This is a genomic window from Pseudoalteromonas sp. MMG007 (assembly GCF_018100985.1).
In the GTDB taxonomy this organism is placed as follows: domain Bacteria; phylum Pseudomonadota; class Gammaproteobacteria; order Enterobacterales; family Alteromonadaceae; genus Pseudoalteromonas.
In genome coordinates this window covers 403,039-460,709 of the sequence record NZ_JAGJEI010000001.1, presented here as the reverse complement: position 1 = coordinate 460,709, position 57,671 = coordinate 403,039, and the positions used below count along the sequence as shown (strand labels likewise).

General features: G+C 39.8%; 52 protein-coding genes and 1 pseudogene (2 of these 53 only partly in view). 25 read left to right on the top strand and 28 right to left on the bottom strand.

Annotated features, from left to right (window positions below; translation table 11 throughout):
- The 4 genes from J8L71_RS02170 to J8L71_RS02155 form a co-directional block, all read right to left on the bottom strand.
- Nucleotides 1-524, bottom strand: the 5' portion of a protein-coding gene (locus J8L71_RS02170) for a DUF2339 domain-containing protein (RefSeq protein WP_210999067.1). 2,119 nt of this gene lie to the left of the window's left edge; only the first 524 of its 2,643 coding nucleotides appear in the window; the start codon lies at nucleotides 522-524; its stop codon lies beyond the left edge, outside the window.
- A gap of 128 nt (nucleotides 525-652) precedes the next feature.
- On the bottom strand, nucleotides 653-2,014 hold the full coding sequence (locus J8L71_RS02165) for a hypothetical protein (protein WP_210999066.1): 1,362 nt from the start codon (nucleotides 2,012-2,014) through the stop codon (nucleotides 653-655).
- 158 nt (nucleotides 2,015-2,172) lie between these two features.
- A complete protein-coding gene (locus J8L71_RS02160) occupies nucleotides 2,173-3,081 on the bottom strand; it encodes a GGDEF domain-containing protein (RefSeq protein WP_210999065.1) in 909 nt (302 codons plus the stop codon).
- A gap of 96 nt (nucleotides 3,082-3,177) precedes the next feature.
- A complete protein-coding gene (locus J8L71_RS02155) occupies nucleotides 3,178-3,762 on the bottom strand; it encodes a VTT domain-containing protein (RefSeq protein WP_210999064.1) in 585 nt (194 codons plus the stop codon).
- A gap of 187 nt (nucleotides 3,763-3,949) precedes the next feature.
- On the opposite strand from J8L71_RS02155, the gene J8L71_RS02150 reads away from it, so the two are divergent.
- A complete protein-coding gene (locus tag J8L71_RS02150) occupies nucleotides 3,950-5,185 on the top strand; it encodes a TMEM143 family protein (RefSeq protein WP_210999063.1) in 1,236 nt (411 codons plus the stop codon).
- Between the two features lie 86 nt (nucleotides 5,186-5,271).
- On the opposite strand, the gene J8L71_RS02145 is transcribed toward J8L71_RS02150, so the two are convergent.
- The 6 genes and pseudogenes from J8L71_RS02145 to J8L71_RS02120 form a co-directional block, all read right to left on the bottom strand.
- Nucleotides 5,272-8,400: a CusA/CzcA family heavy metal efflux RND transporter gene (locus J8L71_RS02145; RefSeq protein WP_210999062.1), complete on the bottom strand. Its 3,129-nt coding sequence runs from the start codon at nucleotides 8,398-8,400 to the stop codon at nucleotides 5,272-5,274.
- A gap of 8 nt (nucleotides 8,401-8,408) precedes the next feature.
- Nucleotides 8,409-9,656: an efflux RND transporter periplasmic adaptor subunit gene (locus J8L71_RS02140; protein WP_210999061.1), complete on the bottom strand. Its 1,248-nt coding sequence runs from the start codon at nucleotides 9,654-9,656 to the stop codon at nucleotides 8,409-8,411.
- Nucleotides 9,653-10,915 (bottom strand): TolC family protein, encoded by a 1,263-nt coding sequence (locus J8L71_RS02135; RefSeq protein ID WP_210999060.1) that lies wholly within the window; start codon nucleotides 10,913-10,915, stop codon nucleotides 9,653-9,655. Before J8L71_RS02135 ends, J8L71_RS02140 begins: the two co-directional genes overlap by 4 nt.
- A gap of 150 nt (nucleotides 10,916-11,065) precedes the next feature.
- The gene (locus J8L71_RS02130) at nucleotides 11,066-11,374 is read right to left on the bottom strand and encodes a hypothetical protein (RefSeq protein WP_210999059.1); all 309 of its coding nucleotides are present in this window, start codon (nucleotides 11,372-11,374) and stop codon (nucleotides 11,066-11,068) included.
- An 80-nt stretch (nucleotides 11,375-11,454) separates the two neighbouring features.
- Nucleotides 11,455-12,214: pseudogene (locus tag J8L71_RS02125) on the bottom strand (helix-turn-helix transcriptional regulator).
- Nucleotides 12,215-12,531: 317 nt separating this feature from the next.
- Nucleotides 12,532-13,677 carry an iron-containing alcohol dehydrogenase gene (locus tag J8L71_RS02120; protein ID WP_210999058.1) on the bottom strand — a complete coding sequence of 382 codons (1,146 nt, stop codon included), beginning with the start codon at nucleotides 13,675-13,677 and terminating at the stop codon, nucleotides 12,532-12,534.
- Nucleotides 13,678-13,871: 194 nt separating this feature from the next.
- Here J8L71_RS02120 and J8L71_RS02115 point away from each other — a divergent pair, with 194 nt between their 5' ends.
- The gene (locus J8L71_RS02115) at nucleotides 13,872-14,759 is read left to right on the top strand and encodes an AraC family transcriptional regulator (protein ID WP_210999057.1); all 888 of its coding nucleotides are present in this window, start codon (nucleotides 13,872-13,874) and stop codon (nucleotides 14,757-14,759) included.
- Between the two features lie 374 nt (nucleotides 14,760-15,133).
- Here J8L71_RS02115 and J8L71_RS02110 read toward each other — a convergent pair whose 3' ends face one another.
- Nucleotides 15,134-16,108, bottom strand: a complete 975-nt coding sequence (locus J8L71_RS02110) for a phosphatidylinositol transfer protein (RefSeq protein ID WP_210999056.1) — start codon at nucleotides 16,106-16,108, stop codon at nucleotides 15,134-15,136.
- 443 nt (nucleotides 16,109-16,551) lie between these two features.
- The gene (locus tag J8L71_RS02105; protein WP_210999055.1) at nucleotides 16,552-16,971 is read right to left on the bottom strand and encodes a VOC family protein; all 420 of its coding nucleotides are present in this window, start codon (nucleotides 16,969-16,971) and stop codon (nucleotides 16,552-16,554) included.
- A 208-nt stretch (nucleotides 16,972-17,179) separates the two neighbouring features.
- Between J8L71_RS02105 and J8L71_RS02100 the strand changes: the two genes are divergently transcribed.
- From J8L71_RS02100 to J8L71_RS02080, 5 genes are all read left to right on the top strand, one after another.
- The gene (locus J8L71_RS02100; protein ID WP_247655163.1) at nucleotides 17,180-17,548 is read left to right on the top strand and encodes a hypothetical protein; all 369 of its coding nucleotides are present in this window, start codon (nucleotides 17,180-17,182) and stop codon (nucleotides 17,546-17,548) included.
- Nucleotides 17,545-17,928, top strand: coding sequence for a hypothetical protein (locus J8L71_RS02095; RefSeq protein WP_210999054.1), 384 nt, complete (start codon nucleotides 17,545-17,547; stop codon nucleotides 17,926-17,928). The genes J8L71_RS02100 and J8L71_RS02095 overlap by 4 nt, the downstream gene beginning before the upstream one ends.
- 225 nt (nucleotides 17,929-18,153) lie before the next feature.
- A complete protein-coding gene (locus J8L71_RS02090; RefSeq protein ID WP_210999053.1) occupies nucleotides 18,154-18,918 on the top strand; it encodes a transporter substrate-binding domain-containing protein in 765 nt (254 codons plus the stop codon).
- 52 nt (nucleotides 18,919-18,970) lie between these two features.
- Nucleotides 18,971-19,903: an alpha/beta hydrolase gene (locus J8L71_RS02085; protein ID WP_210999052.1), complete on the top strand. Its 933-nt coding sequence runs from the start codon at nucleotides 18,971-18,973 to the stop codon at nucleotides 19,901-19,903.
- Nucleotides 19,904-20,040: 137 nt separating this feature from the next.
- A complete protein-coding gene (locus J8L71_RS02080) occupies nucleotides 20,041-21,129 on the top strand; it encodes a polysaccharide lyase family 7 protein (protein WP_210999051.1) in 1,089 nt (362 codons plus the stop codon).
- On the opposite strand, the gene J8L71_RS02075 is transcribed toward J8L71_RS02080, so the two are convergent.
- Nucleotides 21,119-21,523 (bottom strand): NUDIX hydrolase, encoded by a 405-nt coding sequence (locus J8L71_RS02075; protein WP_210999050.1) that lies wholly within the window; start codon nucleotides 21,521-21,523, stop codon nucleotides 21,119-21,121. The genes J8L71_RS02080 and J8L71_RS02075 overlap by 11 nt on opposite strands.
- A 179-nt stretch (nucleotides 21,524-21,702) precedes the next feature.
- Between J8L71_RS02075 and J8L71_RS02070 the strand changes: the two genes are divergently transcribed.
- The 4 genes from J8L71_RS02070 to J8L71_RS02055 all read left to right on the top strand — a co-directional run bounded on the left by J8L71_RS02070 (nucleotide 21,703) and on the right by J8L71_RS02055 (nucleotide 26,201).
- Nucleotides 21,703-23,586 carry an AMP-binding protein gene (locus J8L71_RS02070; protein ID WP_210999049.1) on the top strand — a complete coding sequence of 628 codons (1,884 nt, stop codon included), beginning with the start codon at nucleotides 21,703-21,705 and terminating at the stop codon, nucleotides 23,584-23,586.
- Between the two features lie 167 nt (nucleotides 23,587-23,753).
- Nucleotides 23,754-24,836, top strand: a complete 1,083-nt coding sequence (locus tag J8L71_RS02065; RefSeq protein WP_210999048.1) for a methyl-accepting chemotaxis protein — start codon at nucleotides 23,754-23,756, stop codon at nucleotides 24,834-24,836.
- Nucleotides 24,837-24,944: 108 nt separating this feature from the next.
- Nucleotides 24,945-25,802, top strand: a complete 858-nt coding sequence (locus J8L71_RS02060; RefSeq protein WP_210999047.1) for an MBL fold metallo-hydrolase — start codon at nucleotides 24,945-24,947, stop codon at nucleotides 25,800-25,802.
- A gap of 168 nt (nucleotides 25,803-25,970) precedes the next feature.
- Nucleotides 25,971-26,201: a hypothetical protein gene (locus tag J8L71_RS02055; RefSeq protein WP_210999046.1), complete on the top strand. Its 231-nt coding sequence runs from the start codon at nucleotides 25,971-25,973 to the stop codon at nucleotides 26,199-26,201.
- Between the two features lie 213 nt (nucleotides 26,202-26,414).
- Here J8L71_RS02055 and J8L71_RS02050 read toward each other — a convergent pair whose 3' ends face one another.
- From J8L71_RS02050 to J8L71_RS02030, 5 genes are read right to left on the bottom strand one after another with little or no spacing between them, the layout of a single operon-like run.
- A complete protein-coding gene (locus J8L71_RS02050) occupies nucleotides 26,415-27,707 on the bottom strand; it encodes a HAMP domain-containing sensor histidine kinase (RefSeq protein ID WP_210999045.1) in 1,293 nt (430 codons plus the stop codon).
- Nucleotides 27,704-28,387, bottom strand: a complete 684-nt coding sequence (locus J8L71_RS02045) for a response regulator transcription factor (RefSeq protein ID WP_210999044.1) — start codon at nucleotides 28,385-28,387, stop codon at nucleotides 27,704-27,706. Before J8L71_RS02045 ends, J8L71_RS02050 begins: the two co-directional genes overlap by 4 nt.
- A complete protein-coding gene (locus J8L71_RS02040; protein WP_210999043.1) occupies nucleotides 28,387-31,572 on the bottom strand; it encodes an efflux RND transporter permease subunit in 3,186 nt (1,061 codons plus the stop codon). Before J8L71_RS02040 ends, J8L71_RS02045 begins: the two co-directional genes overlap by 1 nt.
- Nucleotides 31,572-32,717, bottom strand: coding sequence for an efflux RND transporter periplasmic adaptor subunit (locus J8L71_RS02035; protein WP_210999042.1), 1,146 nt, complete (start codon nucleotides 32,715-32,717; stop codon nucleotides 31,572-31,574). The genes J8L71_RS02040 and J8L71_RS02035 overlap by 1 nt, the downstream gene beginning before the upstream one ends.
- On the bottom strand, nucleotides 32,714-34,075 hold the full coding sequence (locus tag J8L71_RS02030; protein WP_210999041.1) for a TolC family protein: 1,362 nt from the start codon (nucleotides 34,073-34,075) through the stop codon (nucleotides 32,714-32,716). The genes J8L71_RS02035 and J8L71_RS02030 overlap by 4 nt, the downstream gene beginning before the upstream one ends.
- A gap of 157 nt (nucleotides 34,076-34,232) precedes the next feature.
- On the opposite strand from J8L71_RS02030, the gene J8L71_RS02025 reads away from it, so the two are divergent.
- The 3 genes from J8L71_RS02025 (at nucleotide 34,233) to J8L71_RS02015 (ending at nucleotide 37,696) form a co-directional block, all read left to right on the top strand.
- Nucleotides 34,233-35,129, top strand: coding sequence for a LysR family transcriptional regulator (locus J8L71_RS02025; RefSeq protein ID WP_210999040.1), 897 nt, complete (start codon nucleotides 34,233-34,235; stop codon nucleotides 35,127-35,129).
- Between the two features lie 298 nt (nucleotides 35,130-35,427).
- Complete coding sequence (locus J8L71_RS02020) at nucleotides 35,428-36,702, top strand: YHYH protein (protein ID WP_210999039.1); 1,275 nt, start codon at nucleotides 35,428-35,430, stop codon at nucleotides 36,700-36,702.
- Between the two features lie 235 nt (nucleotides 36,703-36,937).
- On the top strand, nucleotides 36,938-37,696 hold the full coding sequence (locus J8L71_RS02015; protein WP_210999038.1) for a DUF6515 family protein: 759 nt from the start codon (nucleotides 36,938-36,940) through the stop codon (nucleotides 37,694-37,696).
- A 30-nt stretch (nucleotides 37,697-37,726) separates the two neighbouring features.
- Here the strand turns inward: J8L71_RS02015 and J8L71_RS02010 are convergent, their stop codons facing one another.
- From J8L71_RS02010 to J8L71_RS02000, 3 genes are all read right to left on the bottom strand, one after another.
- Complete coding sequence (locus J8L71_RS02010; RefSeq protein WP_210999037.1) at nucleotides 37,727-38,200, bottom strand: VOC family protein; 474 nt, start codon at nucleotides 38,198-38,200, stop codon at nucleotides 37,727-37,729.
- Between the two features lie 90 nt (nucleotides 38,201-38,290).
- Nucleotides 38,291-40,357 (bottom strand): catalase, encoded by a 2,067-nt coding sequence (locus tag J8L71_RS02005; protein WP_210999036.1) that lies wholly within the window; start codon nucleotides 40,355-40,357, stop codon nucleotides 38,291-38,293.
- A gap of 233 nt (nucleotides 40,358-40,590) precedes the next feature.
- Nucleotides 40,591-41,424, bottom strand: coding sequence for a mechanosensitive ion channel domain-containing protein (locus J8L71_RS02000; RefSeq protein ID WP_210999035.1), 834 nt, complete (start codon nucleotides 41,422-41,424; stop codon nucleotides 40,591-40,593).
- 249 nt (nucleotides 41,425-41,673) lie between these two features.
- On the opposite strand from J8L71_RS02000, the gene J8L71_RS01995 reads away from it, so the two are divergent.
- Nucleotides 41,674-42,453 carry a DUF2189 domain-containing protein gene (locus J8L71_RS01995; protein ID WP_210999034.1) on the top strand — a complete coding sequence of 260 codons (780 nt, stop codon included), beginning with the start codon at nucleotides 41,674-41,676 and terminating at the stop codon, nucleotides 42,451-42,453.
- A 119-nt stretch (nucleotides 42,454-42,572) separates the two neighbouring features.
- On the opposite strand, the gene J8L71_RS01990 is transcribed toward J8L71_RS01995, so the two are convergent.
- Complete coding sequence (locus J8L71_RS01990) at nucleotides 42,573-43,352, bottom strand: nucleoside-binding protein (RefSeq protein ID WP_210999033.1); 780 nt, start codon at nucleotides 43,350-43,352, stop codon at nucleotides 42,573-42,575.
- 334 nt (nucleotides 43,353-43,686) lie between these two features.
- On the opposite strand from J8L71_RS01990, the gene dps reads away from it, so the two are divergent.
- On the top strand, nucleotides 43,687-44,202 hold the full coding sequence (dps, locus tag J8L71_RS01985; protein ID WP_210999032.1) for a DNA starvation/stationary phase protection protein Dps: 516 nt from the start codon (nucleotides 43,687-43,689) through the stop codon (nucleotides 44,200-44,202).
- A 606-nt stretch (nucleotides 44,203-44,808) separates the two neighbouring features.
- Nucleotides 44,809-47,745 (top strand): TonB-dependent receptor, encoded by a 2,937-nt coding sequence (locus J8L71_RS01980; RefSeq protein WP_210999031.1) that lies wholly within the window; start codon nucleotides 44,809-44,811, stop codon nucleotides 47,743-47,745.
- A 108-nt stretch (nucleotides 47,746-47,853) separates the two neighbouring features.
- Here J8L71_RS01980 and J8L71_RS01975 read toward each other — a convergent pair whose 3' ends face one another.
- Nucleotides 47,854-48,531 carry a glutathione S-transferase family protein gene (locus J8L71_RS01975; protein ID WP_210999030.1) on the bottom strand — a complete coding sequence of 226 codons (678 nt, stop codon included), beginning with the start codon at nucleotides 48,529-48,531 and terminating at the stop codon, nucleotides 47,854-47,856.
- Between the two features lie 177 nt (nucleotides 48,532-48,708).
- Here J8L71_RS01975 and J8L71_RS01970 point away from each other — a divergent pair, with 177 nt between their 5' ends.
- From J8L71_RS01970 to J8L71_RS01955, 4 genes are all read left to right on the top strand, one after another.
- Nucleotides 48,709-49,479 (top strand): DUF1223 domain-containing protein, encoded by a 771-nt coding sequence (locus J8L71_RS01970; protein ID WP_210999029.1) that lies wholly within the window; start codon nucleotides 48,709-48,711, stop codon nucleotides 49,477-49,479.
- A gap of 305 nt (nucleotides 49,480-49,784) precedes the next feature.
- The gene (locus tag J8L71_RS01965; RefSeq protein ID WP_007378468.1) at nucleotides 49,785-50,465 is read left to right on the top strand and encodes a CsgG/HfaB family protein; all 681 of its coding nucleotides are present in this window, start codon (nucleotides 49,785-49,787) and stop codon (nucleotides 50,463-50,465) included.
- The gene (locus tag J8L71_RS01960; protein WP_210999028.1) at nucleotides 50,465-50,812 is read left to right on the top strand and encodes a DUF4810 domain-containing protein; all 348 of its coding nucleotides are present in this window, start codon (nucleotides 50,465-50,467) and stop codon (nucleotides 50,810-50,812) included. The genes J8L71_RS01965 and J8L71_RS01960 overlap by 1 nt, the downstream gene beginning before the upstream one ends.
- Nucleotide 50,813: 1 nt before the next feature.
- Nucleotides 50,814-51,491: a DUF799 domain-containing protein gene (locus J8L71_RS01955; RefSeq protein WP_210999027.1), complete on the top strand. Its 678-nt coding sequence runs from the start codon at nucleotides 50,814-50,816 to the stop codon at nucleotides 51,489-51,491.
- Between the two features lie 124 nt (nucleotides 51,492-51,615).
- Here J8L71_RS01955 and J8L71_RS01950 read toward each other — a convergent pair whose 3' ends face one another.
- Entirely contained in the window at nucleotides 51,616-51,924 is a 309-nt protein-coding gene (locus tag J8L71_RS01950) for a hypothetical protein (RefSeq protein ID WP_210999026.1), read from the bottom strand.
- A 177-nt stretch (nucleotides 51,925-52,101) separates the two neighbouring features.
- Nucleotides 52,102-52,692, bottom strand: coding sequence for an ACP phosphodiesterase (locus tag J8L71_RS01945; RefSeq protein WP_210999025.1), 591 nt, complete (start codon nucleotides 52,690-52,692; stop codon nucleotides 52,102-52,104).
- Between the two features lie 245 nt (nucleotides 52,693-52,937).
- On the opposite strand from J8L71_RS01945, the gene J8L71_RS01940 reads away from it, so the two are divergent.
- Both J8L71_RS01940 and J8L71_RS01935 read left to right on the top strand, forming a co-directional pair.
- On the top strand, nucleotides 52,938-53,321 hold the full coding sequence (locus J8L71_RS01940; RefSeq protein WP_210999024.1) for a hypothetical protein: 384 nt from the start codon (nucleotides 52,938-52,940) through the stop codon (nucleotides 53,319-53,321).
- A 155-nt stretch (nucleotides 53,322-53,476) separates the two neighbouring features.
- Nucleotides 53,477-53,722 (top strand): DUF4235 domain-containing protein, encoded by a 246-nt coding sequence (locus J8L71_RS01935; RefSeq protein ID WP_058547062.1) that lies wholly within the window; start codon nucleotides 53,477-53,479, stop codon nucleotides 53,720-53,722.
- Nucleotides 53,723-53,905: 183 nt separating this feature from the next.
- Here the strand turns inward: J8L71_RS01935 and J8L71_RS01930 are convergent, their stop codons facing one another.
- The 3 genes from J8L71_RS01930 to J8L71_RS18460 form a co-directional block, all read right to left on the bottom strand.
- Complete coding sequence (locus tag J8L71_RS01930) at nucleotides 53,906-54,400, bottom strand: hypothetical protein (RefSeq protein WP_210999023.1); 495 nt, start codon at nucleotides 54,398-54,400, stop codon at nucleotides 53,906-53,908.
- A gap of 238 nt (nucleotides 54,401-54,638) precedes the next feature.
- The gene (locus J8L71_RS18465) at nucleotides 54,639-55,427 is read right to left on the bottom strand and encodes a hypothetical protein (protein WP_247655162.1); all 789 of its coding nucleotides are present in this window, start codon (nucleotides 55,425-55,427) and stop codon (nucleotides 54,639-54,641) included.
- Between the two features lie 26 nt (nucleotides 55,428-55,453).
- Complete coding sequence (locus J8L71_RS18460) at nucleotides 55,454-55,873, bottom strand: hypothetical protein (protein WP_247655161.1); 420 nt, start codon at nucleotides 55,871-55,873, stop codon at nucleotides 55,454-55,456.
- Nucleotides 55,874-56,141: 268 nt separating this feature from the next.
- On the opposite strand from J8L71_RS18460, the gene J8L71_RS01920 reads away from it, so the two are divergent.
- Both J8L71_RS01920 and J8L71_RS01915 read left to right on the top strand, forming a co-directional pair.
- Nucleotides 56,142-56,450, top strand: a complete 309-nt coding sequence (locus tag J8L71_RS01920) for a hypothetical protein (protein ID WP_089348600.1) — start codon at nucleotides 56,142-56,144, stop codon at nucleotides 56,448-56,450.
- A 306-nt stretch (nucleotides 56,451-56,756) separates the two neighbouring features.
- Nucleotides 56,757-57,671, top strand: the 5' portion of a protein-coding gene (locus J8L71_RS01915) for a hypothetical protein (RefSeq protein WP_210999022.1). 234 nt of this gene lie beyond the right edge of the window; only the first 915 of its 1,149 coding nucleotides appear in the window; the start codon lies at nucleotides 56,757-56,759; its stop codon lies off the right edge, out of view.

The window sequence follows — 57,671 nt, the reverse complement described above, 5'->3', positions numbered from 1 at the left end:
CGTTTGTAATGTAAGTAACTTGCCACTGCAATTAAGCTCAGCCCAAATACGCCACCTAAACTAAGCCTCGTTAGGGGTGATAAAAGCCCAGCTTCTAAACTGTACTTAGCTAAAAATATACCGCCGAAAGCAAGCGCTATTGCGCCTATCCAGGTCATCCAGTTTTGCTCAAACCCAGTGCGTAATTTTTCAAACAACGTGGTAATAAATGAAGGCGTGGCTGGTTTAGCTTTATTAGGCGCTACCGGCTTGTGTTTTATCGCGCCATTGGGGGCGCTTTGTACTGCTAAAGGTGGCTCAGTATTAATAGGCATAGCCTGAGTATTAGGTTCAGGGCTTTTTACCTCACCCTGTGCATTATTAAATGACGCGATTTTAGTGGCTTGTAATTTCGTTACTTTAGCCCGCAATACTGCAATTTCTTGCTTTAATCCGTTTAATTGTATTAATGCAATTAACCCACATAAAGCCCCTGCAGCAATAACTAGCATTGCTATAACTGCTAACCCAACTAACTCATCCATGGCATGCTCTTGTTATTTATTATGCTACGAGTGTACCTAATTACTAATTAACAAGTAAATTTTGTTCAATAAAAAAGCCTAAACACATTATATGTTTAGGCTTTAACACTACTTAAAACTTAAATTAATTACTCAACGCTATCAGTCACGGTAAGGTTAAGTGTCATTTTGTAGCCTGACGCACTTGTTTCATCATGCTCTATAATTAGTATGTAGTTACCCTCTTGAGTAAAATCCATATCGCTTTGTTGAATAAGCACAATTTGCTGGCCATTGTCTTCATATACGGCGTAAACAGTGTAAACCTCGTTATCAACAACTTGCTCTTCTTGATCGTATTTATCAAGGCCATCTACAACATTACTTGTATCGTCAACTGTTTCACCATCAAGGGTAAAGTAAACGTCAATGTCTGATACTGTTTGTCCGGCGTAACTTTCAATTAAGTTAACTACCGATACGGTATGGCTGTAGCTACTTGGCGTTAGGTTTTCTTCAACGCTCATCATACGAAGGCCGTTATCTACATCGTTGTAAAAAATACCAACAGCACTTTGCTCACGCTCAAGCGTCATTAAAAAGTTATCGGCAAGTTTAGTCCCTTCTTCGTCGTACATAGCAATGCTGTAACTATTAGGTGAAAGCTCAATATAATTAGTGTAGGTATCGCTTGCTACTGTATCTGTTGTATTTTCAGTAGTGCCACGGGTTGTTGTAAAACTCACTGGCGAGTAATCGTCTACTGTATTTATAAAACGTAACTGCCCCAAAGCAGATTGGTGATTAAGCTCAGTTACATAGTTATTATCTGTTACTATATCAAGAGTAATACCATCATCCTCGGTTGCATAGCTTGGGCGGATCATTGCTACGTAACTCGCTTCATCATAAAAATACACAGACGATGACTCGTAAATAACATCAGTACTGCCCGCTTTAGTAATATAAATCGTGTAGTAACCTTCATCTAAGCTTTGTAAATCTAACTCACTTAAATACTGCTCTGATGAAAAAAGATTTGCGCTTTCAAATACACCATCATCGGTTGCAAGGTAAACATCGTAGCTATCTTCTTCACCAGCGATATTGTAAAAGTCTAAATTAAATTCACCTGTATCGCTTGATGTAGGTATGCTTAATTCTGTAAATGTAGGCTCGTCAAAATTGCCACTCATGACTACTAACTGCGTTTTATCGCCTTTAATTGATACTTCTTGTTCGCTAATCGTTATGTAGCTGTCGTTAGCGTCTAGGTATTCAAAACTTACATCGTAAGTACCTGTGCTGTAGTTATGACGCGTAGTTACATCAGCAAAGTCGGTACCTGAACGCTCTGTTTCCTCAACAAACAAACGCGTATAAGGGCTGTTGTATGATCCATTATAAAGTTGGATATAGCCCGTTGAGCTTGAGCTATCGCTGCCGCCACAACCAGCCAAAATAGATATTAAACTTATCGGTAAAGCAGCTTTAAGTAGAGTGTGAGTCATTAAGTTATTCCTTATTATTAAAATCACTATTATGACTCTATTGCAGCATTAAAATTTCATGGTTTACAAAGTATTACCCTCACTGACACTTCCTTACGTAATCGTTAAAAAGTGTAGCAAATGTGCAAATAATAAGGACGTATTTAACTATTAAAAAATTAGGTAGATGAAATTTCAAAACGATCGCGCCCCGTGTTTTTAGCTACGTATAGGGCTTGGTCGGCACGCTTCATCACTTTATCGAGGGGCTCGTAAGGGGCTTGTTTTGCTACGCCAATACTTACTGTTAAGTGGCGCGTATTTTTAACATTAATGGTGTGCGCAAGGCCTATTAATTGCTGACAAAACTCACTAACTTGCTCTATATTACTTGTCGGTAAATAACCTCCAAACTCCTCACCGCCTAAGCGAGCAAACTGCGCGTTTCCTTCAAATGCATTATTGTATGTAGTTGCTAACTGCTGAAGAATTATATCGCCCACATCATGGCCAAACTCATCATTAATAGACTTAAAATGGTCTATATCAATAATTAAAATAACATATGGTGTAGTGTTTGCACTTTTAACATATCGATAAAAGTAGCGTCTATTATGCACTTTAGTTAAGTCATCTATTATTAACTCTGCGGCTAACCTATTATGAATACTCTGGACAAAACGCATGGTTTTAAATAAACCATAAGAGGTAAAAAGCATACCTAAGGTTCTGCATAAGTCTTCAAAATAAACACTCACCCAGTAAGGCTGTACCACTAGCTCATCGAATACATCGGCAGTAGCGCCCATCGTCCACAAAAATAAACCGAGTGTGGAAAATATGTAGGCTTTTTTAGACAATTCTGAGCATTGGACCATCCAAAATAGAAACGTCAACACAACTAAATTTATAAAGTCGGTCGTAAAACCATATATATTGTTTTGTACTTGTAAAAACGGGAACGTCGCTAAAACGTAAGTCGAAAAAAACATTATATAAGCCAATAAAGCCACGCTTGCGACCTTATTAGGCATAGGCATTTCATAAAAATTAGAAAGCCTTACGGTAAGCTTTACTGTTTCAATCATTTTAATTATACGTTTTTAACGGCTTTGTTAAAAAACTATAGCACATTAATAAAAAGGACCACTGAGATAAAACTCATTTAAAACATGTAAATGAGCCTAAATTACGGTACTAAGCCCCCATAGGCCTAACACTAAAATAGTGATACCAATCATCGCTTTTGTTTTATGTTTACTTATAATTCGTTCAGCTTGGTTACCTGCATAATAAACAACAATTGCTAAGCCAAAATAACGAATGGAACGCGCAATACCCGAGGCTAATAAAAATAGCCAAATAGAGTACTTAGTCGCGCCTGCTGCAAGCATTGCTATTTGAAACGGAATGGGCACAATGCCTAGCGTCATTACAAACCAAAAGCCTTGGTCTTGCATTTTTTGCTTAACATTTTCAAATTGCTCTGGATTCGAAAACGTATTAATAACCCAATCGCCAATGGCATCAAATAAGTAATAACCCAATGCATAACCAAACAAAGCACCTACAATGCACCCTAATGTAGCCATAAGCGCTATTAACCATAGTTTTTCACGGCGAGCCTGCATCAGAGGCACCAGCACAGCCTCAAGAGGAATAGGTACAATGGTGGATTCTAAAAACGAAGCCACCGTAATACCACTTAACATGTGCTTTGAGTCAATAAAATTCCGTGTTTTTTCTTTTAGTTTTTTTTGAATAGCCATGTGCATTCCCTATTGCTACGAAAGTAAGTATGAGTGGCTTTAATCATTACATAATCAGGTTAATACAGCCTGAAAATACCTAACGTTGTTAGTCAGCTATTCATCATTAACAAATTAGTAATATCTATAGGAATATTTTATTATGTGTCCACGTAGTTAGATTCCCTATCACAGTAGTTATTAATTTATGCAAAACGCACGTTTTATTCCCTTTCGAAAGCAAGATATTGTTGATATGTGTAGTGCTGAACTTAAAAGCATTTCAGAGCAAAGATCGTTTAAACAATTTTGCGATTTACTAGCAAGCCTTATTCATTACGATTACCACACAACACTTGAGTCGCTTAAAAATAACTACGCCCCCTTTGATCCTAATAGTGACACGCGATCGTTAGCGCCAGTATCAGAGGATCAAAAAGCGCAGTGCCAACGTGAATTTGCGCACGACTTTGCCAAAGTGCTCAACGCAGCTAACTTTGAAGTGATCACTAATCAAGATTTACAAGATGCATTAAACGAAGAGTCACTATTTAAAGTGCGCCTTGAAGTTGAATTTGATGACTTTGAAGAAGTGGTTTTTTATCGCCGTGGCGAGTCGCAACTGACCGAAACCATAACCAGCTTTTGGGGCCTTCGTAAAAAGCCGCTGCACTTTACTAATTACGACCGTGTTGCGGTGTTTATTCGTTTTAAAGATAAAGCCCACTTTGATGCTAAAAATAAAACACCTTTAGGGTTTGAGCCAAGCTCTACCATAGTTAAGCTGTTTCAAAATGTACCAAAAGCCGACCTTGAAATGCTATTTCCTAATAGCGAAGTACGCATGCGCCCTATTGATAAAGTAATTATTGGCTCATCGGCTTTAGTTGGTGGTGCGGTGGTACTTATAACTAAGTTAGGCGCATCAATTTTATTGTTATTTGCTTTGTTTGCTTTTTGGGGTGGCTTTAGAAGTGAAGCCGTAGAAATGACACAACAACACTTTATTACCTTTGCCATTGGCATGGGAGTATTTGGCAGCTTTATTTTTAAAGAGTGGAGTAAGTTTAAAAACCGTAAAATTAAATTTATGAAAGCGCTTAGCGATAACCTCTACTTTAAAAACCTCGATAATAACGCCGGTGTTTTTCACACCCTTATAGACGCCGCCGAAGAAGAAGACATAAAAGAAGCCCTGCTTGCGTATACCTTTTTACTAAAATCAGAAAGTGGCTTAACTGCCCAAACGCTTGATGAACAAATAGAGGCGTGGTTTAAAAGTAAATACCAGTGCAATCTTGATTTTGAAATTAGTGACGCACTTGAAAAGCTGGTACGTATGCGCTTAGTGACGAGCACTAATGATGTGTATAGCGCAATAAACTTGGAACATGCAAAAACTATTTTGGATGAGCGCTGGGATAACCTTTTTCAATATAATTAACCTGCAAAGTTTACTTAACAACAAAAAAGCAGCTGAAACTTCAGCTGCTTTTTACGTTATCTAACAGGTGCAATTAGCTAAGCTGTTTATTGCTTGTTAAATTTTGCATGTACTAGCTTATAAAGTGCTGGCAATATTAATAGCGTAAGTAGAGTTGATGAAATAATCCCTCCTACTACAACCGTTGCCAATGGCCGTTGTAGCTCAGCGCCGGTGCCTGTATTTAGCGCCATAGGAATAAACCCTAAACTTGCCACTAAAGCGGTCATAAGGACTGGGCGCAAACGCGAAAGAGCACCGGTTTGTATCGCATCTATTAAACTAAGCCCATCGGCTCTTAATTGTTTAATAAACGAAAGCATAACCACACCATTTAATACCGCTACACCGCTAAGCGCTATAAACCCCACGCCTGCCGATATTGAAAGCGGCATATCGCGTAATAGTAACGCAAGCACACCACCGGTCAGTGCAAGTGGTACGCCGCTAAATATAATTAACGAATCACGCAGTGAATTAAACGCACTGTAAAGCAGGCCAAATATAAGCAATAAAGTAACTGGCACCACCAGCGATAACCGCTTACTTGCCGATTCTAATTGCTCAAATGTGCCGCCGTATTCAATCCAATAACCACTTGGTAAATTAAGATCTGAATTTAAAGCGGCTTGTGCATCACTTACAAAGCTTGCTAAATCGCGCCCTTCTACATTTGCAGTAACAACAACATTACGCTTACCGCTTTCACGGTTTATTTGATTGGGTCCTTTATCAATACTAATTGTTGCTACTTCACCAAGCGGTACAAATGCAAGGTCGGGGTTAGCACTTTTAGGCACAGCTACTGGCAAACGCGCAAGCTGCGATATATCGCTCGACCATCGTTCATCTAAACGAACTAATAACGAAAAGCGTTTATCCCCCTCGTAAATAAGCCCCGTTTGCACACCACCTACCGCTGCGCTCACACTTTGCTGTATATCGGTTACGGTTAAGCCTAACAGCGCCATATGGTCGCGAAGCGGCGTAACCGAAAGTGTAGGCAAACCTTCCATTTGTTCAAGGCGTACATCAGTTGCGCCAGTAATGTTTTGCACCAGCGCTGTGGCTTTTTCACCGTACTGTTTTAATGTTGATAAATCATCGCCATAAATACGCACTGCCACATCGGCGCGCACGCCTGCTATTAGCTCGTTAAAACGCATTTCTATTGGCTGCGTAAACTCATAGTTATTACCTGGCACTTCATTTACTAAATGGCGAATTTGCTTAACCAGTTCTTCTTTGCTTAAAGCAGGGTTAGGCCATTGTTCGCGCGGCTTTAACATTAAGAATGTATCGGCAACGTTAGGTGGCATAGGATCATTTGCTACATCAGGCGTACCAATTTTTGAAAATACCTTTTCAACTTCAGGTATATCTAAAATGGCTTGCTCTAACTCTTTTTGCATTTTTACCGATTGCTCAATGCCGGTGCCAGTAATGCGCAGTGCATGCATGGCTATATCGCCTTCATCAAGCTGTGGTAAAAATTCAGCACCCATATTTTTAACTTTGAAGCCAAGTGCAATTACAAGCACAGCAGCAATGCTTAGCATTACCCACGGTAACTTAAGCGATAAGCCAAGTAGCGGTTTGTAGCCTTTTTTAATACCGCGCATAACCGCATTTTCGCTCTCACTCACTTTACCGCGTACAAATACCGCAATAGCGGCAGGTACAAAGGTAACGGCAAAAATAAGTGCGCCAACTAATGCAGCAACCACTGTAAACGCCATTGGCTGAAACATTTTGCCCTCAACACCACTAAGTGCAAACAGCGGTAAATACACCAGCATAATAATTAAAATACCAAATACCGCAGGGCTAAATACTTCTTTAGTGGCGGCGGTTACAACATTTAAACGCTCATTTAATGTAAGTAACCTGCCATGTTTGTGCTGCGCAAGGCCAAGTTGCCTTAAACAGTTTTCAACCACAATGACTGCGCCATCAACAATTAAACCAAAATCGATTGCGCCTAAGCTCATTAAATTCCCCGAAACACGATTGCCAACCATACCGGTAATGGCAAATAACATGCTAAGCGGGATAACCATTGCCGTAATAAGCGCACCAGTTACATTACCTAATAACAGCAGCAGAATAACAATCACTAATACCGCACCTTCGAACAGGTTAGTTTTTACGGTTTCTATGGTTTTATCTACAAGGGTTGTACGGTCATAAACTGCCTCAACTACAACCCCTTCAGGTAAGCTTAGCTGTACGTCGTTAAGTTTATCGGCCATCGCTTTTGCTACTACGCGGCTGTTTTCGCCAATTAACATCATGGCGGTGCCAAGTACGGTCTCTTTGCCGTTATAAGTGGCTGCGCCAGTTCTAAGCTCTTTGCCTAAACGCACATTTGCGACATCTTTAATGCGTACAGGCGCATCATCACGTTTTGCAACCACGGTATTAGCTATATCATCAATGGTTTTTAATTGCCCTGGCGAGCGCACTAAATATTGCCCGTCAAAACGCTCTATAAACCCTGCGCCTTGGTTGCTGTTATTTAATTTAAGTGCCGTAATTACATCGCTGAGCGTAAGCTTATAAGCTAATAGCTTTTCAGGCATCGGCGCTACCTGGTATTGGCGCTCAAATCCCCCTTGGCTGTTTATTTCGGTAACACCTTTTACTTTTAAAAGCTGCGGGCGAATTACCCAATCTTGCAAAGTACGTAAGTCTTCTGCATTAAATGGGGTGCCATCGTCTTTTATCGCGCCTTTATTTGCATGCACAGAGTAAGTAAAAATCTCGCCTAGCCCGCTGGCAATTGGTCCTAAGTTTGGCTCAATATTGGCTGGCAAGTCAGAGCGAATACTCTGAATGCGCTCACTAATTTGCTGGCGAGCCCAGTAAATATCGGTGCCTTCGTTAAAAATAACAGTTACTTGCGAAAGCCCATAACGCGAAATCGAACGGGTGTAATCAAGCTTAGGTATACCTGCCATCGCAGTTTCAATTAAATAGGTTATTCGCTGCTCTGCTTCAAGCGGGGTAAACCCGGGTGCTTTGGTGTTAATTTGCACTTGCACATTAGTTATATCAGGTACGGCATCCACCGCTAAATTTTGTGTGTTGTATACACCAAAGCCTGCAAATAAAAGCGTGAGTGCAAGCACCATCATGCGGCGTTTAACCGCAAAAGAAACGATCCAATCAATCATGCTGCCTCCTAGTGTGAGTGGCTTGCGCCGCTTTTTAATATATCGGCTTTAATTACATAGCTATTTTGCGTTACATACTCGCTATTTGGCGAAAGCCCCTCAAGTACCTCTACCCACTCGCTGTTTTTAGCACCAAGTTTTACAGGGCGTACTTCAAACACATTACCGCTTTTAATAAACACACTAGGTTTGCCGTTAAATTCCTGCACAGCGGTAGCTTTTACTCGCACAGCAGCATTTACATTTGCGATACTAACGTCGCTATTTACGTGCATGCCCGGGCGCCAATGGCCATCTTGGTTTTTAAGCTCGATTCGCGCACGCGCAATATGTCCGCCCGTCATCATAGGTGCTATAAAAAACACCTCGCCTTGGGCGTTTAAATGATGATGTAAGTCGTACACCTTAGCGCTTTGCCCTATGGCGAGTTTTTCAATATTTTCAGGAAACGCCGAGAGCTCAACCCATACAGTTTCAAGATTGACTATTTGCATTAACGCGCTACTCGCAAGCTCACCGCGCTTTAAATATTGCTCGGTAATAACGCCTGTCATTGGGCTTTTTATGATGTAATTTTGCAGTGTTTCACGGTTAGTGATACTTGCAAGCCTATCGCCTTTTTTAACGTTTTGACCAATGCTTACAAAAATATCGTTAACTAAACCGGTATAAGGCGCCATTACTTCCACGGTGCCGTGTGCGGTGGGTGCTATAACACCAAATAAAGTATCGGTTTGTTCAACGCTACCCGCTTTTGCAATCTCGGTTTTAATACCTGCACGTTCAATTGCAGCCTCGCTTAGCGTTGTACGCCCCTCTTCTTGCTCATAGTGGTAGTTAATTTTTTGCCCTTTATAACTTGCCATTACATCAAGCTTAAATGAGTGCGGTTCATTCACGCTCACGGTACTAACTAAATAATCATCTTCGGCTTTAAAGCGAATAAGCTGTGGCTCCTCACTTAAACGCTGAACGTTTATGGTTACGTCCAACTGATTTATATCCACAGCTTTATCGTTATTAAATCCATATATTCGCAGCTCGGTATTACCTGCAAACTGGGTTAATTTAAGCTCTAAATCAAGCGCGTTATTGGTTAGTAAAAACCCGCCGTGTGGGCCCTTTTCTTGGTGTTCATCTTCATGGCCTTCTTCATGACCTTCTGCGTGATGATTAGCCGACGCCATAGCCGTGCTACTTAATAATGGGAGTGCAAAAAATTGTGTAATTAATAATGCGATAAGTGTTTTGTTCATGATTGATGAGTCTCAATTAAAGATTGGCCAGTTAAGCGCTCAAGAGTAAGTAGTACTTGATATAGTTCGCTATGGGTGTTGATAAGTGCCCGTTTAGAATCAAATAAAGCTTGCTGTGCGTCTAGCAATTGCAATACCGATATTTGCCCTTGTTGGTAGCTTTTTAAGCTTTGTTCTATCAGCGTTTTGGCTTGAGGAATAACGTGCTGCGCTAAAAGTTGTGCTTGCTCAGTTTTACCTTGGTAGTACGCATACAGCGTGCGTATTTGTTGGCGCAACTGAATACGCAATTGCCCTTGTTGCTCGTTAAGTAAGGTAAGTTGATGCTGCGCCGCCTCAATATTACCGCTATTAGAATTGCTTAATTGCAGCGGCATTGAAAACGAAAACACAAACGAGCTGGCGTCAGCTTGCTGGTTATAACGCACACCGCCGCCAAGCGTTAAATCACTTTGACCCGTTGATTTTTGCAGTGCTAAGTTGGCAGTTTGTTGCAAATATTGTTGCTGTAGCAATGCAAACTCAGGTGCACTATTAACCGCATCAAGCAATGCTTGCTCGCTTTTAAGAGGGGTAATGGCACTTAAATCACCGGCATAATAATCGCTATATACCTGTTTTTGCCAAAGCTCATTAAGCGCTAAACGAGCTCGCGATAATTCGCTATTTAGTAAAGCACTATTTAATTCAACTTGGCTTAATGCATAGCGCATACGAGTTACATCAGCAAGGGATGCAGCGCCTGCATTTGCACGCTGCTCTATTGCTTTAAGCGCCTGCTGTACTGTATTTCTTCGCTCTGTATTTAGTGCAATTAGAGCTTGGTATTTTAGCGCTTGATAGTAACGCTCAGCCGTTGTTGCTAAAAGCGCCAAACGGGTATTTTTATACTCAATTGTTTGCGCTTTTATATTAGCTGTTGCGTAATTTACGCGCTGTTGGCGTTTATCACCCAGCTCTATTAATTGGCTTAGCGCCAATGTGTATTGCGCCCCTTTAATGCCACTATAGGCCTGAGTGCCCATAATGTTTTCAGCTTCAAAGCTTACAACGGGATTAGGCTTAAGTGCAGCTTGGTCTTTTAAAGCGCTTAAGATTTTTTGATGATAAGGATAGCGCTTAAGCACTGCATTTTGCTGCTCGGTATTTATTAGCGCTTGCTTAAGCGTTAATACGTTTTGAGGCTCTTTTTTTGCCAAAGCGCTCTGTGTGGATAATGCGCACAGTAGCGCCACCAGCATTAGTGGTTTTTTATTCATATAGCATGTCCGTTTTTTAACAAACAGAGTTGGCTTAATCACTGCACTTGTATTAAAAACATGCGCGATCAAGCAACCTAAATATGCACACAACTAGCCTAACAACGCTTATTCGCAGGCAGTTATTTACAAAGTATTTAAAATTAGAAACTAGCTATAAAAATTAGGTGGCGGAACATCTGGTGGGTAATTCAAACCATTGTAACAAGCATTGTTTGTGGCTTGGCTTTGTTCAGGGCTTATAGAATGGTTTATCGTACTGTAGTAGCCACAGTGGCAATGCTGATGGGCATGAATTTCTGTAGGTGATTGCGTATCGTCGTCATTGGTATCGCTATGAGCGTGAATATGCGTGGCATGATCTACTTCTTCTTGTAAATGATACGCGGCAGCATCACAGCTAATAAAGCTGTGCACAAGCACTAAAAGTATCACGACTAAAAAGTAGTTTGAGCGCATTACCTACCTAAAACTATAAAATGAAATTTAAGAAATCGCACAATACCTTAAATTTATTCAAATGTAGAGAGCCACTCACGTTATTTTCTAAATTCACTTGGTGAAACACCCACTGATTTTTTAAACCGTTTAGAAAAATTATATATATTAGGGTACCCCACATAAGCGGCAATATGAGCAACAGGCCAGCGGGTATTTAGTAGTAAGCTTTTAGCTCGTTTAATACGTAAATAAATAAGCTGCTGCATTGGGCTTTTGCCATATTGCGCTTGGCATAACCTATGTAAATGCGGTGCTGAGTAATGCACGTGTTCGCACATAGCGTCTATTGTCCAATCAAACTGCAGGCGCTCTTCTACCTCTAAAAACAAACTGGTTAATCTGTTTTGCCCACCTATTTGTGGCTCACTTTGAAGCGTAATGTTTAAATAGTGGCTTAAAATAGGCATAACGCCTTCGCGCAAAGTAGCGTTACTTTCGCTATATAAAAGCTCCATAGCTAAATGTAATGGCCCTAACTGCTGATTAGTTAATACCTTAGCGTGCGCTGAATTTAAATGTTGCCAGCGCTTAGTATTTGCAAGGTTTAGCCAAATCACATCCCATTTTTCACTTGCTATTTTAACCTCAAAAATTTGCCGCGCAGGCAATATAGCTAAGCTATTTTCAGTTAATGAGTATTGGTTATTAATGGTTTTTAGCGTGCCCTGACCAGCCAAAGTATAAAAAAGAGTATGTTCAAGCGTGTTGGTACGTGCAACACAATAATCAACCAATAATCAACCAATAATCAACCAATAAATTAGAGCAACCTGCCAGCTCTATTCCAAGGTTTGGCATTTGTGACAGCGTCGTTAAATCAATAAACCGCTCTGGTACAAATAATATTTAACTTTTTTGGCTAAAAGTTATACCAACCTGGATAAATCTTTGATCAATTTAGCGAATTAAATTGCACTATAACGTCGTTAAAAATTTTTATTTAGAACAACTAGATACAAAAATTTTTGCCTAGTTCTAGTGTAATTTTCTTAACGTTAAATAAATCCCATATATAAGCAGATTGGTATTAAATATTATTTTTAGTCCACAAAAAGCCGCTAACTTAAAAGTTAGCGGCTTTTGTTTTACTAAAATAAACGTTTAGTTAAGCAAAATTAAGCAACTGCTTGCTCTAAAATTTCGCGGCTTTCTTTTAGCGTAATTGCTTGGTTTTCGCCAAGTGCAACCATACCATGCGCTTCAAGTTTACCAATAATATTGTCAATAGCAGCGGCTTTATCATCGCCATGTTCAGTAAGCTGGGTCGCTACGTCGAGGCTGTGGTAAAACGCTTCAATTGCTTGAATTGTATGCTCAGCTAAGTCGTCAGACTGCGCAAGACCAAATACGTTTTTGCCCATTTGCTCAAGCTTTGCTTTTTTAACTGCAAATTGGTTGCGTAGTAAAGAAGGCTGAACAATAGCAAGTGAACGTGCGTGGTCAACACCGTAAGCGGCTGTAAGCTCGTGGCCAATCATATGTGTAGCCCAATCTTGCGATACACCAGAACCAATTAAACCATTAAGTGCTTGGTTAGCAGCCCACATAAGGTTTGCACGCCATGCGTCATCTTGGTTTTCAAAGTTATCACCTAAAGTTTTAAGCGTTCTTAAAAGTGCCTCTGCGTAACCTTCTTGAACTAATGCTGTCTCAGGGAATGTTAAATACTGCTCACAGGTATGAACCCATGCATCTACTAAACCATTTACAAGTTGGCGCTGCGGTAATGTTTTCATTACATCAGGGTCCATAATCGCAAATTTAGGCAGTACTTCTGGTGATGCAAACGGTAGTTTTTGCTTCGTTGCTTCTTTGCTCACAACTGAGTTTTGGTTAGATTCAGAACCCGTTGCTGGCAACGTTAATATTGCACCGATTGGTAAAGCGCTAGTAATAGTATGCTTACCAGTAGGAATATCCCAACCTTCGCCATCATAAACGGCTGATGCGGCAATGTATTTAACGCCGTCAATTACTGAACCGCCGCCTACGCCTAATACGAAGTCGATATCTTGTTCTTTACAAATTTTTACTGCTTTATCTAGCACTTCAATTGTTGGGTTAGCGCCAACACCCGAAAACTCAACCCAGTCAAAGCCTTCAAGTGCAGCTGCAACTTGGTCGTACACGCCGTTCTTTTTAATTGAACCGCCGCCGTACACTACAAGTACTTTTTGATCTTTTGCGATCAAATCAGATAGTGCCGCAATTTGTTGCTGGCCGAATTGGATAAGTGTTGGATTTACGTAGCTAAATTTCATTATTTTGCTCCTAAGTGACGGTTAATTGCGATTTGCTTTACTTAGTTACCCATTCAAAGTATCTAATAAAGTATCGATACATGCATATTAGTATCAGAATAAACATAAAAAAAGCCCAATAAATCGCAAAAGCTTGCCTAAAACTATCAGCATTGCTATTTTACGCAAAATACACTCATTTAAAGGCGCCTTTTATGCCCACCATAGCCAATATGTTGCAACAATACGCCGAGCATAATCAATTACTCAGCTTTGAAGGCACCATGGAAACTATCATTCCAGGCGTGTATTTTCATCGAGCAACTAAAAGCTCGCCGCGCCAGCCGCTTATATATAACTCAGGTATTATTATTGTTGGGCAAGGTCATAAAATAATTCATTTCCCTGAACATCAAATAAAATACGGTGCAGGCGACTACTTAGTCCTTGGCGTACCGGTGCCATTAGAGTGTGAAGCATTCACCGATAACGACTTACCCGTTATGGGCATTGCCGTAGATATAAACCCTACAATGCTTCACAAACTCGTTAACCAAATAATGCAAAATAAACCTCTTTCAGCGTCATCATCGTCAACACAAATTGGCGCAGTGCAATCGGCAACTCTAGATACAGCAATGGAGCTCGTTACTCATAGGTTATTAACTGTTTTAAATAACCCCATAGAGGCAGAGATATTTGGCGAGGATATAGTCAAAGAATTGGTATATCGCGTGCTCTGTGGTCCACAAGGACATACTTTGATAGGGCTTGCTATGCATGATGGGCATTATGCACGTATTGCCCGCACGCTCTCAACGATGCATAGTAGTTATGCTAAACAAATTACGGTTGAAGGGTTAGCTGAAGAGGTAAACATGAGCGTATCGTCATTTCATCGTGCTTTTAGGCAAGTAACATTTGAATCCCCTTTGCAGTATTTAAAAAAAGTACGCTTAGCCAAGGCTAAAGAACTTATAACTAGTAGTGGAAGTAAGGCAAATGAAGCTGCATTAAAGGTAGGTTATACGAGCCCTTCGCAATTTAGCCGAGAATTTAAACGCCACTTTAATAAAACCCCAAGTGAAGTACATCTACGATGAAAGTGAACTTATTTTTGCGCTAAATACATTATCACTAAGTCGTGTTGATCTTTGGAGTTAAATTTGTTGCAGATGTTGGATTTTAGGCTGCACTGTGATTACTCAAACTACAATAAATTAAAATCTTAGATACATAAAGTCAGACTTAACTTCTTAATGTTGTTAGCACTGAAAAAGCCAGACTTCATAAAGTCTGGCTTTGTATTTCACTCTAATATCCATTTAGGCTGCAATTGATTTGGATCCCCATCAAAGGATCTTGCTTGTTTTGGTTATACCAAAGATAATTTTGCCCGAAAGTTTTTTTATTATTCCAAAGTCCACTTTGAGCAATAAGCTTATATTTTGCTTAAGCGTATTAGGGTTTTAACGCACTACTGACAATTAGCGTTGGGGAAGTTATTAACCTGTGTTGCAATATGCTTATTGTAGCTGTTATTGGAAATTGCAGTTGTGCCGTAATAGCCCGCCTCTTCGCCAATCGTAAAGCTTTGTGATGCACTCAGGCCTGACTTTATAAATGCTTCGGCATCTGTTTTTGCATTGCCATAAGCACGAACGATCTTGATACCATTCGCCTCAAGTTTATTGATCTGTTCTGTTTTGTACTGTGCAGTTTTAAACAAACTAGTTTCGTTGCTCAAAGAAGTACGTAAATAACCTGGTGGTAAACCCATCCAAGACAACCATCTTCGTGTACCTTTTCCATACCAATAAACACGTGCGGTTAAAAAAATTGGTTGATAGCCCAAATCTAAATAGCTGCGTACTAAAGTATAAGCCCCATCTTTTGCATCAGCATAATCAATCTCAGTGTAGTCACCAACTTGTTCGGCATCAGACTCAGTTAATGTACCATCGATATCAAATAGCACTGCTTCTGTATTGGGTTCAACAACCGTTAAGTAGCCTTCAGTACCAGTTCCATCAGCAACCACACCGGCATAAATTCGATATTGACCAGCCGACATTCCACCCAATGATAAAGTCGCCTTACCATCACTATTTGTGGTCGCAGAAGTTAAGTACTGCCACTGCGTATCGCTTTGACCACGAATATAAAATTTAACTGTTTCGAACTCTAAATCCTTGTGTACCACGCGACCATAATCAAACTTTGCCGTCATAGTTATCGGATTACCAACAGCCGCGACTTCATCGTGGATCATGTGATAATTAGGCAACCAAGTGATAGAACGGTTCAAACCATTTTTGTACTGTCCAGTTTCGAAGTTAGGAGCACTAAAGCGCTGCTCCATAAATTCAGGTTGGGGGCATTGAGGTAGAGCAAAAACTGAAGAAGCACTAGTAAGCAGAAGAGATGCTAAAAGCAATTTTTTATTGTTCATATTTTTCCTTGAGTAAAAGTTTTGATTACTCAAGCAGCGTAAACAACAAACGTTACAGAAAAGTTAAAAAATAGAGTTTGTTGACTTTTTAGGGTTAAAATTCGTTTAATCCATTGAAGATTTGATTGCGGCGTAAGATATACAACCAAGCTGGTTCGCTCGCGGCGACTATGTCAATCTGCTGGCTTACATCCGTGTAAGAATAAGTACAAACCGAGCAAAGCTTCCGCGTCCTGTTCACTCCCCTTGCCTACATCCATGTAAGCAACAAAGAGTTAATCGTTCCTAGAAAGAACCCGACGGGCAGCGCATGTTTGGTATTTATGTTGCGTTATCGCCTACCTATGGGGAATAACCACACCACATAGGCTCTGTCTTGCCTAAAAGCCGAACACACTGTAGGAAGTTCAACCACCAAAGATCAACACGCCCTACACAAGTAACTATACTTTTTTAAATAAAACCTCAGGGTTTACCATGGTTTTCATTTCAAGCACATTGCCGTTTGGATCTTCAATAAAAAACGTTTCTTGCTCAAACTCATCACCTATAAATCGACGATATGGTTTATCAAGGTATTCGATTCCAGCAGCTTCAATACGCTTTTTTAAACCATTAAATTCATCTTCAGACAAATGAATACCAAAATGCGGCACTGCAACTGCGCCCATATCTACATCGTGGCGAACAGTCGGTAAACGTTCAACACTTTGATGTAGTGTTAACTCATTTCCCCAAAAATCTATATCTACCCAGCGCCCCTCTTCACTATTACCTGTTTTACAACCAAGTACGTCACAGTAAAACGTTTTAGCTACTTTTAAATCACCAGCCGGAATAGCCAAATGTAGACAGTTAGACATAAATTACCTTTAATTTTTGGTTTTTGTATATTAATAGCCTTTATTATACATAAAATATAATTTATGAAACATTAACAGTAATAAATTGGCATAGTTAATACCTTACCAGTTTAAAAATTGAGCTTAATAACATTTAGCGCTAAAAGTAGTCTTTAATTTATTAGAGATTGTTAGAAAGCATAAAAAGATTAGTTTAAAATGCCCTCCTATGATTAAATTCTTACTTTTAAAATTCATCACTTTCTTTTTTGGCTTTTTAGCCTGCTTTGCAATGCACACTACTTTTGCATTGCCTTTAGTGATTTCAGCTGCTCTTACGGGCCTTGTTGGCTCGTTTATTCCTTTTCCTGCGCGTTATAAAAATCATCCATATGCGGCAATTTATGCAGGCAGTTTTGCCGGTATGTGCTCTACGCACTTAATTACAAGTTATTGGGAAATAGCAATAATTTCAGTTATTGGGGCAGGCCTATATGTACTTACCATAAATATGTTTACTGGTTTTGGCGGTAAGCTTGGCAGCGTAGCCTTTGCAAGCGTCGCTTTATTTATGTTGGCCAAAGGTGTCGCTTTATGAACTTAGAATATCCACTTATTGCTTTACTCGGCGCATTTTTAACATTCTATTTAGCCAAACATAATCGCTTTGATGGTATACGTGCATCGGCCTCGCTCTCTATTATTGCTTATTTAATTTTGAGTGCCTTAAACCTCAATCCTAACTTATACTCAGTCGTATTTTTTGGCGGTACATTTATAGGCATGAGCGCCCCCCATCGTTTTGGTGTTTACACGGTTGCCAGCTCATCTATTTTATTTTCTTTACTGTTTGAGTACTTAGTACCAAAGCTCGATGGGTACGGCGGCGCATTGGGTATAAGTGCGTTTTTGTCAGTGTGTATTTGCCACATGTGTATACTGCTTGGCGCCCCAAGAAGTAAAAAAAACCAAGGATAACTCTCTGAAATTCAGTTTTAGCTATACCCCATTCATCTAGTAGTAAACAGCTTATTTTTAATAACACAGATACTTTTAAGAGCTTTATTAAAATAAATACTTCCCGTACTGAAAAGTTCGAAGGCTAAACGGCAATATATTTACTTACATAAAACAGACATTAAATGTATACCTTTTAAGCAACACTCACTAGACTAGCGGTAATACAATTAAAAAAGATTTTTTATGTTTGTGCGGGTTGTATTAAGTACCTTAGTAATAATGTTGTATAGCACAATATGCAGCGCACATTCGGTTACTTTTATTGCAGAAGATCTCCCTCCTTATCATTTTATAAATAAAAATAACGAACCTGACGGTGCATTAATTGATATAGCAAAAGCGGTTATAAAACAGAGTAATTTATCCGCTGAATTTGAAATAATGCCTATGGCCCGTATTTTCAAGCAGCAACAAGCAAACCCCAATGCGATTATGCTATCGCTATTAAAAACGCCTAATCGTATAAATAAGTTTATTTGGTTAGGCGAAGTATATTTTGCAGATGCTTACCTGATTAGTTTAAAAAGCCACATAGACGAGGTCGTGCACTTAAATTACGCAAAAGAATATAAAGTGGCGACTATCAGGGGGTATTCGAGCGAAGCTTACTTAAGGCGCAAAGGCTTTACAGAAAATAAAAATTTAGTACTTGTTAGCTACTACCAACAACTTTGGCAAATGCTATATAAAAGCCGTATTGATTTTGTTGTTACTAATACACTTACACTCGATAACGAATTAAAAAGTTTAGGGCTCGATCCAAATTTAATAACTAAACGCATTCATTTAGATGAACTTCCTTCTTCGCTTAACTTTGCCGCTAATAAGCTGTTAGATACTCAATCTGCATACGCGATTACTAAAGGTTTAAAACAAATTAAAGAAAACGGGGAATACCAAGCTATTTTGCAAAAGTGGCAGCTATCATTACCAAGTACTGCCAACTAATTGTAATATATAGCGCCTATAATTTATGCAACGCTAACAGCACAACTTGGCTATGCGAAGAATTAAAACACCACAAGGTATAAAGCTTCATTACCAAGATGAAGGCGATAAAAAGTCACCTGTAGTCATTTTAATTATGGGGCTGGGCGCGCAAATGACCGTATGGCCCGACACGCTTTACTACGGCTTAGTAAAAAAAGGCTTTAGGGTCATCCGTTTTGATAATCGTGATACCGGCTTTTCAACTCACTTAGATTATTACACCAGCCCCAATTTATTTAAATCATGGCTTAGTAAGCGCTTTCCAATACGTACTAAACCCCCTTACTTACTGGACGATATGGCAGATGATGTGCTCGCACTCATGGCTGCACTTAAAATAAAAAAAGCGCATATGGTAGGCGCTTCAATGGGTGGAATGATAGCTCAGCTTATTGCAGCTCAACATAAAAAGAAGGTAATAAGCTTATCCACTATTATGTCATGTTCAAGCCTACCTAGATTAAGTGCTAAAAGTATTGGTGTATTTATAAAGCTTGCTAAATTGCAGCCTAAAACCTGTAGCCGAGAAGAAGCTATAAACTACAACATTAGATTAAATCAGATAATTGGAAGCCCAGCTTATCCTCAAACTGAAGACGTATTACGCCATCATGCAACTCAAATTGTAGATCGTGCCCATAACCCCAACGGCTATAAACGCCAATTAACAGCTATGGCCGCAAGTAAAGATAGGCTGCATTTAATTCGTAAAATTAAAGCGCCAACCTTGATCATTCATGGTAGTGATGATGTGGTGATCCCGCTCAATGCAGGAAAAAAAACGGCAGCACTTATAAAAAAATCGAAATTAAAAGTAGTCCCTGGTATGGGCCATAACTTTGCCCCTGAGCTAATGCCAAAAATGACAAAATGGCTCACTAAGCACATAAAAAAAGCGCAGCGTAAGCACTTAAATAAAAAACAAAATAAGCAAAAGCGGTAAAAACACACCATTGGTTATACCAATAACCGCGTTAAAAATAACAAATTGGTAATGTTGATATTTATAATTGGTATGTTAAATTAAAGCCAAACGAAGTTAATATCGTTCACTTTAACTATCATCACACAGAGACAACAATGAAAAATCCAACATCCACTTTCAAACTCACAGCACTCGCTGCTGTTACCTCTTTATTGTTTATGGGCTGCGCTAGTACAAGCACTAAGGTTGAAAACGATGCTGCAGTACCAGCGTCAAAATTTGATTTATCACACTGGAAAATAAACGTACCCGTTGATTTAAACAACGACGGTAAAATTGACACAATCGACGTTGAAGAAATCCAAAACTATGCGCATCCTGATTTTTTCTATCTTGATGATCAAGGTTATATGGTATTTACCTCACCAAATAAAGCGCTCACCAGTGCTAATTCTACCAACACCCGTAGTGAACTTAGACAAATGATCCGCGGATCAAATACAAAAATCAAAACTAAAAGTCCAAAAAACAACTTTGCACTTGCCGTGCACCCTCTATCGGAGCGTTTTGGCTCGGTAGGTGGAAAAATGGAAGCCACTTTAAAAGTGGATCATGTTGCTTTACGTGCTACAAACCCTAATAAAAAAGCAGCTTATTCCGTGGTTGTTGGGCAAATTCACGCTGGTAAAGATCAAGCATTAATAGATACCAAACTAGGCTTTGGCTGGGGCAATGAACCGCTTAAGATTTACTACAAAAAATGGCCAGATCATAAAACGGGTTCAATTTTTTGGAACTATGAACGCAACTTACCAAAAAAAGATTCTAACCGAACCGATATAGCCTACCCTGTTTGGGGTAACACGTGGGAAAACCCAAATGATCCAGGCGACTCAGGTATCGCACTAGGTGAAGACTTTAGTTACACAGTTAACGTACATGGTAATGTAATGCACCTTACGTTTAGTGCTAAGGGCAAAGAAGATGTTAATTATTCTATTAATTTAGGTAATAACGTAGATGCCTATGGCAAAGTCGATGAGAAAGATCATCCTAACGGCTATGCAGCCGATTGGCATTACTTTAAAGCAGGTGCTTACAATCAATGTAGTACCAAAAATGCCAAAGGTATTTGGTACCCAGGCTGCTTAGGCACTGGCGATTGGACTACCGACAAACAAAATGGCGATTACGCGCAAGTGAGCTTTAAAAAATTAGTATTAAGCCCATCAACTAAGCCGTAAGCGCTGCAGTGGTTAAGTAATTTTTAAGTGATGTAAACAGTGGCGTAGGTAAGTTATTAATATCATACCAGCGCCACTGAATACATTTATTAGGCTCCTTTAACACAGGTTCACCGCTTTCATAATCAGCTTTTACGTATAAAGTAATGTAATGTTTGTTTTCAGCAGTAAAAATATCATTAGTGTAATCAAGCTTAGTAATTTTACTTACATTTAGCCCTGTTTCCTCAAATACTTCGCGCATCGCGCACTGCTCAATACTTTCACCAAACTCCAAATGCCCACCAGGTGTAGCCCATGTATTAGCACCATGCGCACCTATTCGCTCCCCTAACAAAATAGTGTTCTCGCGCATTATAATAACCGCAACCCCTACTCTTACTATGTTACTCATATCGTGTTTTCACTTATTTTTAATGCAAGCTATGCTGAGCGACTCGTTTTATTTTGTCAATTTTGCAGTATAAAAAACAGTATTGATTAAATTTTGGCCGACCATAGTCGAATACCTAATACTAAAAAAAAGACCTACCTTTTGTAAGGTCTCTCACACACTAAGTATTAGGAGCCATTATGTTAGGCCCATATAAACAGCACTATAATAACTTTAAGCAAAACCCAGAGCAGTTTTGGCTTAAACAAGCAAAACGCCTGCCTTGGTACAAAACCCCCAAACACGCCTACACACAAGACACCGATGGTCTTTACCATTGGTTTGATGGCGGTGAATTAAATAGCTGTTTTTTAGCGCTTGATCAGCATGTAATTGCAGGCTTTGGGGATCAAGCGGCTCTTATTTACGACTCTCCTGTAACTAATACCAAGCAAACCTATAGTTACTTACAACTACAACAACACGTGGCTAAATTTGCAGGAGTAATGCAATCGTTAGGCGTTAATAAAGGCGACCGCGTTGTTATTTACATGCCTATGATCCCACAAGCTGTAATAGGTATGTTAGCGTGCGCTCGCTTAGGGGCAATTCACTCTGTTGTATTTGGTGGGTTTGCAGCCCACGAACTTGCTGTACGCATTGACGATGCTAAACCAAAACTAGTACTGAGCGCCTCATGTGGCGTAGAGGTAGATAGCATTATTGAATACAAACCCCTGTTAGATAACGCCTTAGACCTTGCCACACACAAGGTAGATCATTGTGTTATTTATCAGCGCGAGCAAGCAATTGCGCCATTAACGCCTACGCGCGATATTAATTGGGACAACGCAATGCAAAGCGCCAAAGAAGTAGCGCCTGTTGCCGTTGATGCAAGCGATCCGCTTTATATTTTATATACCTCTGGCACCACAGGCACACCTAAAGGTGTAGTACGCGAAAACGGCGGCCATGCAGTTGCTATGCACTACAGCATGGAAACCGTTTACGGTATGCAGCCCGGCGATGTGTTTTGGGCCGCATCAGATATTGGCTGGGTAGTTGGGCACTCATATATAGTGTACGCACCGCTTATGTACCGCTGTACCACCATTTTATTTGAAGGCAAACCTGTTCGCACACCCGATGCCAGTGCATTTTGGCGAGTGGTTGAAGAGTATAAAGTAAATGCACTATTTAGCGCGCCAACTGCATTTAGAGCCATCAAAAAAGAAGACCCAAATGCAAAAGGGTTTAAGCAATACAACACCCGTAGTTTAAAACGACTATTTTTAGCAGGCGAGCGGCTAGACCCGCCAACCTACAATTGGCTTAAAGAAAAAACGAATCTGCCAATACTCGATCACTGGTGGCAAACCGAAACCGGCTGGGCAATTGCCTGCAACCCCGTAGGCATAGAAGAGTTAGTAACAAAACCAGGTAGCTCAACAGTGCCAACCCCTGGATTTGATGTGCAAATATTGAATATGCATGGCGAGCAATGCGCACCAAACGAACAAGGTGCCGTAGTAATAAAGTTACCACTGCCACCTGGATGCCTGCCAACCATTTGGCAAAATACACCGCGTTTTAAAACAGGTTATTTAACACAGTACCCTGGTTATTATCTTTCGGGCGATGGTGGCTACATAGATGATGATGGCTACTTATTTATAATGGGCCGCACAGATGACGTAATAAATGTGGCAGGCCATAGACTTTCAACTGGCGAAATGGAAGAAATAGTCGCAGCGCACCCAGCCGTTGCCGAATGTGCCGTGTTTGGGGTAAGCGATAACCTAAAAGGCCAACTGCCTATGGCTATGATTGTGCTTAAAAATGATTTTACAGGCTCCCCTATCGATGTAGAGCAAGAACTCGTGCAAACAGTGCGCAACCAAATAGGCGCTATAGCGTGCCTTAAAACAATAGTAAGTGTAGAGCGATTACCTAAAACCCGTTCTGGTAAAATACTACGTAAAAATTTGCGCCAACTAATCGATGGCGACGAACTACAAATACCATCAACCATAGACGATGCTGGTATTTTTGAAGAAATAAACCAACAAATAGCACAGCGCTAAGCTCAAACTAACATAGCTAGTATGTATCAATAGCTATGTTAGTTCACGCCACTCTAAAATTACTTATGCTTACTATTTTTATAAAAATAGGCAACCGATTAAAAACTCTAGTAAAGTACAAAATGTAACTATAATAAGATGTACTCATGATAATGTAGGATTTGTTGATGTTTGTTTTAAGTAAAAAGTATCTAGAAATTAAAAATGATAAAGATGAACTAGTTAAAAAAATTGAAGAGTTGACTGCGCATAACGAACTACTAGCACAAGAGAACAAGCACTTAGAACAACAACTAAGCTTTACACAAACCACAAATGACGAACAATTTACCGAAAGCTTACTTTCAAGTTCTATAGGTTGCATAAGCCAAATTGAAGGTGTTCGCCAAACGGTACTTGAATCTTACTCAACCATTGAGCAAGAAAGCCAAGTTAGCTATCAAATAAATGACCTTTTAAATAACTCAAATGAATCTTTAACGCATATAGCCAGTGAGATGGAGCTTATGACCCATAAAATGGGGAGTATGAGTGAAAACATATCAGGCCTCTCAAGCCTTGCTGGTAGTATAAATACCTTTGTATCGACCATATCTAAAATATCTGATCAAACAAATTTATTGGCACTTAATGCAGCCATTGAGGCTGCCCGAGCAGGCGAAGCTGGCCGAGGTTTTAGCGTGGTTGCCGACGAGGTACGCGTACTCGCCACTAATACTAATAAATCGGCGCAAGAGGTGGCCGACCTAGTAAAAGAAATTATCGATAAAACGGAAGTAACCGTTACCTCGGCTGACGACATACAGCAAAATAACACACAACTTACTAGCAATTTTGCATCGTTAAATAGCGATTACGCATCAATCATTGATTTTTGCACCAACATGAAAAACACCATTTCACAGGCATCTATTCGCTCATTTATTCAAACAGTTAAGTTAGATCATATTGTATACAAAGGTGAAGTGTACGCCGTAGCCAATGGCAAAATTAATAAATCGATAGATGATTTTACCGATCACACAATGTGCCGCCTAGGTAAATGGTACAAATCAGACGAATCAAATGAATACAAATCGCTAAGCGCATTTAAACAAATAGATAAGCCTCACAGCGAAGTACACAAAAACGGCGTTCAAGCACTGCAATTAATTAAGCAAGGCAAAAAAGCTGAAGCAGTTAAACATATACACTTAATGGAATCAGCCAGTGAGCAAGTAATGCATTTACTCGATCAGCTAGTTCGTTAAAAATTAGCGGGTTAAATTAATTTTAACCCGCAACTTTACTCTTAAATGAAAGTTTTTTCTTACTCGCACTTTCTTACTTACTACTCATAACGTTTAACTGGAATGTGCATGCTTCGCTTATTAAAAACACTACTTGCCACCAACCTACTATTTATTGGGTTTATGGCGCAAAGTTACGAAATAGAAGATTTAGGCGATGGCCTCCACCGCTTTATTGACGACAGACACCGTTCGGTATTTTTAATTACCCCACAAGGCGCAATCGTTACCGACCCACTTAATAAAAAAGCAGCCACATGGCTAAATGAGCAAATTAAAACGCGTTTTAATGTGCCAGTTAAATATGTTGTTTATAGCCATAACCACAGTGACCACATTTATGGTGCTGAAGTATTTAAAAGCCCACACACAACATTTGTTGCACATAAACTGACAGCGCAAGATATAAAAAATACACACATGACCACGGTTATGCCCACCCTCACTTTTGATGACGAGCTGACTCTTAATTTGGGCGGTTCAACTGTAAAGCTTAATTACCACGGGCCAAACGATGGAAGAGGCTCTGTAAGCATGCTGTTCGAAAAGCAAAAAGCCTTATTTGTTGTTGATTGGATAGTCATTGGCAGAATGCCTTGGCAAAAACTGTGGAGCTACGATATTCAAGGTATGATTAACTCAACCCAAGCGGTACTCCAATATGACTTTGATACTTTTGTGGGCGGGCACGCTGATGTTGGCAGTAAGGCTGATGTAACACGTTATTTAAGCTATATAGAGCAGCTTTATAGTCAAGTTACCGCAGGTGCACTTGCAGGGCAAAGCCTAGAGCAAATAAAACAAAACGTTAAACTCGATGAGTTTTCAGATTTAAAGCAATACAAAGCGTGGCTACCACTTAATATTGAAGGGGTATACGAGCGCTTAATGGAAGAATCTGGCATGGGTTGGCGCAGCGATTTATAGGTTTTGAACCGGTCTTTTTTCAAATCAAATATTTTAAATACAAAGGCATTAGGGCGCTATTGCCTTTGTACATCCCCCCTTTTACACTTCCCTTACGTTTATTGACAGCACTATACAAAAAAAGGTTTATCTTAAAGCTGATTTAAAGCAGAAAGAGGATAAATACCTATGAACTTATCTTTAAAAATTATTGGTATAGCAACAATGGCAATAACCATGAGTGGGTGTACTGTCTATCAAAAAGCGCCAGCGGTGCATAAACCTTATAAAAAAACGGTTAAAGTGGCCGCTCCTTTACCAGTTGCTGAGCACAATTCGCCTAACATCATAATAGTTAAAACAAAACCGGCAAAAAAAGCCTGCACTAAGCACAAAGATCATTGGCATTGTAAACGCTAACTAAACACTGTGCGGTAGCAAGGTTATTTATAATATTAAAATAACCCCACACTGGGGCGAGTGGCCTTTGTTGGTTGAATTTGCAGTAGCATTTTTGTTTATTAAGCGAGGCAAGCCTAAGTAGTGTGGTTGTTCCCCATAAATAGGCAATAAAGCAGCATAAAACCAAATATGCGCTACCTTTTGGGTTCAATCTACAAAGTTGAAAACGCCCTAGTTAAAGTCAACCACAACCTCATAGCGCCCTGGTAGGTCATTTACCTCATAAAACCAGCCATGGCGCTTTATTACTTTTTCACTTAACTGCAAACCAAGCCCGTAACCTATACTGGCGTTTTTTGTGGTGTCGTCACTTATAAAAGCTTCCTCGTTTTGAGTGCTGCAATTTACTACCGTAACCTTGCTGCCTTGTTGCGTAATATGCACCTGCCCGTTTTGCGTATGCTGATAAGCGTTACGAATTAAATTAGTTAGCACAATATGACAAGCTGTAGGCTCCGTACTAACTACACTGTGTTGTTGGTCTGAACTTATAAGTACAGTAACCTGTTTAGCATTTAATAAATAACCAAGCTCGTTACTTAATGTAGTTATTTTTTCACTGAGATCGACTGGCTCAATTTCACCTTGCTGTTCATCACCTCTGCTAAGCCAAAGTAACGTATTCGTTAAATCGCTCATGGTTAAACCGGCGCGCTCTATTCGCTCAAGGGTAAGCTGTTGTTTATCACTTAATGGCGCTTTTTCGCTTAAGCGGTTGAGTAGCTCTACATTGCTGCGAATAACCGATATTGGCGTACGCAACTCGTGGCTAGCATAGCTTAAAAAACGCTGTTCGCGCTCTACACTTTCGTGCGCTGAAAGCAAACTACTGCGTATTAGCGTGGCCAGTGTATTTAGTTCGTTGTAATTAAAATCCGGCGGCGTTTGTTGTAAATTAGCTTGGCTAAGCGATTTAGCCCATTTTTTTAATGACTCAATTGGCTTAGCAATTTTTTTCATAATCATAAATAAAAAAAATGCAAACAATGTAATAGCCGCAAGTGCCGTTAAGGCTATCCAAAACACCCTTTGCATTGGTTTTTCATCGGTGACTTGTGTTTTAGGGCGGTCTTTTTCAAGCATGATGCGCGATACATAACGCGACTCTCCAGCTTCGTTTTGATAATACACGGCAAAAAATAGGTTTTCGGGCATCGAAAAAAAAGATGACTTATCTGCCCTTTTTTGAAGTACGCCATTGTGAGTTGGTTTTGTAAATCGTTGCTTTATCTCCTTTGGCATATCTTCCCAGCGACTAGCAACACTAAAACCGACCATTTCAATTGGTTGCCCATCTTCAACCTTTGCCGTTTGCGAAAGCGCAAACATAACACCATTTAACCCTTTATCTAAACCATCAACAAAATAGTTAACACTCAAAAACGAAAAGCCGATGGCCATAATCGAACTTAATACCAGCATGCTGGCAAAAAAATAAAGCCTCAAGCTGGGTCTTATTTTCATTGTGCATCTCCTTGCACTGTTTTTATCGCAAAGCCAATATTAGGGATGGTTTCTAGCTTTACTTGTTGAGTCGCAGCTTCTAGCTGCTTGCGTAAGTGATAAATATGCACTTTTAAACTATTACTGTCGGGCTGCTCTTCTCCCCAAATGGCTTGCATAATGACACTACGTGTAACTGGCTGTGGCGCTTCGCGCACGAGCGTTTCAAGTAGCTTAAAAGCAATAGGCGAGAGCTTTAAAGTACTCTCCCCTACTATGGCACAGTGCTTGGTCAAGTCTAACTGTAAATTGGCTAAAGTAAGGCGCTTTACCTCACCACTTTTACGCTTTGCGAGTACTTGCACCCGTGCTACCAGCTCTTTCATGGCAAAGGGCTTTACTAAATAATCGTCACTGCCGGCGGCAAAGCCCTCTAGCTTATTATCAAGACTATCGCGTGCTGTAAGCATTAACACGGGTGTATTTTTGCCTTGTTCGCGCAACTTTTTGCACAGTGTTAAGCCGTCCATTTTGGGCATATTAATATCGAGAATAATCATTTGGTACTGATTATTTTCTATTAAATTTAGCCCCATTACACCGTTACTTGCATGGTCACACGATATGTCTTCTATATCGAGATAATCAACAATAGTAGTGGCTAGGTCTATATCATCTTCAACCAGTAGTACGTTTATCATTAAGAGGCAGCTCCTTGGGTACGCTTACCACTTAAAAAGTGTAACACATTGGTAAGTAGGCGCTTAATGTCTGTTTGAATCATTAATAATGCAGGTATAAGGATGAGAGTAATCACAGTGGCAAACAAAATACCGTAGCCTAATGATGCCGCTGCAGGGATTAAAAACTGCGCTTGCAAAGAGGTCTCGCTTAACAGCGGGATCAAGCCTGCATACGTTGTTACTGAAGTAAGCATGACTGCACGCAAGCGGCTTGTACACGACTCAACAATTGCATCGTGTGTGTTCATACCCTCTTCTTTTGTTAACTCGTTAAAGCGCGAAACAAGTAACAAGCTATCGTTTACTACAACTCCACTTAGCGCCAAAATACCGTTGAGCGATAATATACTAATGGTTAAGTCGTTCCACCAATGGCCTAAAATAGCCCCCACAATACCAAATGGAATTGCCACCATAATTAGCACTGGTTGAATATATGATTTAAGTGGAATCGCCAGCAAAACGTAAATAACCAGTAATGCGGCTAAAAACATCGTGCTCATAGAGCCTGTGGTTTCATCTTGCTCTTCGGCTTCACCTGCAAAGTGTATACTTAAGTTTGGAAACTGCGCAGTTAACTCCGGTACTAAGTCGCGGGTTAAGCTGTCTACTAATTCATTAGGTGCTATAACATTTTTATCTACTTGAGCACTTAAATAAATAGCACGTAGGCCGTCGATACGGGTTATTTCATCTTGTTGGTATTCGCTACTAATACTTGCTACGTTAACCAGCGGTACAATTGTACCATCGGGCAAACGTATACGAGATTGCATAATATCGGCAGGTGTTTTACGGGCGTTTTCAGGGTAACGTACACGTACTTTAATTTCGTCTTTATTGCGCTGGTATCGCTGTACAATAGCCCCACCAAAGGCTTGCAACACTTGCTGTGATAAACTGGCGGTATCCATACCTAGTGCGCGCCCTTGTGCATTAAGGGTAAATTTAAGTTGCGGTTGCCCTGGGTTGAAGTTGTCGTCTATACCATTAACGCCTGCAATACCTTCTAAGCGCTCTTTAAAAATAGCGCCTGCTGCCATAACGGTTTCGTCGTCCCACGCTTTTAGCTCTACTTTAAAGTTATCGACCATTTTGCGCGTGGCTAATACTTGTAGTTTTTTACTGCCCTCGGGAGTACCTGCTACACGTTGCCATTCTTGTGCAAATTCGGTCGCGGTAAACTCACCTTCATTTAATAACTCAACACTTACAGAGCCGCTGGTATCGCTACTACTTAATACTTGTAAACTCGTAATTTCGCTTTCTTGTGAGTCATACTTATCCATTAAATTTTGCTGTGCTTTTAAGGCACTTTGCTCAAGCGCTAACAAGTTTTTATTAGTTTGCCCGTAAGCCACATCATTTTGCATAACCAGCTCTGCACTAACAGTATCGCCAGGAATACTTGGGAAAAACCCCACTTTAACCGCGCCGGTCATTGGCATGCCTATAACCAATATAAAAAAGGCAATAAACGCAGCCACTACTGCGTACCTAAAGCGCAGTGAGTATTCAATAACACGGCGATAAATATGCGCACTAAACCAGTTTAAGCCACTGTCTGCGCCGTGTTGCACTTTTGCCCATAAACCACTAATGCCCGATTTAAGCTGGCGTTTGGTACTAATATGCGCCAAGTGAGAGGGTAAAATAAGCTTTGACTCAACCACTGACAGCAACAAACAAATGGTGACCACGGTTGCAAATTGCGCATATATTTTACCTAAATTACCCGACACATTAGAAAGCGCCATAAATGCAGCAACCGTCGTTAGTACACCAAAAATAGTAGGGACGGCTACTTTCATAGTGCCTAAAACAGTATTATTGAGCGTATCACCATGCTTTTTACGAGTCGTGTAAATACTCTCCCCAACGACCACGGCGTCATCCACTACAATACCCAGCGCCATAATAAAACCAAAGGTGGTCATTTCGTTAATGGTAAGTGCGGTATAGCTGTCGGTCATAAAATACAGCGTACCAAAAAACACAAATGGCAAACCACCAGCAACCCACAAGGCAACGCGTACGTTTAAAAATATGGCTAAAATAACAAACACCATAATAATACCGGTTACGGCATTTTTGGTGAGCAACGATAAGCGCTCAGTGATCATAGTGCTTTTATCTTGCCAGCTTTCAAGCTCTACATTTTGCGGCAACAACCCGCGCTCGTGCCATTTATCAATGACACTTTGTGCTTGCTCAACAATGCTGGTTATATCGCTATTTTCATCCATAAGTATTTCAATACCTATGGCATTTTGTTGATTATAACGACTTAGTGAGTTGGTATCCTCAGCAAAACTGTCGGTAACAGTTGCTACATCACCGAGTTTAATTTGCGCGCCAGCAGGCGTTGTAAGTAAAACGATATCAGCAAAGTCACGCTGCCAATAAGCTTGCTCGGCTGCTTTTAAACGAATAATTTTATTACTATCACGTAGACTTGTTGAAAGCGGGCTTGATGATTCGTTATTAATCACTTCGCTTACATCACTGATAGTTAAGCCGTAGGCTTGTAATTTACCTTCGTCGATTTCTATCGACATCATAGGATCTAATACACCTGACTGAGTAACGTCACTTATTCCTGACTCAGCAAGTAAATCGGCTTTAAGCTGTTCACCTAAGGTTTGTAACGTATGACGGTCGGCATCACCAAATAATTGCAACGTGAGTGCATGATCTTGCCTACGAGCTTTATCTATAACAGGTTGCTCGGCATCTGCCGGAAAGTTGTTTATAGCATCAACTTGGTTTTTTACATCAGTAAGTAGCTCATCAAGCGAGTAATCCGTTTTTTTCTCAATACTTACATGGCTGCCGCTGGCATCTGATGTTGAAGTAATACGCTTAATACCGGGTACGGTTTCGAGTGCTTCTTCTATTTTAAGGGCTATGCCTTCCTCAGCTTGCAGGGCATCGCCACTGTCGTAAACCACCGATACCGAAATGGTATCAGGCTCAAGGCTCGGAAACGCCTCTTTACGCAATGTAGAAAGCGACATTATACCCATTACTATTACGCTAATTAGTAATAAATTAGCCGCCACTGAGTTATTTGCAAACCAATTAATAATGCCATGCAGCGGGTTATGTGAGCTAGGCGATTGTGGTGCTTGATGTGGACTCATTATGGCATCTCCTCAACAATGGGGTTTACCCGCATTTCGTTTAGGTAGCTCACTAATGGGCGCGCCACTACACGTAAATTACTTTGCCCAGCAATTGGCGATATATAAACATAATCATTGCGCTCAAAAACCTTATTTGCGGTGGTACTTACTAATGTATTTTGTTCACTGACATACCAAATTAAGCCTTCTTGCGAAATCGCCGATGCAGGAAGTTTAATAACATTATCAAGCGTTTTACCGGCAATTTGTACAGCTAAAAAAGTACCGGGTAACAAGGGAGTTGCTTGTTCAAAAGGTTTATCGAGGGCAACCACTACGCTGCGCTGGCGTGAACTATCATCAAGGTGTTGCTCAAATCGTGCAATGTAACCTTGCCACTGATTTTGGGTTGTTACATCACTTAAAATAACCTCTTTGCTTTTATCACTTGCTAGGTTTTGCCACTGATTCAATGAAAGCGGCACGCTAATCTCTACTTTGTCGGTACTGTTTAATGTAGCGAGGGTATCGCCAATATTTACGTATGTGCCAAGGTCAATATCGCGAGACAATACCACAGCATCAAACGGCGCACTTATATGGGTGTTTTTCTCATCACGCTGGGCGGTTTGCAGTGCATATTGGGCGTTATCAAGTGTGGCTTGTGCGGCCTCTAGCTGAAGCGTTCTAAATACCAGTGGCGAGCTAGGTGCTTGTGTTACCCCTGAGCGTTCCCACTCCCGCTTTGCTTGGCTTCCTAAATCTTGCTCTTCTTGTAACGCTAATTTTGCATCAGCAAGTGCAACTTTAGTACTTGCGAGGGCTTGTAGGTATTCGGTGTTATCAATTTGTGCAAACTCTTGGTCTTTAGCAATTAAATTACCAGTGGCAAATTGCTCACTCATATTGATGACTTCGCCTTTAACTTGCGCTTTTAACGTTAATGTCCAGTGTGCTTTTGCTTCACCGTGGCCACTAACATATGCCTGATAAGTACCGGGTATCGCGTTAATTACCGACACATTCGGTGCTATAGCATCAACTTGAGCAGGTTTAGAGCCACGTGCCTGCTGCGCCATTTTATGACTGTTATATGCCACAGCAATCCCTATAGATACCACTGCAATAAGGGTTACAACAACAGGTATTGGGGAAATTTTCATGATGATACTCCAAGGCCTAAAGCAAGACCTAAATCGATACGGTTAGTTAAAAGGGTGTAATTTATTTGGCTAAGCTGAGCTTGCAGGTCGTACACTTGTTGTTGCACGGTAAGTAAGTCTAAAATATCAACTAAACCTTGTTGATACTTACTTTGGTAATTACTAAAGCTGCGCTTTGCGCTGGTAAGTGCTTTACTTATTTGAAGTTGCTGCTGCGTTAATGATTGCTCTTGACCCAACGCGTTTTCTACTTCGTTTACCGCACTAAGTAGCGTGTCTTGGTATTGCCAATAAGCTTGTTCAGCATTGAGTTTGGCTACATCAACTTGCGCACGCAGTGCTCCGCCTTCAAATAATGGTGCACTTAAGCTGCCTAATAAATTCCACACAGGGCTTGTTAACAATGCTTGGCTTGGTGTTGTGGCCAAATCACTCAAAGACGCTGAAAGCGAAATACTTGGCAGTAAGTCTTTGTAGGCCACATCAACTAAATAACGTTTTGCTTGAATATTATAATAAGCACTTTGTAAATCAGGTCGGCGTGCTAAATCTTGCTCTGGTAAGGCGCTAAGTGGCTCAATAACATCAGGAAACGTTGATGTTGTAGGTAGGTTTTCAAGTTTATCAACGCCTACTAATAATACCAAAGCGCGTTTAGCTTGGGCTATTTGCTCTTGGTAATCGGCAATAGTGGCTCGGGTAGAGGCGGTATTGGTACGTGCGGTATCTAAAGCCTCTAAATCGCCTAATCCATATTGGTAACGCTCTACGATACTTTGCTCGTTATTTTCTAAAACAGTTAAGCGCTGCTGCTCTATGTTGAGTAAATCTTGCTGCAAAATAATATTTAAATAAGTACGAATGACACTTGCTACTAACGTATCTTTAGCGCTTTGATATGTTGCTTGATTACTGGCGATGTTCATGTCTTGCGCGGCCACATTATCTGCAATTTTTTGCCACACGTCGGCCTCCCAGCTCACACCTACCGATGAGCTGTACTGCGTGCCGGTAGCTTCATTGCGCTGTGCATCAAAATCAGCACTAACGCTAAACCACTGGCTTGCTGCGGTTACATCACGCTGTGCATAAGCAAGTTTTAGCGCCACATGCACTTGATTAAACGACGGGTTATTTGCAATGGCTTGCTCTATAAGCGCATCAAGCCCCGCTATATTCACTAAATCAGTAATATAACTTACCTCGGTTGCATCATTTTGTGTGTATTGCCAATTTGCATGCTGCTTTAGCGATTGCTCGGTGCTATTACCTGTATAGCTTGGCTGGCTACTACACGCAGCAAGCGTACAGCTAAGTGCAAGCAATAAAACTGTTGAGTGCTTTTTAAAATAAACCATTTAACTATGCCTAATTTACATCATTGCACGCAGTATATTAAGGCGAGGGTTAAGAGTGGGTTAACAGGGTTTAATCAAAAAATAGTAAGATAACGTTTACTGCGCTCCTATTTGATAATATATTAATTTACACTATTTTTTATAAAAAAAATTGATAATGAATATTGCCCATTTAAACCTATTTGTCAGAATTGCTAACACACATAATATTAGCCTTGCAGGAAAAGAGCTTGGGCTTTCTGCTGCGGTATCTAGCGCACAAATTAACAAACTCGAAGAAACCCTGGGCGTTAAGTTAATGCACCGCACCACCCGAAAAGTGTCATTAACCGAAGAAGGGCAAGCTTTTTTACCTCATGCTGAAGAAGTGTTAGCTAATGTAGAATTAGCCCGTGCATCGGTCGGTATTGGCAGTATTACGCCACAAGGAAAATTACGCATCACCGCCCCAGCCTCATTTGGACGAATGCATATTATTCCTGCGTTAGAAGGGTTTATTACTCAATACCCCGATCTAACTATAGATTTGCGCCTAAGTGATAGCATTATTGATATGGTGGCTGGAGGGTTTGATATAGCAATACGCGATGCCGCATTAGAAGATTCAACACTTATAGCCAAAAAAATAACACGCGATAAACGCTTAATTTGTGCCTCCCCTAAGTACCTTGCCAAGCATGGCACGCCTAAAACACCACAAGATTTAAAAAATCATACCTGTGTTAATTTACATAGCTTAACAACATGGTCGTTTAATACAGAGCGAGGTTTACAAAATATAAAAACTAACAATGTATTACTCGCTGATAACGGTGAAGCTGTGCGCGACGCTTGCGCTCAAGGCTTAGGTATTACCTTAATGTCGAGCTGGTGTGCGTATAAAAAATTACAACGTGGCGAACTAGTACAAATTTTAGAAAACTACCCACTTGCCTCTGATACGGCTATTTGGAGTGTATACCCAAGTACCCGATTGTTAGCGCCTAAAGTAAGAGCTTTTATAGACTACTTTAGCAGCTATTTTGGCGATACTCCCTACTGGGAAAAACTATAATTATTTAAGTTTTATATCCTTTAATAGGCTTACCTAGCTTGCTCTTCGAGGTTAAGTTTACAATGCTATAAAGGAAATTTATTTAGACGATATTGTGCTTTTAGTATGTTTTTATAAGTAGGCAATACTGCGCTTTAAACGTTAAACATACTCAGTTTTAAGTGTGTTTAATTGGCAATTAATCTTTCATTATTAAACATGTGTTATTAAATAATTTTTACGTATCTGTATTTTCATTTTGTTTGCACAATTTATTGCCATACTTGGAGTATATTACTAAACAGTATTTGGGATAAATATGGCGCTCTTTAAATTAAATTATTTATTAGCCTGTGACATAAATAGTAGAAAAGCAGCAATGGTAGTATTTTTATTGAGCTGCGCGCTACTTTTGTCAGCCTGTGAGAAACACACTAAAAATGAAAGCATTACGGCTCCTTCTTTTACAAAAAATGCGAATAGCTCATCAATTAACACAGATGCCTTTAACGTAAAAGCCATGGTGAAGCTTCCCCAAACCGTAGACTGCACACTAGAGAATGGCTTAGAGTCACAATGCGCGCAAATAGTTTTGAAGTACCAGCCCGACAACATTGAAGTCGGCCCTTTTTGCCCAGAAACGCTCAATGACGTTGGCGGCATTTGGGATTGGGATGGCACGGATGCTGGACTATACCGATTAGATGAAGCGTTTTTAACCATGCTTAACGAGCAAGGCTTTACCTTTTATGACGAAGACGGCAACGTACATATTGTAGATAACGCCACCATTCGCCCCTCTGTTGATCACGCCTGTATAAACGTATCGGTAGATAAGAGCGTAGAAATTACCGCCCTTTTACCCCTTCATCCTGTTATGGCTAAAAACTCAAAAAAGCTTGGTGTAGTATCAAAAGTAGGTATTGCTCTTGCCGGCGTGCCTATTTTTTCAGACGCGCCAAGTGTACAGCATACTGGCCATTTGCCAGCACTGGATACTTGCGCCGGCCATATTGACCCTGGTGGTTGGTATCACTACCACGGTACCGCGAGCGATATCGACAGCGTTTATAAACATGAACACGTAAATGCCAACTGTAATAACTTACCACAAGCCCCAAGCGCCTTGTTTGGTTATGGATTTGACGGTTTTCCAATTTTCGGAAGCCTTGAAGTTGACGCTTCCATACCAACTGATCTTGATAGCTGTAATGGGCACACCGGCCCTACTGGTGAAAAAGGCATAATTACGTATCACTACCATGCAAGTAATACATTTCCAAACTTACCTAAATGCCTAAAAGGTGTTGTAGCTAAAAACAATTTTACCACTACAGCTCAAGCCGGTATTGGTGCTAAACCACCTCAAGGCACTAAAATTACGCGCCATGAACCACTTGGCGGCGGAGGTGGTAAAATGCCACGACCAGACTTTTCTCAAGCGGCTAAAAAGCTAGGTATTAGCGAACAACTACTTTTAAAAACAATGCAAGATGCTGGTGGCCCTAACGCTGACTTAAGCGTAGTGGCAAAAAAATTAAATGTTACACAAGATGAGCTAAAATCAGCTCTCCCTAAAAAGCCAACACGTTAATGTTAATTTGCGCCATGCATAAAGAGTGCTTGGCGCAACAATTAATATCATAAATATAAGACTATTAGTTTCGAAAAGCGGCAAAAGTGTGAGTAAGTGTAGGCTAATGTCAACAACAGTAAGTGTTAGTAAAAAGCTGTAAAGGTAAGGCATATAATTAAAATAGGTCAGTTAACATTCAGTTTAAAACGCTAGTATTGAACTCAATTATGTAATACATACATGAGGCAATATTATGAAACTAACTTATTTACTACCAGCACTACTGGCTTTTGGCTGTATATCTGGCTCTGCGCTTGGAGCACAAAACGAGCGAGAAAAGGTTAATAAAGAACGTGCAAAGCGCGTTGAATATAAGCGTGATGAACGTCGCGAAGACAAAAAACAACGTATAGCATATAAAAAAGATAAACCAACACAGCGTAAAAAAGAAAAACGCGAACAACGTAAAGAGACAAAACGTAAAATTGCTCATTACAAACATGACAAGCGCAAGTACACTTATTTAAAAAATAAGCGCCATAATGTGGTTACATACAGGCCTGGGCGTTACTTTAGCAACATACCGCGAAACAGCGCATCAATTAGATTTAATGGTATTTCGTTTACATTCAGTGACGGCATTTACTACCGAAAAGCAAAAAGCGGCTATCATGTGGTTAAGCCACCAAGAGGCCTAAGAGTTCGCTCATTACCAAAGCATTACTCGTATTTTAAACGTCATAATACAACGTACTACACGTACCAAAATGTATATTACGTAGCAGACAATAATGGTTATAGAGTAGTTGACGCTCCAAACGTAATAGTTAATAAGGCGGTAAAGGTAGGTACTGCTATCAATTACGAACTTGGGCAAACTTACGATACGCTGCCTATTACAGCTGAGGCAGTTACAATTAATGAGCAACAATATTTTAAATATGACGATATTTATTTTTTACCGCAAATAAGTGAAGACGAAATAAAATATTTAGCTATAAATTTAGGCTAATAAACCTACGAATAAAAAGAGCAAGCCGTGTTAGGCGTCTTGCTCTTTTGTCATTAAATTAGCCATTCGTTGTTCAATACTTTCTTTCTCCACATCTTTTTTTTGATTTGCCACTGTCCATATATGGCCAAACGGGTCTTCAAATGTGCCAGCACGATCACCATAAAATTGCGTGTGTATAGGTCTAACGAGCTTAGCGCCCAGCGTTAGCGCGCGACTAAATACACTATCAACATCTTTAACATAAAGTATTAGGTTTACGGGTGAGCCTCCAATTTTATGCGGGCTGTGGTGGCCTTCTTGTGGACAAGCGTCGGCTACAACTAATGGTGTATTACCAATAGCTATTTCAGCATGCGCTATACCTCCTTCAGGCAAGGGCATTTGCGAAATTAGCTCGGCATTAAATACCTTCTTATAAAAACTAATGGCTTGCTGTGCATCATCCATAATTAAAAACGGTATTATCGTATTGTGCTCTTTTGACATGGCTGTAAAGGTCATAACAGTTATCCTTTGTTTTGCGCAAATTTAGGCATGTTAGTTAACCTAAACTCAGATTAACTAACATTAAACAATGCGCAAAATTTTAACTTAACGCTTCCAAAAGCGAAGATTACGCAACGATTTAACAAAGCCATCGCTAGATACTTTATCTAAATCAATCCATCCTTCATCTTTTTTACTCTCAAGCCCTGCAGCTTTAAACAGCGGCTCCGCGTTTGGCGTAAAGCCAATGTATTTCATATGCGCATAAGCATCGTTTATGAAGTCTTTAGCTTCAGGAATATCGGCAAGCTTTTGCGCACCTTCAGTTGTGCTAAGAATTAGCACTGCATCGTATAGTACAGATGGGCCGCCATTAATAACTTGATCTGCTGCGACATGTTTACCATTACTACAGCTTGCTCCACCTACTTGCGCAGCAATAATCTCAAAATTAGCACCTTCGTCATCAAGCTTGTTTGTTACAGAATTAAAAATATCTGCGTCAAAGCCATCACTAACCAAAATACCCAACTTTCGTCCTTTAAAGGTGCTAGGTGCATTTTTTAAAATACTGAGTGCATCTGAAGTAGGCAAATCGTCGCGAGTTGGCATTGCCGCTTCAGCTGGCTCTGGCATTTCTTTTAGGCGAAGCCCTTTGGCTACTTCGTGGGCCAATGTGTTGTCTATATTGAGTAAATGCGAAACCATGCGCTCTCGTATTCCAACATGCTCTACTTTTGAAAGCTCAAAGACTAGGGCATATTGAATATGCGCTTGCTCAACGTCTGTTTGACTTAAATAAAACTGGCGTGCTTGACTGTAGTGATCTGCAAATGTTTCAGAGCGATATCTAAGTTTGTCGCCTCCCTCTTCTTTACTTGAGCTTTTAAATCCATGCGCCAGGCATTCGCGCGGGTTGTTTTCGTCGCCGTTCCAGGAGTTTGGCTCGTAATTAACACGCCCTTTTGGATTGTGCATTGCCATGTGCCCATCTTGCTGAAAGTGGCGCATTGGGCATTTAGGCGCATTCACCGGAATGTGCGTAAAGTTAGGGCCGCCAAGGCGTTTTGTTTGCGTATCTAAATATGAAAAGTTACGTCCTTGCAATAACGGATCAGGTGTAAAATCAAGTCCTGGCACAATATTCTGTGTACAAAAAGCAACTTGTTCTGTTTCTGCAAAAAAATTATCTACTACGCGGTCAAGTACCATTCGGCCAACAATTTGTACTGGCACTTGCTCTTCTGGTATAAGTTTAGTGGCATCAAAAACATCAAATTCAAACTCATCTGCGAATTGCTGGTCAAATACTTGTACGCCTAATTCCCATTCAGGGAAATCGCCATTACCTATAGACTCCCACATGTCTCTGCGGTGAAAATCAGGATCAGCGCCATTGAGTTTAAGTGCTTCGTTCCATACAACTGATTGCATGCCACCTTTAGGTTTCCAATGAAACTTAACAAATTTTTCATCGCCTTTAGCGTTAATAAATTTGAATGTATGAACACCAAAACCTTCCATAAATCGCAGCGAGCGAGGAATAGCTCTGTCAGACATTGCCCACATAACCATGTGCATTGCCTCTGGTGATAAACTCACAAAATCCCAAAAATTGTCATGAGCAGTTTGTGCTTGCGGGAAGCCGCGATCAGGTTCTGCTTTAGCGCTATGAATTAAATCAGGAAACTTCATTGCATCCTGAATAAAGAATACAGGTATGTTGTTACCCACTAAATCCCAGTTACCTTCCTGGGTGTAAAACTTAACCGCAAAGCCGCGTACATCACGTGCTAGATCCGGCGAACCTTTATTGCCTGCAACTGTTGAAAATCGTGCAAATACAGGTGTTTTTTCACCTTTACGCTGAAAAATATCGGCGCATGTTAAATCTTCAAGCGTATCGTAAGTTTCAAAGTAACCATGAGCACCATAACCTCTAGCGTGCACTACACGCTCTGGAATACGCTCGTGATCAAAGTGAAATATTTTTTCTCGCATTACGTGATCTTCTAGCAACCCTGGTCCGCGTTTGCCTGAGCGTAATGAGTTTTGATCATCACTCACTGGGCAGCCTTGCGCTGTGGTCATTGCAGGGTGTTCATCTGAGGCCTGTTGATGGAGTTCGCCGCCGTGCCCTTTATTACCAGCATATTTAAATGATTCAGCCATGTTTATTCCTTCATACAATTTGATTTGGTGGATTAGAGGTGTTTACACGCTTTAACGCTAAAGAAATTAATCAAATGCAAAATGAAGACCATTCACTCAACCGAGTAAAAAGAGGCTATGCAGGTAAAAAAGTAGTATTTGAGATAATTTACAAAAGAAAAAATTACAAAGGCGTGTAACTTTTTCATATAAAAAAAGAGCACTAAAAAGTGCTCTATTTAAAAGGATTTATATTAGTCTTTATTTTCGTTAACTAAGATAACTTTACGATGAGGGAACGGGATCTCTATATTGTTTTCATCTAGTGCTTTTTTAATTAGCTCTGGCACAGTGTATAAAATTTCAAAGTAATGTTCGCCTTTACAAAATGGGCGTACTAAAAAATCAACCGAGCTGTTATTAAGTGTTTCTACTTCAACAAAAGGTGCTGGATCTTTTAAAATATGTGGATGAGCCTCTAACACGCTATCTATTACTTTACGAACTGCATCAGTGTTCTCGTCGTAAGCTACGCCAAAATGCATGTCTACACCACGAATTGGGTGATGTGAGTGATTAATTATTTGCGCTCCCCAAATTTGACTATTTGGAATGATAACTTGCTGATTATCGAATGTTTGTAAAATAGTGGTAAACATATCAACTTCTGTCACTTTACCAAAACGCCCTGCAGCTTCAATAAAATCGTTCACTTTGTAAGGTCTAAATATAAGCAACATAACGCCTGCAGCTAAGTTAGACATAGCACCTTGCAGTGCTAAACCAATTGCTAGCCCTGCAGCGCCTAATAACGCAATAATAGAAGCTGTCTGCACACCAAAACGGTTTAATACCGCAATAAATACAAACGCTAAAATAATGTAACGAGCCATACTACCTAAAAAGCGAAACAGCGTATCGTCTAAATGCGTGTATTTATGGCACAAACCTATAATTAAATTTCTTACTTTACCCGCAAGCCATAAGCCTACTAGCAGTATAGCGATTGCTAGCAATATATTAGTAGCCCACTCAAGAGCAGCCGGTAAATATTGATTCACATCAATATCATTTATTAAGTCATTCATTCATGTTCCTATAAAAGAAGTTGTAAATTAACCGACGCATTATAAGTTTATTTATTTAACTATTCATTAACTAAATTAGGAATTTATACCTAATAAATACATCTCTTACTGAAGAGATTTATTATTCCCCTTATTTAAGTGAACATAATGTGAGCAAATTATTATTTCATTGCGTATATATTGTTCAATTTGTAAATAAAGACAATGTGTTCTAAACCTTTAAGAGACACCTTGTTAAGGAACATTGTTATGCCAACAACAAACACCATTAATAAACATGTTGAATTTGCTCGCTGCATTGAATGCAATAAAGTAGATACCTTTGCTGCTTTCCACTGGCTTGCACTCGCATTCAAAGATATAACTCGCGCTCCCATTTTAAGCCTCATTTATGGGGTTATATTTACGCTTATACCTGTTGCCATTGTCTATTCAGCCGTTTTTACAGGCACCTACTTGGTCATCCTGCCGGCTACCGTTGCTTTTGTTCTTATAGGACCAGCTTTTGCTGCAGGACTTTACGACGTGGCTTGGGAGCTAGAAAAAGGCCATAAACCAACCTTTAAGCATTCTATTAAGTCGATGTTTAGAAACCCAGTAGGAGAATGGGGATTTGCCATACTACTTATGGTAATAATGATTGCATGGATGCGTTTAGCTGCACTTGTTCACGCATTGTATCCAAGCCATGCTAATCCAACATTTGAAGAGTTATCTGCATTTTTAACTCTTGGCAGCTTGATTGGCGCAGTGCTGTTAGTCACTGTGTTTTCTCTATCGGCATTTGCTCCTCAAATAATGATGGAACGCCGTGTAGACATTATGACTGCAGTTATAAGCTCTATGAATGCAGTAAAAACTAATTTTTCAGCTATGATCGTTTGGTCAATATGCATATTTTTGCTAGTAGCCATTGGTTTTGCCACAGGCGCTACCGGCTTTATAGTAATCATGCCCTTACTAAGCTACGCCAGCTGGCACGCTTATATAGCAGTGATCAAAACTAAAAAGCCTCGTGGCTACGAGTAATTGTTACAACCAACCACACTAAGTACACCAACCACACTAAATAAAAATAGCGCCTTAGGCGCTATTTTTTTATAAGTAATAAAACCAGCTACAAAGCAACCTCTGGTTTAAAGTGCTTATTAAAACACCCATAGTGCATGCAAAAATGGCTGATTTTCTATGTCATCGGTACCAAGCTTGTTATACCAATAGCGCCATTCAATCCCTACCATTAATTGCTTAGCATCAAGCTCAAAGTTTTGGCCTACGTCCCAATATATGGCGGGCTGAGCGAGTAACCACTCGTTTACCTTATTACCTTGCTCGTCATTACGCCCTGAAATATATTCAACATGTCCGGTAAAGTAAAATGCTTGCTTGGCGAGCGAAAAAGGTGCCCCCCAAGCAAGATCCACAAAAATACTGTTATCTTGCTTAGCTAACTGCTCCTTTTGGATACCACCGTTAGCGTCAATGTATCCTGCAAAAGTAGTGGTTAAAAAATCAAAGCCTGGTGCATCCCAACTTAGCTTTATACCTGGGGTATATTTCATTAAACCTTCTTCGCCTGCATTAATTCCAAAGACTAAACCTGTATCTTTTATATGGCCATAGCTCCACCGCGTATTGAATGCTTTGGTTAAGCTCAATGTTGTGTACCACTCGCCATAGATCCCCGTATCTTGAAAACCATCTGTATAGCTGTCGTTTAAAAAATCGATAAAAAAGTAGTTGTCTCCTAGGCCATGCTCAGATGCATGCTCTAAGGTGTATGTGCGTGTAAATGACGACTCCCCTGTGAAAGGGTTTAAAGCATCACCAAAATTTGTATGGAGCTGTGTAACACTCCAATTTTCTGCCCATGCTGTGTGAGACAAAAGCAGTATAAATGCTGTAAACAGTGTTTTTAAAAAATTCATATATTATTAACAGAACTCCAATTAAAATGCGGCAGGAGTATATCAGTGAGTAATCACCAACTAAAGTAAGTAGTAATAAATATTAATGCCAGCTTATAAGTACTTTAGCTACATATCTGAAGGGACTAAATATCGGTGTGCATAATTTACAAAAGAGCTGCAGATAATTCATAAACACATTTTATTTTAACGCTTAGAAAGATTTAAATTTAAATTATATCATTAAAAATCAATCAATTATAAAAGTTAAAAATTCGGCATACGCATTGCTTCTTCATTACCAAGTCATGTTTGTAAAATCCTACAAGCAATAAATCACATAACAGGAGACATTATGAGCAATACAAATAAAGTAGCCGAATTTACAGCACCCGGTATGGATAACGATGCAGCGCAAAGCACAATTGCCACACTCGACAACCGTATGGTTGCGCTTATCGATTTACAGCTAACTTTAAAACATATTCACTGGAATGTTGTTGGCCCTAACTTTATAGGTGTGCATGAAATGCTAGATCCACAGGTTGAAGTTGTACGCGAAATGACTGATACAATAGCAGAGCGCATTGCTACGCTTGGCGGCGTACCTGTTGGCACACCACAGTCAATTGTTGACCGCCGTTCATGGAACGAATATTCAGTTGGGAAAGGTTTAGTTACCGAGCATTTAGGTGCACTCGACAAAGTATACAATGGCATTAACAGCGATCATCGCAAGGCAATCGAAACGCTTTCTGAGTTAGATCCAGTATCTGAAGACATGATCACAAGTCAACTAGCTGAGTTAGAACAATTTCAATGGTTTGTACGTGCTCATATTGAGTCGGCTTCAGGCCAATTACAAAACTAATACAGTTGTATTGAAAAGCCTCGTGTTTATACGGGGCTTTTTTGTGTGCATTTAAGATAAAAATCCCTCCCGCTTAATACCTCTTAGCAAATCCCTTAATACATAATTAATTTAAAAACAATAGAATATTGGTATTACCAAATAAATTATAAAAATTTAAAACAATAATTTTTGCCTAGCTATTTCATCGTAGATGTTTTGTAAGCATCCACTCAATCAATGTCTCTCCAAACTAATATGGGCAAAATATTAACGACTAAATACCTATAAAAAATATTCTAAATAGTTATAAATACCTCAATAAATAATAAAAATCATACATAAAATGTCTTTGGTAAAGGTTATTTTTTTAATTAGGTTAAATATTTTTAAAATCACTCATATTACTTAACCTATTGAACAAATTAAATATAAGTTAATTAAAAAACAATTTGTAATACATTACATGAAATTTTGGTAAACAAAGGTTGTAATAAAATTTAAATTGTACTAATTTCAACCACACAATCTGTATGACACAATACAGAAAGCACACAACAATATTGGTTAACCAAAACCAAATACACACACACAATGACGCAAGTCGTACCCAAACGGGAGAGATACATGAAACTCAATCAAATCACTTCAACGCTAATTAATAAGCACCCAAAAAGTAGCTCAACTACACTTAGTGCTGCAGCCCTATTATTAATGGCATCTTCTACTATTTCAGCACAGGAAGCGCCAACCACATCAGATATACCCGCTGATGATATAGAAGTTATTGAAGTAAAAGGTATGCTAGGCAGTATGAAAGCCGCAGCAATGCTAAAACGCACAGACGGACGTATTGTAGATGCTGTTGTAGCAGAAGATATTGGTAAACTGCCTGATAATAATATTGCTGAAGCACTTCAGCGTATTACAGGCGTCTCTATTAATACCGACTTTGGTGTGGGTGACAGTGTATCTATTCGTGGCTTGCCGCAAAACCGCGTTGAATTAAATGGCCGTTCTACCATTGGTGACTCGCGTGATGGTATTAGCTTACAAGATTACCCTTCTAGCTTCCTAAAAACAGTAGAAGTTGTTAAATCACCAACCGCTGACATGATTGAAGGCGCGTTAGGCGGAACCGTTAGCTTAAAAACAGTTCGCCCTTTAGAGCTTGATAAACTTACAGGCGCTATTTCTATCGATGGCGAATATGCAGATAAAACTGAAAATTTAGCCCCTATTTTTAGTGGCTCAATTGGTGACAATTGGGACTTTGATGAAATGGGTAGTTTTGGTGCTATTGTGATGTTTTCATATCAAGACCGTGAAATTCGTCAAGATGAAACCTCAAGCCGTGTAAAACCGCAAGATATTGAAATTAATGGTCAACCAGGCAATACACCTAGTGGTAATGCCATAGTAAGAGACGAGCACAGTGTTGAGCAATACGTAGAAAAACGTGAACGCACCGCTGTAAATTTATCGCTGCAGTGGGCTCCACAGTCTGGTAACGGTATGGTGTATCTTGATTTAAGCGGCACTAAGCGCTCTGGTGATCAAGCCGGTAACTCAATTTTAGGTGTGGCAGGCTCTTTATCAACCGATGCAAACACTACTCAGGATGCCAATGGCGTAAATAATTACACACTAACAAACGAATTTGGCATTCCAAAAACATACAGTGACTTTAGAGAAACTGACTCGTTTTCAAATGCACTTGGTGCAGAATGGAATATCACTGACAATATAAAAATTTCTGGTGAAATTGCTGTTGCATCATCTGAAAGCGTAAGACCTGATTCTGAATTTACTCTTCGCCCAATTGAAAAATCTACATTTGAAGCAAGCGGCGGTGTTGATTTAGTAAACCACTTATACGACGGTACTTTTTCGCAAGATGGGAATAAACTACCCAGCATCATTCACTCAGATCCCAACGCGTTTACCGACCCTCAAAACCTTGCATTACGCACTTTTAAAAGTGAAGACAAAAGAACAGACAACGATGAAACAGCCATTCGTTTTGACGTAGAAATGTTTGAACCTATCAGCAGCTTAAGCTGGGTATCTAAAATAAAAACCGGTGTACGTGTTACCAACCGAGATTACGAGTACGAGCAATACAAAGTTGAAATTAAAGACATTTATAAAAATGCATTTAATGACTCAGACGGTTCATTAGCGACTTTATGGGTAGATGATTACAATGCTGCTTTTTCAAATAGCTTTACAACAGTGAGTCACGATAACTCGTTTGATCAACTAGGCAGCTCTGGCCAAAACGACCTACTCACATTTTTAAGCTATAACGGTTTGTCTAACCCTGCAAATACTTATGCTCAGTTACAACAGTTACTTGCAGGTACTAACTTAGCTTCTACAGGTAGCCTTTCAGATAACCAAGAGTTTCAAGAGAGTGCGTACCGTAACGTAGTTGAAGATACAGCCGCAATTTATGTTTCAGCTTACTTAGACTTTGACAACATCACTGCAATTGTCGGTGGTCGTTATGTAACAACAGATTTAGAATCAAGCGTTTATTTAAACGGTGAAAAAGTAACAGGTGAAAATGACTACAGTGACTTTTTACCAAGCTTAAACGTTACCTATAACTACTCTGATGAAACATTATTTCGCTTTGCAGCTGCAAAAGTAATGCGAAGAGCTGATTTTAGTGAGCTAAGCCCTGCGTTTGATGTTAATAACGATATTACAGGCGCAACGCAAGGGTCTATAGATTTAGAACCATACCGTGCAACTCAATACGACCTATCAGTAGAGCATTACTTTGACGAAGGGAACGTAATATCGTTTGCAGTGTTTTATAAGGACGTTGAATCTTTCTTAAGTAACGAAAGCAGCTGTCAGGCATCTTCTAGCACTGCGGGTCAAAACGTGACGCAGTGGAACCAAGTATGTCAGCTTGATACCGCAGGTGTATCTCAAGATAACTTAGTTTACTCAGATACAACCGACTTCCCTGTTGATGCTGATGGCTTTAACCATGTATCAGAGCTTCGCGATGCAGGCTTAACAGGTATTGATACCGTTAAAAATGTAAATGGCGAAAATGGTTCAGTTCAAGGTTTTGAAGTAGGCTACCAGCAGTTCTTTACAAGCTTACCTGGTGCTTTTTCTGGTCTGGGTATAAACGCAAACTACACCTACGCAGACAGCGAACAACCTAACGGTAACCCATTGTTAGATATTTCTAAAAATACCTATAACTTACAAGTATTTTGGGAATACGAAGGATTTTCTACACGTTTAGCTTATAACTACCGCGATAGCTTCTTAGATAGTGAAAACGAAAAACGCGTTGAAAATATTAACTCAGACGGCAGTATTTCAGCAGAAGGTACTGTTTACGGTAACAACTACCGCGACGACCGTGGTCAGTTAGACTTCTCAGCAAGTTGGGACATTAACGAAAACGTGACCTTAGTAGGCAATGCAACTAACTTAACAGGTGAGCCTTCTATCTACCTATCTGAATTAGGTGGCGCTTGGAAATACACCGAAGCAGATCGCAGATACAGCTTTGGTATCCGCGCTAAGTTCTAATTTCCCTGAAAGCTAAAGCCTGCGTAAAGCAGGCTTTTTTAATAACTTTAAAATATAAGATTCTATTTAGTAAGCTATTTTGGCTTATCGTATCAATATATTAGAACTCTATGATTTAGGGTAGTTAGACGGGAAGAATGCTCGTTTAGCCTCTTCATCAAACTCTTTCTTAAAAGCTACATCGGTACCAATTTTACGCGCACGAGCAACCGCTGGGCGGCTATCTATGCTCTCAAACCAACGTTTTAAATTAGGGTATGGTGCTAAGCCCTCTTCACCTAATACTACTGGTGCTTTATCAATCCAACCCCAAGCAGATACATCAGCAATTGTGTATTCATCACCCACTATAAAGTCACGGCCTTCAAGGTGTGTATCAAGGACTTCATAATGGCGCTGCGCTTCACGTAAGTAACGATTAACCGCGTAATCAAGCCCTTCAGGTGCCATATGTCTAAAGTGAACACTTTGTCCTGAGTATGGACCTAAACCCGATGCAATAAACATTAACCATGAAAGCATTTCAGCGCGGTCTTCAGCTTTGCCTTCTAGCTTTGCATATTTTTCAGAAAGGTACATTAAAATAGCATTCGAATCGAACACACGAGTTTCACCATCAACAATTGCTGGCGCTTTAGCATTTGGATTAATTGCCTTAAATTCAGGTGTATGTTGCTCACCTTTTAAAGTATCAAGAGGAACAAGTTCAAACGGCAAGCCTGTTTCTTCTAAAAAAAGTGCAACCTTCATTGGGTTAGGAGTATGGTGAAAATAAAATTTAATCATGTAAAGTTCCTCAATAATTGAGCAATGATTAAAGCACAACTTGAGCGAACGTTCAAATTAAGTTTTAACTAAGTAAAATACACAGTTAAAACGTGATTTAATTGTGAGGATTTCGTGATACTTCATTCGTAAATATCATTTAAGCTGAATGCAATATCAGCCTTTGCGAGAAGTAACATGCCTCTTAAAGCACTATCCCAGCCATTTTTTATCTCACTTGTTGGGTTAATAATTTTTTGCTTTCAAAGCCAAGCTGCTGAGCAAGTAACTATTTCCAGTACAGCTAATCCGACTACCTTTTTAGAGCTTTACACATCGCAAGGTTGCAGTAGTTGCCCACCAGCAGAGCGCTGGATTTCAACGTTTACAGATGATAAAAAGCTATGGACTGATTTAATTCCTATTAATTTTCATGTTACTTATTGGGATTATTTGGGATGGAAAGACCCGTTTGCCTTGACTGTTTTTAGTAAAAGACAACGCACGTACAAGGCACTCGGTAAAAGTAGTATTGTAGCAACACCCGGGTTTATGGTTAACGGCAGCGGGTGGCAAGGTTGGTTTTATAAACAAGACATACCTATAACTAAAACCCCTTATTTAGGTAATTTAAAAGCGACTATAAACAACAGTAAAATTAACCTCAAATACGATACGGTTAATACCGAAGGTGGCACTAACCAAAACTTAATAGCTCATGTAGTTCTGTTAGGCTTTGGTATAGAAACACAAATACACAGCGGCGAAAACGCAGGCTATAAGTTAAAGCACGACTTTGTAGTTGTTGGTTACGAGCAAAGTGACATGAAAACCAAGCAGCAATTATCATTAACCGACTTAACCCTGCCTCGCGCTAAAAAAATATCGCCAACAAAGCAAGCCCTAGTATTTTGGGTATCTGAAAAAGGCGACCCTACCCCACTACAAGTTGCAGCTGATTGGTTTTAAAATTAAGGTTAATTGGAATAAAATTACGAATTAACAACTCAGCGCGCAATAAATGCCCTTTATATCAACTATCGAAAAAGGCTTTCAATAATTTAAAAACTAATGAATTAGCATTGTTATTACAAAGAATTTATTCTTTTTTATTGTGTGTACCTGCATAAAATACAAATAACATTGTATTTACATCAACTTTTGTTTATAAAGTAAGTTGAATGGACTCTTGAAATAAGTAATTGACTTATAAGTATAAAAAACAAGCGCCTATCAATAAAAACTTCTGCAATTATCTATATGGACAAAAATTTATGCGAATTAACCAAAGCCACATTAAAACAATTGTAATCGCTGCAATTACAGCTTCGTCTTTAGCTGGGTGTGCTACAACGTCATCAAAAGTAATAGAAACACCAACTGTTGCTAGCTATAACACAACCTACTCAGGTACAAAAAGTAAACTAGTCGTAGGTCAGTTTGTAAACCGTTCAAGCTTTCAAAATGGTATATTTTCATCGGGTCAAGACCGTTTAGGCAGCCAAGCAAAAACAACACTAATGAGCCACTTACAACAAACAAATCGCTTCAGTGTGCTTGATCGCGACAATATGGCAGCCCTTGCAGAAGAAGCAAAGCTAACAGGTACAAAGCAAGTTCTTAGCGGTGCTAAATTTGTTGTAACTGGTGATGTAACAGAGTTTGGCCGTAAAGCTATTGGCGACCGTCAACTTTTTGGTTTATTGGGTAAAGGTAAATCGCAAATTGCTTACGCTAAAGTAACGCTTAATGTTGTTGATGTTACTACATCAGAAGTTATTTATTCAGTGCAAGGTGCAGGTGAATACAGCTTATCAGAACGTGAAGTTATTGGTTTTGGTAGCACAGCTTCATACGATGCCACATTAAATGGCAAAGTACTTGACCTAGCAATTCGCGAAGTCGTTAACAAGTTAGTGACTGGTCTTGAAGCTGGCCAATGGGGCAATAAATAATGAAAAAGCTAGTTACCTTAGCATTTGTTTGTATAGCCCTAACGGGTTGTAACTCAACGAAAGAACCTATTTACTATTACGGCGACTATAGCACTGCCGTATACGCCTATTTAAAAGCAGATGACGTAACAGCCGAAGAGCAAATTAGTATGCTTGAGCAAATTATCGCCGATGCCGCAAACAAAAGTAAGAATGTTGCCCCTGGCCTACATGCTCATCTAGGTATGCTGTACTTTGAAACGGGTAATCCTTCATTAGGCACTACCCACTTCGAAACTGAGAAATCACTTTTCCCAGAATCAGTTCATTACATTGACTTCCTTCTAAAATCTGCGAAAGGCGCTTAATATGTTTAATTTAAAATCATACACAGCGATCGCATTAGTCGCATTACTCGCTGGTTGTGTTTCACCTCCACCAGCACATGACTACACAGCATTTAAACAAGCAGACCCTCACTCAGTTATTATTTTACCTCCACTGAATAATACACCTGAAGTAATTGCCCCATACAGTGTGATGACTCAAATGGTCGCGCCTATAGCTGAGTCGGGTTTCTATGTTTTTCCTGTTGCTTTAGTTGAGCAAACCTTTAAAGGTAATGGCCTCACTGTTGCAAGCGACGTGCATCAAGTACCGCTGAATAAGTTACATGAAATTTTTGGTGCAGACTCTGCGCTTTACATCACTATTGAAGAATACGGTACTAGCTATGTTGTAATTTCTAGCGAAACAGCTGTAACTGTGTCAGCCTCATTAGTTGATTTACGCACTGGCGAGCAATTATGGCAAGGCAAAGCAAGAGCCTCTTCAGCGGAACAACAAAGTAACGGAGGTGGCGGCCTTGTAGGTATGCTTGTTATTGCAGCAATTAATCAAATTGCTGAAACTGTCACTGATAAAGGCTTTGAAATCGCAGCAATGACTTCAACACGCTTACTTTCTTCAGATATTTACAACGGCTTATTATATGGACCTCGTTCACCTAATTATGGCCAACCAGCACCAAGCGAAAAGAAAAAATAACTCTTATTGTTATTAACCTAAAACTTAAAAAGGCCGAACCATAAAATGGGATTCGGCCTTATTAATAACAGCTTACTTAGCTAAAAAGCCTAGCTAAGTTACTTTTAAGTATTTAGAGCAGATTTTAAAAACTAAAATTAATAGCAACAGAAAAAATAGTTTTTATAAAAATACTAACTAAAAAAGCCAACATAAAAAACATAGCAAATGCTGAAACAGCGCCACCACCGGTATACCCTGCTTTAGCTTTTTCCAACATCAATACATAAATTCCCAACCCTACACTTACCTTAAACCATAGCCAGTAATCGTTGCTAAAAAGAGGAATTGCAGCAAAGCCAATTACGGGTACTAATATTTTGGCTTCTTCGTTTTTATGTAATAAATAAAAAGCCATAATAGCTATATAAATAAGCGCCGTTACATCAGGCATAAAATCTACTTCCTTTTAAATTTCAACAATATTTCTTCACTAAGGGAATACACTACAGCCCGCCCATATTTTACTATTAATTGCTTTACGCAATGTTAGTTTATGTATATTTGAGCCTTTAGGGTTCTTTTTCTGCTCCTGCTCTTATTTAATGTGAAACGCTCATAACGACTATTTTTAGCAACCTCTTTCAAGGCCGTTCTCATTTACATGCTTAATCAGCTCTGGAAAAAATGCTAAAAATACCGCTTCTAATTCATTGTAGTTACGCGTTATATCCTCAGCGGAACCTGCAAAGTTATTAGTAAACCGAATGCGTTTGGCTATGTTATCAAGCGCAAGCCCGACTCCATTTATCGTTTCGTACTCTTTAAACCAATCGTTTTTAGTCATACTGGCTACAACCTGTTGCATACGCGGTGGCATAATCGGTATACGTTTGTTTAAAAGCGCAAAGCTGTTGTACTTAAAATCGTTTAAAGGCTGCTTATTAAAGCGTTGCCAATGCATAATTAAAAAGTGATCGAACACCACATCAATAGCCACGCCAGCAAAGCGCTTTCGCTCGGGTGAAAAGTACTGTTTGGCTTCTTTTACTAATGGGTGAGAGTCGGTAAATTTATCAACTAAATAGTGGTTATCGAGCCCATTTTTAACAGTGTTTGGCAATTGTTCTAGGTGCCTTTTGCCACCAAAGTCACCCAGCAAATTTCCAAAGTGAGAATCAGCGGTAGGCTTTGCTAAATAAAGGTGAGCTAAATAATTCACATGTTCCCTGATTTAGTTATTAACGTTTATTAATGGTAACCTAAATTTGCATAAAATTCAGATGAGCTCGCTCAAAGCAATAAAATCACGCACTTTAAAGCGCCTCAGCAATTACAATTATGTTTTATTAATTCAGTAAAGGGTCAGTCTTATTTTGTTATCACTGTTTCTGAATTTTGGTGCGCATAAATAGTAAAGTATTTTACTTTTTATATTGCCCTGCAAACAGCTGACATAGGCCTCCCATGGATCACGAAAATACCTTTTTAAGTCAACCACAACAAACTGCTCTTCAGCAAGCGCTAGTCAGTACAAGGTTTTTAGGCAGCCTCTCAATAAACAGTGAAAACAGCCCTTCTCTTGAGCAACAAGCTTATGGGGATATTGCAGTGGTGCTTTACCGCTTTAATTTACAAAAAATAAAATGGCCATCATTTTTAAAAAAAGCAATAAACTCAGCGACCAATACCTGCCAATGGTTAACGACCGAACTTATAAGGTGCCAGCAAGAATACAAAGCCCAACCAAACGACGCTGTAATCATTGAACAATGCGCATTTTTTAACGGAGTTTTTAGTGAAGAACTCGCCTACATAAACGCCTTACTAGGTACTGACCCGCAAACTTAATAATATTGCTAAGCATCAGTAAAATAACCTCTTAGTTAATAGCAGTGCTTTTTATCCTCAAACGTCTATCGGTACGTAAATTGCTGTTTTTAATGTTCTTACTTTAAGAGTTAACAACTAATAACTCTGCCGCTATTAAATAAAACGAGGACAATATGAGTAATAAACAACTAATTACGACGATAGGTATAGGTCTCGCAGCTGCTTCTGCAGGTATGTTAACAAGGAAAACTTTACAAAAGTCGTGGGAAAAGGTTACCAATGAGCCTGCACCTAAAGACAAGCCAAGCGAAAAAACCGATCTTAAAGAAGCTGTTACATGGGCAGTGGTTTCGGGGATTGGCGCTGGCGCTGCAAGAATGGCTGTGCGTTATGTACTAGATAAGCGAAAATCTAAGTAACCGAAGTAAGTCACTCTAATACAGCAAATCCCCCTTATAAATACTTATATTTATAAGGGGGATTTGCTGCTAGCTATACAAGAGATTGCACTATGTATGTTTAAGCTTAATTGCTTAGTACATAAAAATTAGCACAAAAAAAAGGTGAAACTAAGTTTCACCTTTTTCTAAATCAATAAATGATTATGCAGTAGACACGTTACTTGCGCCTGCGTTGTTAAGTATCTCTTCAATAGCATTTTTGTTATCGCTATCGTACTTAACACCTATTAAAATAGAGCCTTTTTCAATCGCATCTTCATAATATTTAATTTCGTGCTCAGGAATAAACGCACCGATTGCAGCACCTAAAGTACCACCTACAGCAGCACCAGCACCACCCGCTGCAAACGCGGCCACTAATGGGCCTGCTACTAATAAACCAGTACCACCTGTTGCCACTGTACCTACGGCGGTAAAACCACCAACAATGGCTGCAATAATACCACCTGAAGCCGCACCTACAATGCCACCCTCAGCAGCTTTTGTTCCTTCGTCAACAGCAAAATCTTCCTTTGCGTATGAGTCGTTAGCTACAACACTTATGTCAGCTTCGCTAACGCCTAACGCTTCTAATCTATAAATAGCCAGTGTTGCTTGTGATGCATTATCAAATAACCCAGTAATAACGGTACTCATAATAACTCCTTTATTTATTTAAAAAATACACCTATTACTAAGCAAAACGTAAGCCATTAAAAATACCCAATCTAATCAATAAGTTAACATTAAACTTTATACCTACCTTAAATTCTTTAAAGTAAATATTGCTAACGTTTGTAAAATACTCCTACTTCCATTAGTAAAATTATTATGCCGAAAACAGTTTTAAAACATGCAGTTATTTAATGCAGGTTAAAAGCACAACTCTAATTAACTATTTACTAGCCCACGTAACTTCGGCAATTTGATTAGTCGCTGTTTGATGAATAATTAAACCATTATTCCCCATACGCATATGCCTAATTAAGCCAGAATAAACCCCACCTTTACTCGGAACTTGCCAGCTTTGCATGGTTTGAGCTTTTAAATCAAACCTTACTAACGTTTCGGGGCGCTTGGCTGACTCGTTAAACCAAATAGCGTTATCGGCATATTCAATAGCATACGGGTGGCTGTTTTTACCGCTTGGGTTATCCCACTGCGTTATTTTACCGTTTTTGGGGTTATAGCGGCCAAGTTTACCCATGCCAGAGTTCACATAAAACACCATATCATCAGGCGTAATAGCAAGGCGCCTAGTATGTGTTTTAGCGCCTGGGAGTTTTATTTCGCTAAGCGCCATGGTGTTTTTATCAACTTTGATTAAACAGTTACTGCCGTTACACGACACCCACGGCGTACCTTTTGAATCAAGCTTAATACCATAAGGACGCGAGCCTTTAGTGGGTAAAGTAGCCAGTTTAATATCGCCACTTTTTGGGTCTAGCTTGCCAACCATGTTGCTGTGCTGCAGGGTAAACCAAAATATGCCTGCGCTATCAAACACGCCAGTATGCGGGTCTTGGGCGTTTTTATCAGGCATTTTATACACCTTAAATTTTTCGGTTTTTAAGTCTAAAAACCCAACCGTGCCATTTTTATTGCCTAAAAACCAAGGGGTTTGGTTTTTGTCAAGCGATACACTGTGCGCGTACGTACCACTTGGCAACGTGTACTCTTTCATTTCACCTGTTTTAGGATTTAACTTACCTAAAATGTTGCCCCACTGGCCAACCCACCAAATAATCCCGTTTTACCTTGCACGGGATCGCGAGCGCGCTGCCCAAGCGTTGGTACTTGCCAGTATTTAAAAGTAAGTTTTAAATCGCCTTTTACCACCGTTGACTCGCGCTTAGTGTTAACAGGGTAATGCTTTGCCAAATACGTGCTTATATCTTTACTAAGAGCAGTGCCTTCACCGGTATCAACCATATAGCTTATTAGTGTTTGCCAATCCTCTTTGCTATAACCCGCACTGCGCTCAAGGTTGTTTAAACTATGGCAACTGGCACAAACCTGCTCAACTAACACCCCAGGCTCATTACTTAGTACAGGCAACGGCACAGCTAAAGCCCCTAGCGTAGCCATTGCCACAACGTGTTTATTAAATAAAAATCGATTTTTACGCATAACGCCCCCTTGTTTTTAATATTAAAGCATAGGGCGAGAGTGTTTACTATGTGAGCGGTTTAGGTTTAACTTTTTAGCCCCTAGTGCCAGCAAGCTGAGCGCGTACCTCCCATAGCATCTGTATTCTTCTTTAGCTGTGGTTGTTACATAGGCTTTATGTTGGGTTTCGCTGCATTCAAACCAACCTTCGGTTGTTGCCCGCCTACAAGCTTGCGTATAATGCCTTTATTCTGGCTGTATGTGTTAGCCGCTAATTTGGACTTTAATAATGAAAAAACTCTCTGCAGTGCAAGTAAAACAACAAGCACTAGTGCTTAATGTGGCCGATAAACTAGAAGCACAAGGGCGCGAAGAAATCCCTGGTATGTTGCAGTGTTGGTTTGATGTGGAATATCACTTATTTCCAAGTTCACTACTGCTTTGTTTTCAGTTTGAAAGCGAGCAAGCATTGGCAGCCGCAGAGCCTGATTTATTAAAATGGCAAAAGCGTTTAAGCGGTGCAATGCTTAAAAAAGGCGTAATTTTAAAAGATATGCGTAAGCATTTAGTGTTTACTTTAAAAGGGCCTGACGATTAATTAGAGGGCTTTTTAAGGGCTATAAAACATTATCCTCGTATTACCGAAGCGCATAAAACCATAACCGAAAGCCGCTGCATTACTGCAACGGCTTTTTGCTTTTATGAGCACTTAAAGTAGAACCCATAAAGATCAATTTTTAACTCAAAGATTTTTATTAACCGATAATGCTAATTGGCCAGTTAAATAATACCAATGCTCGGCAAAAGCAAATTTTAGTCGATTCAACGTTAATAGATTGCTCTTGATTAGCAATCATAGGATAGTAAATTACATATAAAACAATAGCCTTATATTAGGAACATTATGATCAAAGTATTATTAGCGACCAGCTTAATAGCCTCTTCATTCGCTGCTTTAAGTAATCCTTTAACTGTTGAAGAACAGCGTATCAACAAAGCCCAATCGGCAATGCCAAATGTTTTAAAAGCATTTACCCCACAAGTATCTAGTTTTGAGCAACAATTTAAAGAGCTTAACAACTTTAAAAGTGCAAAAACATTAGTACAAAGCTTTAGTTTTGAACTTTGGGAAAGCGCCAAGCAACGCATAATAAAAACCAATAACTACGACGACCGAGAGCTTTACTGGGCGCGCCTGCTTTCAAGCAAAGTAATACGCACAACATCGCCTAAGTTTTCAATTACGCAGGCTCAACTAAATACTTTACTAACCCTACTTGAGAACGGCAGCAGAGGACGTACCGACCTTGCTTTTTCATCAGGCAGCACTAAAAAAATATTACTAACGGGCTTTGACCCTTTTTTACTCGATAAAAACATAAACCAAAGTAACCCCTCAGGTGTTGCAGCGTTATTACTCGACGGCCAAGTTATTAATTACAACGGCGTGAGCGCCGAAATTAACACCGTTATGGTGCCTGTGCGCTACGAAGACTTTGATCAAGGTATAATAGAGTCGCTACTTGCCCCCTACTACGCACTTAATAATGTAGACATGGTAGTCACCGTAAGTATGGGCAGAACAGAATTTGACTTAGAGCATTTCCCAGGTAAACGCCGCAGTGTAACCGCCCCCGATAATGCCAATATTGTGTATGGCGGCACGCAAACAAACCCAGTAATACCAAAACTTAATGGCCGACCGCTACCGGGCAACGAGTTTGTAAAATTTAGCTTGCCTGTAACTTACATGCAAAACGCCAAAGGCCCTTATAAAGTTATCGATAATCACGAAGTCACCACACTTGAAAAAACCTAT

What these genes read in the sequence shown, in the direction of transcription:
- J8L71_RS02165 (WP_210999066.1), bottom strand. Translation starts at nt 2,014, where the DNA reads ATGACTCACACTCTACTTAAAGCTGCTTTACCGATAAGTTTAATATCT.
- J8L71_RS02160 (WP_210999065.1), bottom strand. Translation starts at nt 3,081, where the DNA reads ATGATTGAAACAGTAAAGCTTACCGTAAGGCTTTCTAATTTTTATGAA.
- J8L71_RS02155 (WP_210999064.1), bottom strand. Translation starts at nt 3,762, where the DNA reads ATGGCTATTCAAAAAAAACTAAAAGAAAAAACACGGAATTTTATTGAC.
- J8L71_RS02150 (WP_210999063.1), top strand. Translation starts at nt 3,950, where the DNA reads ATGCAAAACGCACGTTTTATTCCCTTTCGAAAGCAAGATATTGTTGAT.
- J8L71_RS02145 (WP_210999062.1), bottom strand. Translation starts at nt 8,400, where the DNA reads ATGATTGATTGGATCGTTTCTTTTGCGGTTAAACGCCGCATGATGGTG.
- J8L71_RS02140 (WP_210999061.1), bottom strand. Translation starts at nt 9,656, where the DNA reads ATGAACAAAACACTTATCGCATTATTAATTACACAATTTTTTGCACTC.
- J8L71_RS02135 (WP_210999060.1), bottom strand. Translation starts at nt 10,915, where the DNA reads ATGAATAAAAAACCACTAATGCTGGTGGCGCTACTGTGCGCATTATCC.
- J8L71_RS02130 (WP_210999059.1), bottom strand. Translation starts at nt 11,374, where the DNA reads ATGCGCTCAAACTACTTTTTAGTCGTGATACTTTTAGTGCTTGTGCAC.
- J8L71_RS02120 (WP_210999058.1), bottom strand. Translation starts at nt 13,677, where the DNA reads ATGAAATTTAGCTACGTAAATCCAACACTTATCCAATTCGGCCAGCAA.
- J8L71_RS02115 (WP_210999057.1), top strand. Translation starts at nt 13,872, where the DNA reads ATGCCCACCATAGCCAATATGTTGCAACAATACGCCGAGCATAATCAA.
- J8L71_RS02110 (WP_210999056.1), bottom strand. Translation starts at nt 16,108, where the DNA reads ATGAACAATAAAAAATTGCTTTTAGCATCTCTTCTGCTTACTAGTGCT.
- J8L71_RS02105 (WP_210999055.1), bottom strand. Translation starts at nt 16,971, where the DNA reads ATGTCTAACTGTCTACATTTGGCTATTCCGGCTGGTGATTTAAAAGTA.
- J8L71_RS02100 (WP_247655163.1), top strand. Translation starts at nt 17,180, where the DNA reads ATGATTAAATTCTTACTTTTAAAATTCATCACTTTCTTTTTTGGCTTT.
- J8L71_RS02095 (WP_210999054.1), top strand. Translation starts at nt 17,545, where the DNA reads ATGAACTTAGAATATCCACTTATTGCTTTACTCGGCGCATTTTTAACA.
- J8L71_RS02090 (WP_210999053.1), top strand. Translation starts at nt 18,154, where the DNA reads ATGTTTGTGCGGGTTGTATTAAGTACCTTAGTAATAATGTTGTATAGC.
- J8L71_RS02085 (WP_210999052.1), top strand. Translation starts at nt 18,971, where the DNA reads ATGCGAAGAATTAAAACACCACAAGGTATAAAGCTTCATTACCAAGAT.
- J8L71_RS02080 (WP_210999051.1), top strand. Translation starts at nt 20,041, where the DNA reads ATGAAAAATCCAACATCCACTTTCAAACTCACAGCACTCGCTGCTGTT.
- J8L71_RS02075 (WP_210999050.1), bottom strand. Translation starts at nt 21,523, where the DNA reads ATGAGTAACATAGTAAGAGTAGGGGTTGCGGTTATTATAATGCGCGAG.
- J8L71_RS02070 (WP_210999049.1), top strand. Translation starts at nt 21,703, where the DNA reads ATGTTAGGCCCATATAAACAGCACTATAATAACTTTAAGCAAAACCCA.
- J8L71_RS02065 (WP_210999048.1), top strand. Translation starts at nt 23,754, where the DNA reads ATGTTTGTTTTAAGTAAAAAGTATCTAGAAATTAAAAATGATAAAGAT.
- J8L71_RS02060 (WP_210999047.1), top strand. Translation starts at nt 24,945, where the DNA reads ATGCTTCGCTTATTAAAAACACTACTTGCCACCAACCTACTATTTATT.
- J8L71_RS02055 (WP_210999046.1), top strand. Translation starts at nt 25,971, where the DNA reads ATGAACTTATCTTTAAAAATTATTGGTATAGCAACAATGGCAATAACC.
- J8L71_RS02050 (WP_210999045.1), bottom strand. Translation starts at nt 27,707, where the DNA reads ATGAAAATAAGACCCAGCTTGAGGCTTTATTTTTTTGCCAGCATGCTG.
- J8L71_RS02045 (WP_210999044.1), bottom strand. Translation starts at nt 28,387, where the DNA reads ATGATAAACGTACTACTGGTTGAAGATGATATAGACCTAGCCACTACT.
- J8L71_RS02040 (WP_210999043.1), bottom strand. Translation starts at nt 31,572, where the DNA reads ATGAGTCCACATCAAGCACCACAATCGCCTAGCTCACATAACCCGCTG.
- J8L71_RS02035 (WP_210999042.1), bottom strand. Translation starts at nt 32,717, where the DNA reads ATGAAAATTTCCCCAATACCTGTTGTTGTAACCCTTATTGCAGTGGTA.
- J8L71_RS02030 (WP_210999041.1), bottom strand. Translation starts at nt 34,075, where the DNA reads ATGGTTTATTTTAAAAAGCACTCAACAGTTTTATTGCTTGCACTTAGC.
- J8L71_RS02025 (WP_210999040.1), top strand. Translation starts at nt 34,233, where the DNA reads ATGAATATTGCCCATTTAAACCTATTTGTCAGAATTGCTAACACACAT.
- J8L71_RS02020 (WP_210999039.1), top strand. Translation starts at nt 35,428, where the DNA reads ATGGCGCTCTTTAAATTAAATTATTTATTAGCCTGTGACATAAATAGT.
- J8L71_RS02015 (WP_210999038.1), top strand. Translation starts at nt 36,938, where the DNA reads ATGAAACTAACTTATTTACTACCAGCACTACTGGCTTTTGGCTGTATA.
- J8L71_RS02010 (WP_210999037.1), bottom strand. Translation starts at nt 38,200, where the DNA reads ATGACCTTTACAGCCATGTCAAAAGAGCACAATACGATAATACCGTTT.
- J8L71_RS02005 (WP_210999036.1), bottom strand. Translation starts at nt 40,357, where the DNA reads ATGGCTGAATCATTTAAATATGCTGGTAATAAAGGGCACGGCGGCGAA.
- J8L71_RS02000 (WP_210999035.1), bottom strand. Translation starts at nt 41,424, where the DNA reads ATGAATGACTTAATAAATGATATTGATGTGAATCAATATTTACCGGCT.
- J8L71_RS01995 (WP_210999034.1), top strand. Translation starts at nt 41,674, where the DNA reads ATGCCAACAACAAACACCATTAATAAACATGTTGAATTTGCTCGCTGC.
- J8L71_RS01990 (WP_210999033.1), bottom strand. Translation starts at nt 43,352, where the DNA reads ATGAATTTTTTAAAAACACTGTTTACAGCATTTATACTGCTTTTGTCT.
- dps (WP_210999032.1), top strand. Translation starts at nt 43,687, where the DNA reads ATGAGCAATACAAATAAAGTAGCCGAATTTACAGCACCCGGTATGGAT.
- J8L71_RS01980 (WP_210999031.1), top strand. Translation starts at nt 44,809, where the DNA reads ATGAAACTCAATCAAATCACTTCAACGCTAATTAATAAGCACCCAAAA.
- J8L71_RS01975 (WP_210999030.1), bottom strand. Translation starts at nt 48,531, where the DNA reads ATGATTAAATTTTATTTTCACCATACTCCTAACCCAATGAAGGTTGCA.
- J8L71_RS01970 (WP_210999029.1), top strand. Translation starts at nt 48,709, where the DNA reads ATGCCTCTTAAAGCACTATCCCAGCCATTTTTTATCTCACTTGTTGGG.
- J8L71_RS01965 (WP_007378468.1), top strand. Translation starts at nt 49,785, where the DNA reads ATGCGAATTAACCAAAGCCACATTAAAACAATTGTAATCGCTGCAATT.
- J8L71_RS01960 (WP_210999028.1), top strand. Translation starts at nt 50,465, where the DNA reads ATGAAAAAGCTAGTTACCTTAGCATTTGTTTGTATAGCCCTAACGGGT.
- J8L71_RS01955 (WP_210999027.1), top strand. Translation starts at nt 50,814, where the DNA reads ATGTTTAATTTAAAATCATACACAGCGATCGCATTAGTCGCATTACTC.
- J8L71_RS01950 (WP_210999026.1), bottom strand. Translation starts at nt 51,924, where the DNA reads ATGCCTGATGTAACGGCGCTTATTTATATAGCTATTATGGCTTTTTAT.
- J8L71_RS01940 (WP_210999024.1), top strand. Translation starts at nt 52,938, where the DNA reads ATGGATCACGAAAATACCTTTTTAAGTCAACCACAACAAACTGCTCTT.
- J8L71_RS01935 (WP_058547062.1), top strand. Translation starts at nt 53,477, where the DNA reads ATGAGTAATAAACAACTAATTACGACGATAGGTATAGGTCTCGCAGCT.
- J8L71_RS01930 (WP_210999023.1), bottom strand. Translation starts at nt 54,400, where the DNA reads ATGAGTACCGTTATTACTGGGTTATTTGATAATGCATCACAAGCAACA.
- J8L71_RS18465 (WP_247655162.1), bottom strand. Translation starts at nt 55,427, where the DNA reads ATGAAAGAGTACACGTTGCCAAGTGGTACGTACGCGCACAGTGTATCG.
- J8L71_RS18460 (WP_247655161.1), bottom strand. Translation starts at nt 55,873, where the DNA reads ATGCGTAAAAATCGATTTTTATTTAATAAACACGTTGTGGCAATGGCT.
- J8L71_RS01920 (WP_089348600.1), top strand. Translation starts at nt 56,142, where the DNA reads ATGAAAAAACTCTCTGCAGTGCAAGTAAAACAACAAGCACTAGTGCTT.